43 protein-coding genes (1 of these 43 cut by a window edge) are annotated in these 49980 nt (G+C 62.8%); 27 read left to right on the forward strand and 16 right to left on the reverse strand.

Annotated elements, in window-relative coordinates; genetic code table 11:
- Positions 1-1073, reverse strand: the 5' portion of a protein-coding gene (gene pstC / locus ACFFF7_RS15915) for a phosphate ABC transporter permease subunit PstC (protein ID WP_379482315.1). The gene continues 319 nt to the left of window position 1, outside the view; 1073 of the gene's 1392 nt are visible here — the first part of the coding sequence; its start codon is at positions 1071-1073; its stop codon lies off the left edge, out of view.
- A gap of 40 nt (positions 1074-1113) precedes the next feature.
- Positions 1114-2157, reverse strand: a complete 1044-nt coding sequence (locus tag ACFFF7_RS15920; RefSeq protein WP_379482316.1) for a substrate-binding domain-containing protein — start codon at positions 2155-2157, stop codon at positions 1114-1116.
- A gap of 202 nt (positions 2158-2359) precedes the next feature.
- On the opposite strand from ACFFF7_RS15920, the gene ACFFF7_RS15925 reads away from it, so the two are divergent.
- On the forward strand, positions 2360-3031 hold the full coding sequence (locus tag ACFFF7_RS15925; protein WP_379482317.1) for a DUF2490 domain-containing protein: 672 nt from the start codon (positions 2360-2362) through the stop codon (positions 3029-3031).
- Here the strand turns inward: ACFFF7_RS15925 and ACFFF7_RS15930 are convergent.
- Positions 3028-4218, reverse strand: coding sequence for a sensor histidine kinase (locus ACFFF7_RS15930; protein WP_379482318.1), 1191 nt, complete (start codon positions 4216-4218; stop codon positions 3028-3030). The genes ACFFF7_RS15925 and ACFFF7_RS15930 overlap by 4 nt on opposite strands.
- A gap of 273 nt (positions 4219-4491) precedes the next feature.
- Here ACFFF7_RS15930 and ACFFF7_RS15935 point away from each other — a divergent pair, with 273 nt between their 5' ends.
- A complete protein-coding gene (locus tag ACFFF7_RS15935) occupies positions 4492-5850 on the forward strand; it encodes a tyrosine-type recombinase/integrase (protein WP_379482319.1) in 1359 nt (452 codons plus the stop codon).
- A 40-nt stretch (positions 5851-5890) separates the two neighbouring features.
- On the opposite strand, the gene ACFFF7_RS15940 is transcribed toward ACFFF7_RS15935, so the two are convergent.
- A complete protein-coding gene (locus ACFFF7_RS15940; RefSeq protein WP_379482320.1) occupies positions 5891-6079 on the reverse strand; it encodes a DUF5818 domain-containing protein in 189 nt (62 codons plus the stop codon).
- A gap of 38 nt (positions 6080-6117) precedes the next feature.
- A complete protein-coding gene (locus ACFFF7_RS15945) occupies positions 6118-6783 on the reverse strand; it encodes a lytic transglycosylase domain-containing protein (RefSeq protein WP_379482321.1) in 666 nt (221 codons plus the stop codon).
- A gap of 127 nt (positions 6784-6910) precedes the next feature.
- Here ACFFF7_RS15945 and ACFFF7_RS15950 point away from each other — a divergent pair, with 127 nt between their 5' ends.
- The 5 genes from ACFFF7_RS15950 (at position 6911) to ACFFF7_RS15970 (ending at position 14331) form a co-directional block, all read left to right on the forward strand.
- The gene (locus ACFFF7_RS15950) at positions 6911-7807 is read left to right on the forward strand and encodes a DUF7146 domain-containing protein (RefSeq protein ID WP_379482322.1); all 897 of its coding nucleotides are present in this window, start codon (positions 6911-6913) and stop codon (positions 7805-7807) included.
- A gap of 75 nt (positions 7808-7882) precedes the next feature.
- On the forward strand, positions 7883-12118 hold the full coding sequence (locus tag ACFFF7_RS15955) for a strawberry notch-like NTP hydrolase domain-containing protein (protein WP_379482323.1): 4236 nt from the start codon (positions 7883-7885) through the stop codon (positions 12116-12118).
- 309 nt (positions 12119-12427) lie between these two features.
- On the forward strand, positions 12428-12841 hold the full coding sequence (locus ACFFF7_RS15960; protein ID WP_379482324.1) for an MbcA/ParS/Xre antitoxin family protein: 414 nt from the start codon (positions 12428-12430) through the stop codon (positions 12839-12841).
- Positions 12838-13560, forward strand: a complete 723-nt coding sequence (locus ACFFF7_RS15965; protein WP_379482325.1) for an RES family NAD+ phosphorylase — start codon at positions 12838-12840, stop codon at positions 13558-13560. Before ACFFF7_RS15960 ends, ACFFF7_RS15965 begins: the two co-directional genes overlap by 4 nt.
- 147 nt (positions 13561-13707) lie before the next feature.
- Positions 13708-14331, forward strand: a complete 624-nt coding sequence (locus tag ACFFF7_RS15970; RefSeq protein ID WP_379482326.1) for a Fic family protein — start codon at positions 13708-13710, stop codon at positions 14329-14331.
- Between the two features lie 293 nt (positions 14332-14624).
- Here ACFFF7_RS15970 and merA read toward each other — a convergent pair whose 3' ends face one another.
- The 3 genes from merA to ACFFF7_RS15985 form a co-directional block, all read right to left on the reverse strand.
- Complete coding sequence (merA, locus tag ACFFF7_RS15975; protein WP_446686292.1) at positions 14625-16019, reverse strand: mercury(II) reductase; 1395 nt, start codon at positions 16017-16019, stop codon at positions 14625-14627.
- Between the two features lie 71 nt (positions 16020-16090).
- A complete protein-coding gene (locus tag ACFFF7_RS15980; RefSeq protein ID WP_379482328.1) occupies positions 16091-16420 on the reverse strand; it encodes a heavy-metal-associated domain-containing protein in 330 nt (109 codons plus the stop codon).
- A gap of 12 nt (positions 16421-16432) precedes the next feature.
- On the reverse strand, positions 16433-16828 hold the full coding sequence (locus tag ACFFF7_RS15985) for a mercuric transporter MerT family protein (RefSeq protein ID WP_379482329.1): 396 nt from the start codon (positions 16826-16828) through the stop codon (positions 16433-16435).
- Between the two features lie 107 nt (positions 16829-16935).
- On the opposite strand from ACFFF7_RS15985, the gene ACFFF7_RS15990 reads away from it, so the two are divergent.
- The 8 genes from ACFFF7_RS15990 to ACFFF7_RS16025 all read left to right on the forward strand — a co-directional run bounded on the left by ACFFF7_RS15990 (position 16936) and on the right by ACFFF7_RS16025 (position 24199).
- Positions 16936-17331 (forward strand): MerR family transcriptional regulator, encoded by a 396-nt coding sequence (locus ACFFF7_RS15990; RefSeq protein ID WP_446686293.1) that lies wholly within the window; start codon positions 16936-16938, stop codon positions 17329-17331.
- Positions 17332-17682: 351 nt separating this feature from the next.
- A complete protein-coding gene (locus tag ACFFF7_RS15995; protein WP_379482331.1) occupies positions 17683-19695 on the forward strand; it encodes a ParB/RepB/Spo0J family partition protein in 2013 nt (670 codons plus the stop codon).
- A 153-nt stretch (positions 19696-19848) separates the two neighbouring features.
- Complete coding sequence (locus tag ACFFF7_RS16000; protein ID WP_379482332.1) at positions 19849-20787, forward strand: ArdC family protein; 939 nt, start codon at positions 19849-19851, stop codon at positions 20785-20787.
- An 11-nt stretch (positions 20788-20798) separates the two neighbouring features.
- The gene (locus ACFFF7_RS16005; RefSeq protein ID WP_379482333.1) at positions 20799-21233 is read left to right on the forward strand and encodes a hypothetical protein; all 435 of its coding nucleotides are present in this window, start codon (positions 20799-20801) and stop codon (positions 21231-21233) included.
- A 291-nt stretch (positions 21234-21524) separates the two neighbouring features.
- The gene (locus tag ACFFF7_RS16010) at positions 21525-22478 is read left to right on the forward strand and encodes a DUF2493 domain-containing protein (protein ID WP_379482334.1); all 954 of its coding nucleotides are present in this window, start codon (positions 21525-21527) and stop codon (positions 22476-22478) included.
- Positions 22479-22609: 131 nt separating this feature from the next.
- Positions 22610-23071 (forward strand): DUF6878 family protein, encoded by a 462-nt coding sequence (locus ACFFF7_RS16015; protein WP_379482335.1) that lies wholly within the window; start codon positions 22610-22612, stop codon positions 23069-23071.
- Between the two features lie 11 nt (positions 23072-23082).
- Positions 23083-23514 (forward strand): DUF6915 family protein, encoded by a 432-nt coding sequence (locus ACFFF7_RS16020; RefSeq protein ID WP_379482336.1) that lies wholly within the window; start codon positions 23083-23085, stop codon positions 23512-23514.
- A gap of 298 nt (positions 23515-23812) precedes the next feature.
- Positions 23813-24199: a single-stranded DNA-binding protein gene (locus ACFFF7_RS16025; RefSeq protein WP_379482337.1), complete on the forward strand. Its 387-nt coding sequence runs from the start codon at positions 23813-23815 to the stop codon at positions 24197-24199.
- A 109-nt stretch (positions 24200-24308) separates the two neighbouring features.
- Here ACFFF7_RS16025 and ACFFF7_RS16030 read toward each other — a convergent pair whose 3' ends face one another.
- The gene (locus tag ACFFF7_RS16030; RefSeq protein ID WP_379482338.1) at positions 24309-24551 is read right to left on the reverse strand and encodes a DUF6437 family protein; all 243 of its coding nucleotides are present in this window, start codon (positions 24549-24551) and stop codon (positions 24309-24311) included.
- Between the two features lie 327 nt (positions 24552-24878).
- Here ACFFF7_RS16030 and ACFFF7_RS16035 point away from each other — a divergent pair, with 327 nt between their 5' ends.
- Positions 24879-25115, forward strand: a complete 237-nt coding sequence (locus tag ACFFF7_RS16035) for a hypothetical protein (protein WP_379482339.1) — start codon at positions 24879-24881, stop codon at positions 25113-25115.
- On the opposite strand, the gene ACFFF7_RS16040 is transcribed toward ACFFF7_RS16035, so the two are convergent.
- Positions 25112-25444: a hypothetical protein gene (locus tag ACFFF7_RS16040; RefSeq protein WP_379482340.1), complete on the reverse strand. Its 333-nt coding sequence runs from the start codon at positions 25442-25444 to the stop codon at positions 25112-25114. The two genes, ACFFF7_RS16035 and ACFFF7_RS16040, sit on opposite strands and share 4 nt — an antisense overlap.
- Positions 25445-25855: 411 nt before the next feature.
- On the opposite strand from ACFFF7_RS16040, the gene ACFFF7_RS16045 reads away from it, so the two are divergent.
- From ACFFF7_RS16045 to mobF, 3 genes are read left to right on the forward strand one after another with little or no spacing between them, the layout of a single operon-like run.
- Positions 25856-26182: a hypothetical protein gene (locus ACFFF7_RS16045; RefSeq protein WP_379482341.1), complete on the forward strand. Its 327-nt coding sequence runs from the start codon at positions 25856-25858 to the stop codon at positions 26180-26182.
- Entirely contained in the window at positions 26179-28590 is a 2412-nt protein-coding gene (locus ACFFF7_RS16050; protein WP_379482342.1) for a type IV secretion system DNA-binding domain-containing protein, read from the forward strand. The genes ACFFF7_RS16045 and ACFFF7_RS16050 overlap by 4 nt, the downstream gene beginning before the upstream one ends.
- 32 nt (positions 28591-28622) lie before the next feature.
- Positions 28623-31553 (forward strand): MobF family relaxase, encoded by a 2931-nt coding sequence (gene mobF, locus ACFFF7_RS16055; protein ID WP_379482343.1) that lies wholly within the window; start codon positions 28623-28625, stop codon positions 31551-31553.
- A gap of 12 nt (positions 31554-31565) precedes the next feature.
- On the opposite strand, the gene ACFFF7_RS16060 is transcribed toward mobF, so the two are convergent.
- From ACFFF7_RS16060 to ACFFF7_RS16070, 3 genes are read right to left on the reverse strand one after another with little or no spacing between them, the layout of a single operon-like run.
- Positions 31566-31769 carry a DUF6961 family protein gene (locus tag ACFFF7_RS16060; protein WP_379482344.1) on the reverse strand — a complete coding sequence of 68 codons (204 nt, stop codon included), beginning with the start codon at positions 31767-31769 and terminating at the stop codon, positions 31566-31568.
- Positions 31760-32185: a hypothetical protein gene (locus ACFFF7_RS16065; RefSeq protein WP_379482377.1), complete on the reverse strand. Its 426-nt coding sequence runs from the start codon at positions 32183-32185 to the stop codon at positions 31760-31762. The genes ACFFF7_RS16060 and ACFFF7_RS16065 overlap by 10 nt, the downstream gene beginning before the upstream one ends.
- A gap of 14 nt (positions 32186-32199) precedes the next feature.
- Positions 32200-32844: a S24 family peptidase gene (locus ACFFF7_RS16070; protein ID WP_379482378.1), complete on the reverse strand. Its 645-nt coding sequence runs from the start codon at positions 32842-32844 to the stop codon at positions 32200-32202.
- 1180 nt (positions 32845-34024) lie between these two features.
- On the opposite strand from ACFFF7_RS16070, the gene ACFFF7_RS16075 reads away from it, so the two are divergent.
- The 5 genes from ACFFF7_RS16075 (at position 34025) to ACFFF7_RS16095 (ending at position 45497) form a co-directional block, all read left to right on the forward strand.
- Positions 34025-35629, forward strand: a complete 1605-nt coding sequence (locus tag ACFFF7_RS16075) for an N-6 DNA methylase (RefSeq protein WP_379482345.1) — start codon at positions 34025-34027, stop codon at positions 35627-35629.
- Between the two features lie 197 nt (positions 35630-35826).
- Positions 35827-38379, forward strand: coding sequence for a Hint domain-containing protein (locus ACFFF7_RS16080; protein WP_379482346.1), 2553 nt, complete (start codon positions 35827-35829; stop codon positions 38377-38379).
- Entirely contained in the window at positions 38376-42722 is a 4347-nt protein-coding gene (locus ACFFF7_RS16085) for a DEAD/DEAH box helicase family protein (protein WP_379482347.1), read from the forward strand. The genes ACFFF7_RS16080 and ACFFF7_RS16085 overlap by 4 nt, the downstream gene beginning before the upstream one ends.
- Positions 42715-44937 (forward strand): DUF8724 domain-containing protein, encoded by a 2223-nt coding sequence (locus tag ACFFF7_RS16090; protein ID WP_379482348.1) that lies wholly within the window; start codon positions 42715-42717, stop codon positions 44935-44937. Before ACFFF7_RS16085 ends, ACFFF7_RS16090 begins: the two co-directional genes overlap by 8 nt.
- Positions 44934-45497: a phospholipase D-like domain-containing protein gene (locus tag ACFFF7_RS16095; protein ID WP_379482349.1), complete on the forward strand. Its 564-nt coding sequence runs from the start codon at positions 44934-44936 to the stop codon at positions 45495-45497. The genes ACFFF7_RS16090 and ACFFF7_RS16095 overlap by 4 nt, the downstream gene beginning before the upstream one ends.
- 188 nt (positions 45498-45685) lie before the next feature.
- Here the strand turns inward: ACFFF7_RS16095 and ACFFF7_RS16100 are convergent, their stop codons facing one another.
- Genes ACFFF7_RS16100 through ACFFF7_RS16110 form a run of 3 tightly spaced genes read right to left on the reverse strand, consistent with a single transcriptional unit; the run spans position 45686 to position 47709 of the window.
- Positions 45686-46099 carry a ubiquitination-like system serine protease family protein gene (locus ACFFF7_RS16100; RefSeq protein ID WP_512700621.1) on the reverse strand — a complete coding sequence of 138 codons (414 nt, stop codon included), beginning with the start codon at positions 46097-46099 and terminating at the stop codon, positions 45686-45688.
- A gap of 13 nt (positions 46100-46112) precedes the next feature.
- A complete protein-coding gene (locus tag ACFFF7_RS16105; RefSeq protein ID WP_379482351.1) occupies positions 46113-47297 on the reverse strand; it encodes a ThiF family adenylyltransferase in 1185 nt (394 codons plus the stop codon).
- Positions 47257-47709, reverse strand: a complete 453-nt coding sequence (locus ACFFF7_RS16110) for a multiubiquitin domain-containing protein (RefSeq protein WP_379482352.1) — start codon at positions 47707-47709, stop codon at positions 47257-47259. The genes ACFFF7_RS16105 and ACFFF7_RS16110 overlap by 41 nt, the downstream gene beginning before the upstream one ends.
- 176 nt (positions 47710-47885) lie before the next feature.
- On the opposite strand from ACFFF7_RS16110, the gene ACFFF7_RS16115 reads away from it, so the two are divergent.
- Genes ACFFF7_RS16115 through ACFFF7_RS16125 form a run of 3 tightly spaced genes read left to right on the forward strand, consistent with a single transcriptional unit; the run spans position 47886 to position 49610 of the window.
- Positions 47886-48260 (forward strand): helix-turn-helix domain-containing protein, encoded by a 375-nt coding sequence (locus tag ACFFF7_RS16115; protein WP_379482353.1) that lies wholly within the window; start codon positions 47886-47888, stop codon positions 48258-48260.
- A 4-nt stretch (positions 48261-48264) separates the two neighbouring features.
- Positions 48265-49128, forward strand: coding sequence for an ImmA/IrrE family metallo-endopeptidase (locus tag ACFFF7_RS16120; RefSeq protein WP_379482354.1), 864 nt, complete (start codon positions 48265-48267; stop codon positions 49126-49128).
- Between the two features lie 11 nt (positions 49129-49139).
- Positions 49140-49610, forward strand: coding sequence for a hypothetical protein (locus tag ACFFF7_RS16125; RefSeq protein ID WP_379482355.1), 471 nt, complete (start codon positions 49140-49142; stop codon positions 49608-49610).
- Positions 49611-49980: the final 370 nt, after the last annotated feature.

Below are 49980 nucleotides of genomic sequence, written 5' to 3' on the forward strand. Positions count from 1 at the left end.
TCGGACTTGGTTGCACCCATGGCTAGGCTGCCATCACGCATGGCCTGGGGCACTGCGGCAATTGAATCGTCGGCCATAGAAGAGACGAACGGGATGATCATGATGCCCATGACCAGCCCCGCGGCCAGCGCGCTTTCGCTCGACGCGCTGGAAATGCCGATCGCCTTGCCGAAATCACGGATCAGCGGGGCAACGGTCAGTGCGGCAAAATAGCCGTAAACGACTGTCGGCACACCGGCGAGGATTTCCAGCAGCGGCTTCATCCATTTGCGCACTGTTGGCGAGGCATATTGCGTCAGGAAAATCGCGCTCATCAGGCCGAGTGGAATGGCGACCGCCATGGCAATGATCGCCCCGATGTAGATCGTGCCCCAGAACAGCGGCACGGCGCCGTAGACGTTTTGGTTGGACGCACCTGGATCGGACATTGGGTCCGGGCTCCAGTGGGTGCCGAACAGGAAATCCAGCGGACTGACGATCTGGAAAAAGCGCGCCGTTTCGAACACGAGCGAGGCGACGATCCCGAAGGTGGTGAAGATCGCCACGAGCGATGCCGCCATCAGTCCCACCATCACCGCCCGTTCGACGCGGGTTCGCGCGGTGAATTGCGGGCGCAGCCGGGTAAAGGCGTAGAAACCGCCGGCCGCAGCCAGCAACAGGGTAACGACAAGGCCGATCAGCGAGAATTGGTTGAGGGCGACACGAAACGGCTCAACCAGAGGGGCGCTGCCGCTTTGGAAGCCCGCAGTGGCGCTACCGCCAGCAATCGCTTGCGCCTCGGCCAGGATCGAATCGCGCTGTATACCGAAGGCGGGAAGCGCTGCGGCCGCCGGATCGATCAGCACCTTGGCCAGGACCAGGCGTGGACTGACGGCGCTCCATATCGCGGCGAACAGCAGGGCCGGCACCGCAGCCCACAAGGCGACGTACCAGCCGTGATAATTGGGAAGCGAGTGCAGTTCGTCGCCCTGCGCGCGCGCAGACTTGCGCATGGCCCAGGCACGTGAACGTGCCGCCAGCCATCCGATTAGCCCCAGTCCCAGGGCAAGCAGTATCGGAATGGCTGGCGGCATTGGTGGTGTCAGAACTTTCTTTGGGCGATTCGGCCGGCTTTTACTTCAGGCTAGCCGGATCGAGCAGCGAGAAGTCAGCGGCTGTCTTGGCGCTCTGCGCAAGAATAGCATCAGGCGCAACCACCATGCCCTGCTTGGCGAGCAGGCCGTCCTTGCCCCAACTCTTGGCCCATTCGGCAACGAATTCCTTCAGGCCCTTGATCGCTTCAAGGTGGGCAACCTTGACATAGATATAGAGCGGGCGGGCACCGGGATAGCTGAAGTCCGAAATGGTCGCATAGGTCGGGGTCACGCCGTTCATGGTCAGGCCCATCAGCTTGTCGGCGTTTTCTTCGAGGTACGAGAAGCCGAAGATGCCGATCGCCTTGGGATTGGCTTCCAGCTTCTGCACGATCAGGTTGTCGTTTTCGCCCGAGTCGACATAGGCACCATCGCTGCGCACTTCGCCGCAGACCTTGTCATGCTTGTCCTTGTCGCTGTCCTTCAATGCTTTCATCTCGGCATTGGCGTCGCAGCCCTTGGCCAGGATCAGTTCCTTCAGCGCATCGCGCGTACCCGAGGTGCTGGGCGGACCGTAAACCAGGATCGGTTCGGCCGGAAACGCCGGGTTGACGTCCTTCCAGGTCTTGGCGATGTTGGGCTTGCCATAGGGATTGGCGGCCAGCGCCTTGTAGACGTCTTCGGGGGTCAGCTTGAGGCCGAGACCGCCCTTGGCTTCGGCAAAGGCCACACCGTCAAGTCCGACCTGGATTTCGGCAATCTTGTCGACGCCGTTCTTGGCGCAATCTTCGTATTCGGACTTCTTCATGCGGCGCGATGCGTTTTCGATATCAGGGAACGAGACGCCCACGCCGCTGCAGAACAGCTTCATGCCCGCGCCGGTGCCGGTCGATTCAATGATTGGCGACTTGATCGCAGTGTTCGACTTGGCCAGCGAATCCGCGACGGCCTTGGCGAAGGGATAGACGGTGGAGGAACCGACAGCGCGAATCTGATCGCGCGAAGAGCTTTGCGCGCCGCCGCAGGCAGCAAGCAGGGCAGTGGCCGAAACCGCGGAAACAATGGAAAGCAGCTTGGTGTTCATGACGATTCTCTCGTTGCCTGATATTGTCGCTGCTCTGGCTCTTTTTCGTGACAGATTCGTGACAAGGTGTGTCAGCATGATGGCAGTCCGATGTCACACGGCTCATGTCATAACGGTGTCGAAAATTTGGCACAATACGTCACAGAACTGTCACAGATCTGACTTAGTGGCCGCGACAGACCTTCCGATCGGGGACCAATCCATGCGTATCACCAAGCTTGCTGCCGTTGCCGCTCCTCTGGCCTGTCTTGCCACGCCAGCCATGGCCGATGAAGACACGCAGTACTGGCAAACGGCGAATGTCAGCGTGGCACTTTCACCGACCGTCCGCGTCTCCAACGAGCTGGTAGCGCGGAGCAGCGAAGCACGCGGGTTCTATGAGCTCGAGAATGTCACGATGCTCAACTACAAGGTGACCAAGCAGATCACGATAGCGGCAGGATATGTCCACAACCCGACCTATCTGCACGGCGACTTCGCCGCAATGGAGCGTCGCGCCCGCGAACAGGTGACCTATGACAACTTCGCCAAGCTGGGTCCGGTCAAGCTGACCGGCCGCATCCGGATGGAGCAGCGTTGGCGCGACAATGTCGCCGGAACCGGATGGCGGCTGCGCCCCTTTCTGAAGGTGAGCATGCCGCTGATCGGCAAGGCCAGCCTGAACTTGACCCACGAGAGCTTCATCAACCTCAACACCACGACCTTCCAGAAGGTCGATGGCTATGATCGGATGCGCAATGCGGTGTTCGTTTCGGCACCGCTCAACAAGCAAGTCAGCGTCGACTTCGGCTATCTCAATCAGCTCGGCATTGTCCGCGGCGGTGCCGACAAATCGGACCATGTCATCACGGCCGGGGTCTCGGCAAATTTCTAGGCGGCAGCGTCGGTCAGCGCGGGCAGGGTGACGCTCACCTGCGTTCCTTCGCCAACGGTGCTGTTGATGTCGAGCGCTCCACCATGCCGCTCGACGATGTGCTTGACGATCGCCAGACCCAGCCCGGTCCCGCCAGAGGCCCGGCTGCGACCGGGATCGGTGCGATAGAAGCGTCGGGTCAGTAGCGGCAGATGCTCTGGCGCGATACCCGGGCCGCGATCGGCTATGGTCAGAACGAGCTGCCCTGCGGCATTCTTGGCCAGCGCCACAGTGACTGGTTGATCGGGTGCGCCATATTTCAAGGCGTTGTCGATCAGGTTGCGCAGTACCTGCTCCAGCTGACCAGGATCACCGGCAATCGGCGCATTGGCATCAACGGATGCCAGATCGACCCGATCCTTGCCCGGGAGTGAGTTCATTTCGGAAACGACGCGACGCACCAGACTACTCAGGTCGATTGTCTCGTCCGGGCGATCATGTTTCTCCGCCTCGACGTGGCTTAGCGTCATGAGATCCTCAACGAGAGTCAGCATGCGCTTCGCTTCACGTTCGACTATCGCAAGGAAGCGGGTTGTCGCGGCAGCATCGACCGCGGGACCGCCATCGGACAGCGTCTCGACGTAGCCGATTATCGCTGCAAGGGGAGTGCGCAGCTCGTGGCTGGCGTTGGCGACGAAATCGGTATGGGCGCGGCTGACATCGGCTTCGGAGGTCCGGTCAGTCAGTTCGATCATCCAGCGGCGATTGTCGACCCGACGCCGCGTGAGTTGCCACAGGCTGCGCCCACCAGTGAAGCCGGGGATGCTGACGCTTTCGCCATCGGCCATTTCCAGCAAGCGCATCGCATCGGGATGGCGCAATGCGATACGCGCATCCTGACCAACGATATGTGCACCCAATGCCTCGCGCGCGGCTGCATTGGCCACCAGGATGCGGCCGTTCTCCATGATCAGCAACGGCTGACCCAGCGGCTCGATCGTTTCGCGGACGGCATCGCGGGTCAATTCGACGGGATCGATACGCGGCGCGGCAATCTCGGGTTCGGGCATGGCCAGCCACAGGGATCCCAGCCACAGCGACAGGATCGCCAGTGCCACCCAGACGCCGCTACCCGACAGAAGCAGTCCGATAGCGGTCACTGCGGCCAGACTGGCGCTGGGCCATGGCAAGGGTCGCGATCCGCTCATGCCGGGGGCTTCTAGAAAAGCCGCGCGCATCCCGCCAGTCGCAAATGGCAACGCGACGCAGTTTGTCAGAGGATGTCTGCGGCTGGTGACCCCTACGGGAATCGAACCCGTGTTTCAGCCGTGAGAGAGATACCGATTTTTTCGATTCGCATCCGCATGGCTCCACATAAATCATGTTAAATCAGTTATATAGAATTTTCAAGTCCACATGCATCCATCGTCGTACGCATGCTCTTATTTGACGTATATTTGACGACTTTGTATAGTGGGAGCATGTCCAGGACCATCAATGACGCCCCTCTCACGACGCGCGAGGCACGAAAGCGGCTGGCGCCGGGACTCTATTGGCGCAGTGTAGATACAGAGATCCACGTTGGATACCGAAAAGGAAAGAGGGCTGGCGTTTGGCTTGTCCGTTGGCGCAACGGAACGGGATACCGACAGGCAGCCGTAGGGCCGGCAGACGACGTAATCGGCATTGGCAATCTCGATTATCGCGCTGCGGTCAAAGATGCACTCGATCAGGTTGCGGCCGCTCGGATTGAGGCAAAGGCGCTGGCAGATGGCCCGCAGCAAACGGTGAGGCTCGCCGTTGAGGCTTACATCGAAAGTCGGAATGCCCGAGCCAGTCGGCGGGTTGGTAGGCCGGTGCGCTCCGATGCAGCACATCGCTTGGAACGATACGTGATTGGCCGGTCAAAGCACGGACAGCGGAAGGCAGTTGCCGCCGCCCCTATTTCTGAGATTGCGCTCCACAAACTGACCGAACGAAATCTGATAGACTGGCGCGAGAGTGTGTCGGTCGGCCTCAAGGCTACCGCCGTCCAGCGTTTGGTGAGTGACTTCAAGGCTGCACTGAATAGCGCTTATGAACGGAACCGGGATCGCCTGCCTCCTGCGTTGCCAAGCATCGTCAAGTCAGGACTGAAGGCCGCGCTGGTCGACGAGGATGAAATGGTTTCGCTCGCGCGCGAAAATCAGATCCTTTCGGACGCACAGATCAGCGATCTGATCAGGGCCACCCATGAGGTTGATGCCGAGCACGATTGGGACGGAGATCTTTTTCGGCTCATCGTAGTGATGGCCGCGACTGGTGCGCGGTTTTCGCAAGTCGCTAGGCTGCGAGTGCTCGATGTGCAGACTGGGGCCGGGCGCCTCATGGTCCCGGCCAGCAGGAAGGGGCGCGGTGGAAGGGGAGGCGTGACACCGGTCCCGGTAGGTCGCGATGTACTAGACGCTCTCGCTCCCATCCTGAGTGGCCGCAGCAAAAACGCTCCGCTGCTCGAGCGCTGGCGATATGCTCAAAAGCCCGGGACCATCAGATGGCATCGCGAGCGGCGCCAGGCTTGGGAGACGCCGAGCGAGATCGTTCGATTTTGGGGTGAGATCCGTGAACGAGTCGGCCTGCCGGACGTTGTCCCCTATGCATTCCGGCACTCATCGATTGTTCGCGGCATTCGCGCAAATCTGCCGCTGCGCCTCGTTGCTGCCATCCATGATACCAGCGTGATGATGATTGAACGCCACTATGCTCGCTTCATTGCCGATGGACTGGACATGCTCGCTGCTCGGGCAATTGTGCCTCTAGTGCCGGAAATGGGGAGCGGAAACGATCGGCTCGCGGTGGCCTGATTGGGGCAACCACGTTTCCGCCTGATAGTCTCGGGAATGCCTATGCGTCGGCTTCGCCTATCCATTCGACATTGAGCCGATCGAAGCCGGCCTGTGTGCCTTCGGCGGTAACGCGGCACCCGAGCAGATCAGGGTCGATGTCCACGTCGTCGCGATCAATAACCCAAAGATCGCCCGCGTCTGTCAGGATATTGAGCCCGCGGCCGCCATGGTTGAGCACACCGCTCACCCGCCTGCGTCGATTGATGCCATTCCCGAACGACGAACTCACCTGGCCCCCCAGAAAGCAAGGACGTTCCGCACGTAGGACGGTGTTTCACCATTGAGCGGAATGCCGCCAGCGCGTTCAACCGCGCCGGGTCCTGCATTGTAGGCCGCGACCGCTAGATGGACCATCCCGAACTTGTCCAGCATCTGGCGCAGGTATCGCGCCGCTGCCCACAGGTTCGCGCGCGGATCGAACCGGTTGGCGACCCCCAGTTCCCTGGCTGTCTTGGGCATCAATTGCCCGAGACCTGCCGCTCCCGCACCGCTGATGGCAAAGGGATTGTAGCGGGATTCGGTCCAGATCAGTGCATCGAGCAGCCCGGCCGGCAAGCCGTATTGCGCTTCGGCGGCTTGGACGTGCGGCAGGTAGGCCGCGCGCCGGAAGTTCGGTGCAGCGCCTTGTAGCCGTTTTGGTCCTTGCCGCACGATTCCGCTTGGATTGCCCGGGACAGTCGCAGCCGAGCCAGGTTGCAGCGGCAGCGGCTCCGGTGTGCGCCACACCCCGTGCGTGACAAGCTCGAACCCGGCATCCGAGTTATCGATGCGATAGCCCGAGGCAGGGCTGGGTGACGGTGCTGAGACGGAGCCGTCATCCTGCGCCGCCGCAGGAAAGGCGGTTGCGAGTCCCGTCACCGCGAGCAGGGTAGCGATTAGTTTTTGAGCCATTTGCGATTCCTTCTCTGGCCGAATCGGAAGGGAACATATAAAGAACATATGTTGTAGGAAATCCTATTGTCAGTGGCGCAGAGCGGAGGCTGCGCGGGTGGAGGCATGTCACCGATGGAGATGCCCCATGTCCCAATGCCGCAGGCGCTCGGCGCTTGAAGACCGCGCCCGCAAGATCGTCGAGGCGCTGGGAGGCACCTGGTCGCGCTCGCGCGGCATGTGCTGCTGTCCAGCCCATGCCGACCGCACGCCGTCGCTCAGCATCACACTCGGCAAGCGTGCGATCCTGGTTCATTGCTTTGCCGGTTGCACCAACGAGGCAGTGATGCAGGGCCTCGGCAAGGTCGGGGTGAGGATCCCGGACCTGTTCGATGGGAATGGAGAGGCGATCACACCGACGCCGCGCGAAGAGATCGCCGATCGCAACGCACTCCGGCTGTGGCGTGATGCATCGATCCTCGCCGACAGCCCAGCCGCCCGCTACCTTGCTAGCCGCGCAATTGGCACTTCATCGCCGGACCTGCGCTTTCATCCCCGCATGCCGCTGGGGCCCAAGGGCGCGGTCCGTTTTCTCCCGGCGATGGTTGCGGCGGTTCGCAACGATGCCGGCGTGCTGGCGCTGCACCGGACGTTCCTCGATCCGGAGAAGCAGGGCCTTGCGCGGTTTGACCAGCCCAAGCGTGCGCTCGGTAGCCTCGGCAGGGGGGCAGTGCGCCTGGCATTCCCGCGCGGCGGCCGCCTGGGTCTTGCCGAAGGGATTGAGACCGCGCTCTCGGCCATGCAGCTGTTCGGCATCCCCTGCTGGGCGACGCTCGGTAACGAGCGGTTCGGTCTCGTCACGATCCCGGAATCGGTGCGCGAGTTGCATCTGTTCGTCGATAACGATGCCGGCGGCCTGCTTGCCGAAGAGCGAGCCCGCGAAGCGTATCTTCGCGAGGGTCGCCGGATCGTCACCCGACGGCCCGAGCGGACCGAAGAGGACTGGAATGACGTGCTGATACACCGGGTCCGCAGGGCGGTTTGAGCATTGCAGAGAGGAAAGATGGCTTGGGGCCTTGCGAGGCCCCTGACGGACTTGGGCCTCGTCAGGAGGTTCCCCATGTCCAACACTTCTCCCGCTCTCGCTTTTCCTGTTTCCGCCGAACCGCTGGTGCTCACCGCAGCCCGCGAGCTCGCCTTTCGGCTGAGCTCCTGTCAGATCATTTCGCGTAGCCTGCTCAATGCGGTCATGGCCGAGCACTTTGGCGGCAGCGATGCCGCGGGCCGCTGGTCGGTGCGCGATGCACACGCGGCGCTCGAGCTCGCGCAGGTGCTGTTCCTGCACGAGGCGACGACGCTGACCAGCACTATGCCGCCCGATCAGGCGGATCGCGCCTTTGCTCGGCTCGAAGCGCAGGTGCCCAGCCAGATCACCCGCAGCGACGAACAGATCGAATGGCAGCAGTTCGCAACGCCGCCACGGATTGCCTGGATCGCGGCCCGCGCCTGCGCGATCGCTTCCAATGAGCTGGTGCTCGAACCCTCTGCTGGCACCGGCATGCTCGCAGTTTGGGCGGCGAAAGCTGGCGCGCGGCTTGCGCTCAACGAAGTGTCGCCGCTGCGCCGTGAGTGTCTCGCAGCCATTTTCCCGGCTGCGGCAGTGACCGGCCACGACGGCGAATTGATCGACGAACTGCTCGATCCCTTGGTCGCTCCGGGCGTGGTGCTGATGAACCCGCCGTATTCGCATGGGATCGAGCGCGGCCATGATGGGCGCACCGGTGCGCGGCATCTGCGCTCGGCCTGGAAGCGGCTGCTTCCCGGCGGTCGTCTCGTCGCCGTGATGCCGGAATGGTTCGATCTGCCGCGCTTCCTCAGTGGTATTGCCGGCCCGGTGGCGCTTCGGCTCAACGCGACGATCGAGCGCGGCTTCATCAAACAGGGGACCTCGATCACCACCCGGCTCCTCGTGCTCGACAAGGTCGATGGCGGTGACAGCCCGATCATCGCCAAGCCGACGAGCTTTTCCGAGATCTGCTTCCTGGTCGACACCCTGCCGGAGCGCGGATCGCCGGTCGCTGAGCCGGTCCTTGCTCCGAAGGCGTTCACGCCCCTCCGCCTCGTTGCGGCGGGTCGGAAGCCGGTTCCGCTGGCGCCTCGCCCGGTTGTCGCAGCCCCCGCAATCCAGCCGCTCGCCTATCAAGCGCTCGCAGCGCCCGCGCCGATCGCCGAGCAGGTTGGGCATTATCTGCCCTACCGGCCGAGCCGCATCGCGATTGAGGGTGCGGCTGACCATCCAACCCCGTTGGTCGAATCCGTCGCGATGGGCTCGATCACCGCGCCGGTGCCGGAGGCCGTGCCGCAATTGCCCGCAGACCTGATCGCCAAGGGTTTGCTTTCAGCGGCACAGGCCGAGACCTTGATCTACGCTGCGAGCGCCCATACTCGCGACCTTCCCGGGCGATATGAGCCTGAGGACAAGGGCTGCGCCTTGAAGGCGAGCGCCGAGGGTCAAGCCTACCGCATGGGCTATTTCCTGGGCGATGGCACCGGGGCCGGGAAGGGACGGCAGGTTGCCTCTGTGATCCTCGATCGCTGGGTGCGGGGAGAACGCCGCCATATCTGGATTTCGAAGAACGAGGCATTGCTCGAAGATGCGCGCCGCGATTGGTCCGCGCTTGGCGGCCTGCCGATTGATGTCCAGCCGCTCGGGCAATGGAAGCTCGGCGTGCCGGTGGGAATGCGCGAAGGCATTCTGTTCGTCACTTATCCGACGCTGCGCTCGGGCCGCAGTGATGCGACCCGGCTCGAGCAGATCCTTGAATGGGCCGGCTCCGATTTCGGCGGGGTGATCGTCTTCGATGAGGCGCACGCCATGGCCAATGCCGCTGGCGGCGAAGGCTCACGCGGCAAGGTCAAGGGCTCGGAGCAGGGGGTCGCCGGAGTGCGCCTGCAGAACCTGCTGTCGCGCGCCAGGGTGCTTTATGCCTCGGCCACCGGGGCGTCGGACGTCAACAATTTGGCTTACGCGACCCGGCTTGGCCTTTGGGGACCGGAAACCGCCTTCGCCAACCGCGAGGCCTTCGTCGCCGATATTCGCGACGGCGGGATTGCGGCGATGGAACTGGTTGCCCGCGACCTCAAGTCGCTCGGGCTCTACACCGCACGGGCGCTGTCGTTCGCCGGGGTCGAATACGAGATCCTGGAGCATTGCCTGACTGCCGACCAGATCGCGGTCTACGATGCCTATGCCGATGCCTGGGCGATCATCCACGCCAACCTGCGCGAGGCGCTCGAAGCGACCCGGATCGTCGATCAGGACAGCGGCGACACCCTGAACTCCGGCGCCAAGGCCGCGGCGCTCTCGATCTTCGAGGGCACCAAGCAACGCTTCTTTGCGCAAGTCCTGCTTTCGATGAAGTTGCCGAGCCTGCTTCCCGCGATCGAGACCGCACTCGCCGAAGGCAATGCCGTGGTGGTGCAGCTCGTCTCGACCGCCGAGGCCATGCTCAACCGCCGTCTTGCGGACATGTCGGATGCCGAACGTGAGGCGCTTGAGATCGATCTCTCCCCCCGCGAATACGTGATCGACTATCTCACCAAGAGCTTCCCGGTGCGGCTGATGGCGGTGTTTACCGACGAGAACGGCAAGGCGCGCTCCGAGCCGATGAGCGACGAGACCGGCGCTCCTGTATTGTGCCGCTCGGCGCTGGCTGCGCGCGACCGCATGATCGAGCAACTCTGCGCTCTGCCGCCGATCGCGACCGCGCTCGATGCAATCATCGAGCGATTCGGGGTCGACCAGGTTGCTGAGGTCACCGGCCGCACGCGCCGACTGATCGTCGGGCGCGACGGTTGCCAGAAACTCCAATCCCGAAGCCCGCGCGCCAATGTCGCCGAGACCCAGGCCTTCATGGATGGGACCAAACAGGTCCTGGTATTCTCCGATGCGGGCGGGACCGGGCGCAGTTATCATGCCGACCTCACCGCGAAGAACCAGGCGCGGCGCGTCCACTTCCTGCTCGAGCCGGGCTGGCGCGCCGATGCCGCGATCCAGGGGCTCGGGCGGACCAATCGCACCAACCAGGCCTCGGCACCACTGTTCCGTCCCGTGACCACCGACGTGCGCGGCGAGCGCCGGTTCATCTCGACGATCGCACGGCGGCTCGACAGCCTTGGCGCGCTGACCCGTGGCCAGCGCCAGACAGGCGGACAGAACCTGTTCGATCCCGCCGACAATCTCGAAAGCACCTATGCCAAGGAGGCGCTCCATCGCTGGTTCGGCCTGCTGTTCACCGGTAAGCTCGAAGCGGTGACGCTCGCGCGGTTCGAGAAATTGACCGGGCTTCGGATCGAAGGTGCTGACGGATCGATGGTCGACGACCTTCCTTTGATCCAACGCTGGCTCAACCGCATCCTCGCGTTGCCGATAGCCATGCAGAACGGCATTTTCGACGAATTCTTGGGGCTGGTCGAGGCACGGATCGATGCCGCCCGGCAGGCGGGCACGCTCGATCTCGGGGTCGAGACCATTGCAGTCGAGCACTTCGCGGTCCTTTCCGACACGCTGCTGCGCACCGATGTGCTTTCAGGCGCGACGACGCATCTCCTCGAAATCGAGATAGCCCGCGCACTGAGGCCGTTGTCGCTTGCTCGCCTCGAGGAACTGCATGGCCTGACGGGCGAGCGCCAGCGCATGATGCGCAACGGCCGCTCGGGCCGGATCGGCCTGCTCGTCCCGGCGCGCAGCCTGCTCGCCGACGATGGTGCCCGAATTGCCCGCTTCGAGCTCGTCCGGCCGTTGAAACACGGCTACCTCACCGCTGATCAACTCGGCGAGAGCAACTGGGAGCCAGTCGACGCGGCCGAGTTTCGCAGCCTCTGGCAAGCCGAGGTCGATGAGGCTGCTACCAGCCACAAGCGTGAACGCCTTCACCTCGCGACCGGGCTACTGCTGCCGGTCTGGGACAAGCTGCCATCCGACTACGTCCGCGTGAGCCGGATCTCGGCGCGCGACGGGCGCTCGCTGCTTGGCCGCGAAGTCCCGCTCAACTGCGTCCCCGAACTCTGCCAGGCGCTTGGTCTAGAGAGCGAAAATGCCTTCTCGGCCGAGCAGATCGTCGAGGCTGTGCTCGCCGCGGGCCGACCGATGCAGGTGAGGGGACGAGAGGCACTCACGCTCAAGCGAAGCCTGGTCAACGGTGCGCAGCGGCTCGAACTTGCCGGGTGGTCGGCCGCCCGGCTCGATTGGTACAAGGCGCAGGGCTGCTTCACCGAGATCATCCGCTACCAGACACGAATGTTCGTTCCGCTCGATGGAGCAGCCAGCGTTCTTGCACTCATCAGCGAATGCTGAACTGATTGCCAGATCTGGCCGATGCGGCCGGATTCACAAGGGGCTTCGAGGCTGGAATTCGCCGCACCAGTCGCTTCCCTCCGACATGGGCCACCCTTCGTAGGTGGGCGGGAAACGACGACAGATGCCAATGTCATGGCCGTCTTCATCTGGTGTCTGGTCCCAAAAGCGGCAAAGCCCGCAACTTTCGAGTGTTTTCTGGTTCACTGGATTCATGGTTCGAAGCCTTAGCGCGCGCCCTGAGGCAACCGCAATAGAGGTTGCCAAATGGCATTTAATCGCGTATATGGTGCCATATGGAGAATTGCCATGCTGGCTTTGCAACCCGTAGATACTGCTCCCCAAGCGTTCCGGCCCGATCCCATTACTCAGGAGGAGGCGGCCGCCATGTTTCGGGCGGCGCGGGGCCTGTTCGGCAAATGGGAACTGACCGACGAACAGGCTGCGACCCTGCTCGATATGCCTGTGCGTTCCTTTCGCCGATGGAAGGCTGAAGGGCCGGGGCGTATTTCCCGCGACGGCTCTGCCCGTCTCTCCAACTTGATGGGCATTCACAAGGCGCTGCGGATCATCTTTTCCGAAGCCCAGCGTGGGTATGCCTGGATCAAGGCAGGCAACACCGCCTTTGCCGGGTCGAGCGCACTCGATGTCATGCTCGGCGGCGAACTGACCGACATCATGCGCGTGCGCCGCTATCTCGACGCCGAGCGCGGTGCCTGGTGACGGGAGGCCAGCAGATCCCGGTCTCCCGAGTTGAGTGGAAAGGCGCCGTCAGGATCATCCGCAGCGCCTTTCCGCCGATCGACCTGTTCGAGGACATTGCGGATCCGGCGGATTGGCCGCTGCTGATTTCCGCGGAGCAGAAGACCAACCCGCGGATCATGGTGACGATTGGTAATCTCGATCTCGTGCCAGCCGGTCGCCGGGTAGGCGGTGACGGGGCGTCCTATCTGATGGCGCCGTTCACGCACGCCAGCACGGACCGCCCGAGCCGCTTCACCGATGGCAGCTACGGCGTGCTCTATGTCGGAAATGTCTTCGAGACGGCGCTGTTCGAAACGATCCACCATCATGCCCGTTTCATGATCCGAACCGCCGAAGCACCGGGCTGGTCGTCGCAATTCCGCGAGATCGTTCTATCGGTCGGTGCCGAGCTGCATGATCTGATGGGAGCCGACGCGGCCAATCATCCTGCACTTGATCCCGGCAGCTATCAGGCTTCTCAAGGCTTGGCGGTAACGCTCAAAGCTGAAGGAGCCGATGGGATTGTTTACCCGAGCATCCGGCACCAGAGCGGCGAATGCGCCGCGCTCTTCTATCCCGATTGTGCTTCGGACCCCATCCAGGGACGCCACCTCGACTATCATTGGGATGGCACGCGCGTCGATCTCGTGCGCGATGCAGGATCCGGCGAAGTCTTTCGGGTAATGGATATCCCATGACACACTGCGGCTCCGTTTCCCGGCATTTCGGATGGACGGCGCGCTCTCGAGTCCCGGGTCCGGCCGTGCGGTATGAGAAGCGATCATAGCGATATGGCTCGCTATCCAACCTGGCAGGCACATCACGCAGGTGGCTATGATCGGGCCATGCGCGAGGCATCTGCTGCATTTCTGGCGCGGATCGAAATCGATAAACCCTATCGCCTTTCCGTGCTCCAAGATTCCCGGAGCCTGCATCGCACATTCTTTCTCCCTTTCGCACCGGCCTCGCACCAGGAATATGCCGGGACCTATAGAGGAACGGTGGGAACCTCGCTTAAAGGCCGCATCATGGGCGCGCCGTCGCTGGTTGAGCCCGGCCGCGAGTTCGCATTCGAAGACCCGGCCGGCTTGCCCGGGAAAGTTGCATGCCTGCTTGGGCAGGTGATTGCTGAACTTGAGTCTGCGCGGCGCGCACAACCATACGCGCAACTGCTCCTCCTGACCCATTTGTTCTGCTGGTTTGGCAAGCTTCACCCATTTCTTGATGGCAACGGACATATCCAGCGCGCGCTTTTCGCTGCGCTGGCTTTGGAGCTAGGGATCCCGCTCTCGCCGCGGTTTTCCTTGCATCCACGCAGCTATGACCGCCTGCTTGCCTGGCCGCTGGAGATGTTCACGCGGGCTAAGGAAAGCGAGCGCCCGGCCTGCATTGCGACCGTTGCTGAATATCTGAGTACCTGGCTGGCGGGGCCGTTTGACCAGCCGGGGGCCGGGATCCCCCCGGCATGAGTGGAACCAGCCTTCCCGTAAGTGGCCGCAGCATATTGGTTTATTTTCATCAGCTGCAAGCTAATTTAAGGATTTATGTAAGAGTGCAGAGCATTGACGGGCAAAAGTGCGACGTGCCTACATCTTATCTGATGAACGTGTTCGACCGGACGTCAGGAGTGCTGCAGCGCTCCCTAAGGGCGAGCGCCTTACTTTCGACCGGTTCGTGTACCCTTCTCTTTAGTTAGTATTACAGCTGAATTAGCTGGCGGACCGCGATTGCGACAGGGCCAGAAATTGGTTGTATTGATTTGCTATCCTGCGCAGCACGACAGCTTGGCAACATCCATGTCGAACGTCTGCGCCGCCAATTTGAGTCCCTCAACAGTCGTCAGATAGGGGAAGATCGTCGCGCCAAGGTCTGCGACGGTCATGCTGTGTCTGATGGCCAGTGCCAGCGTCTGGATCGAATCCGCGCCTTCGGGAGCCATGATCTGGCCGCCGAGCAACCGGTCGGTGCCTTTGTCGGCGATCAGTTTGATAAGCCCGCGTGTATCGCGCGCCGCTAGCGCCCGCGGCACCTGATCGAGCGGGAGCAGCGATACCTTGACGTCCAGCTCTTGCGCCCGTGCCACCGTTTCGGTCAGGCCGACGCTGGCGACCTGCGGATCGGTGAACACCACCGCTGGCATGGTTGCATTGTCATATCGGTGCTCATTGCCCCCAATGGCATTGCGAGCCGCCAGCTTCGCTCCGTAGGCTGCCATATAGACGAACTGGTCGCGCCCTGTGACATCCCCCGCCGCAAAGATACCGGACACGGTCGTTTCGAGATAGTCATCGACGATAATTCCGCCATTGCGGGATAGCTTGACGCCCTGCGCCTCTAGCCCCAGCCCATCGCTGTTCGGGCGACGACCTGTAGCGACCAGCACTTGCTCTGCCACGATGGTTTGCGCGCCCTCAACGGCATTCGACAGACTCTCGCAAGTGAGTTCGAACCCGCCAGCGGTTTGCACAATCCGCTGATAGCCAACACCCGCGCAAATCCGCACGCCCTCCGCCTCAAGATACATTTGCAGGGCGACGCTGATTTCCGGGTCCATGTCTGGCAGCAAGCGGCTTCGGCAGCAGATGGTAACGGCGACGCCAAGGCGGGCGAACATCTGCCCCAGCTCAACGCCGATCACCCCGCCGCCGATCACCAGCAGCGATTGGGGCAAACTGTCGAGCGCCAGAGCCGAGGTGCTTGTAAGGTAAGGGACCGCATCCAGCCCTGGAATTGGTGGCACGGCGGCGCGTGCGCCGGTTGCCAGGATGATCTTTCCGACCGGCATCGGCTTATCGCCAACCATCAGCCTGCCATTGGCAAAGCACGCCATGTCTTCGACATAGGACACGTCGGGATATGCAGGCAGCAAGTCGATATATTTCTTCTGGCGAAGTCCCGCGACCAGTTCATCCTTCGACGCTGCGAGCGCGGACCAGTCTTCAAGATTGATGCTTCCCCCAAGGCCCGGAAATCTGCGGGCCGCAATGCCGCCATACACGGCCTCGGCAGCGCGGATCAGCGTCTTGGACGGGACACAGCCGACATTGACGCAGGTGCCGCCAATCGTGCCATGACCGACCAGCGCCACTTTCGCGCCCAGATCAGCGGCGGTGATCGCGGCGGAGAATCCGGCAGAACCAGCGCCGATAACGGCCATGTCAAATCCGCCCCGCTCAGGCAGGGGACAACAATCACTCATGGAAACTTGCTTTCTTGCGCGCGCCGGGATCAGTTTTGGACGGCGCGGGCCGGATAACCGGCATTGGCCGAAGCCGCTGCAATCTGAGCCGCCGTCGTGCGCTTCGGATCATAAGTGGCGCGCGCTGTCTTCGCGGTGAAGTCCACTTGCACCGAGCTGACCCCGGCTACGCCTTCCATCGCCTTGCGCACCGTAATCGGACAAGTGGCGCAGGTCATGTTTTCGATGGTGAATGTCGTCTGTCGCTGCGCAGTGGCACTTGCCGCAGGACGGCCCTGTGCCGTGCCAGCAAGCGCGTAGGCTACGCCCGTCCCGGCCATTGCCACAACGGCCAAGCCGATCAGAAGTGTCTTTTTCATGAGTCTTTCCTTTCAATAAAAATAGGGTGCCCACCAGTCGAGGGTGAGCGCGATCACGACGATGGTCAGGCCGAGCCACAGCACGATCTTGGTGGTGCGCGCCGATTGTGGACGGGCGCAGTAGGAACCGTCCTCGCACGGCCGCATCGGTTTGAAATAGACGTGCCAGAACCCAAAGCCGAGTAGGGCCAGCGTCACGGCAGCAACATAGGGTTTGTAAGGCTCCAGCGCCGTCAGGTTGCCGATCCACGCTCCTGAAATGCCAAGCGTGACCAGCAGCAGCGGCACGACGCAGCAGGCCGATGCCAGTCCGGCACCGATCAGCGCTCCGGTGGCAATCCAGTTCGCCCCCTTTGGCCCCTTGTCGGGAGTGAGTGTCGATGACCCCGATTCCGGTGCTGATGTCATGGTGAAAAACTCCCTTCGGATTTCTTGATGCGCAGTGTAATCCCTGTAGTAGCTACAGGCTCAAGAGGTTTTTTATGGCACATCAGACAGGTCTTCGGCGGGCACAATTGGCAAAGCTGACCGGGTGCAACCTTGAAACCATCCGCTACTATGAGAAGGTCGGGTTGCTGCCGCCGCCGCCACGCTCAGCCAATGGCTACCGGGTATATTCGCCAGATCTGGTGCAGCGGTTACAGTTCATCCTGCGCGCGCGCGATATGGGATTCGCGATGGAAGAGACACGCTCGCTCCTGTCGCTGACGGACAGCGGAACGCAAACCTGCGCGGAGGTCAAACTCAAGACTGAGGCTCATTTGGCGGATGTGCGCCAGCGGATTTCCAACTTGCGCCGCATCGAAGCGCTCCTGTCACAAACCGCCTCGCAATGCTCGGGCGACAATGTGCCGGAATGTGCGATACTTGATATTCTGCGACCAGAAGAAGGCTACGCAACGGGGCATTGAGCCAAGGACGATTGGGCAGGCATCGGCGCCGCTGAGGATGCGATGATAGACGTATCAGTCGATGAGAGCGGCAGGAGGCGATCAATTACGGCCTCAAGTTCTTACACAACGTAGGCCACGACTTTCGCGACAAGACGATGCCCTCTGGTGACGCGACACCGTGTTCGACCCTGGCACCAATATCACCGCGCTCGGGAGTCTTCGGCTCTGGTCGATCCGCGAAGCACACCATAACACGATCGCACAAGCCTGCGGTGCCGAATAAAGCTAGAGAAGAGTGGGCTGTTTCCTGATTGAGCCAATCGGGCGTCGATGGTCGACGTTTCGGGCTCGCAGTCAGGAGTATGTCCCATGATCAAGACGATCCCGCTGAACAAGCTCGTTCAGTCCCCCCGCAATGTCCGGCGCCATGCCGATCCAGCGGCGGACGCCGAGCTCAAGGCCAGCATTGCAGCACGCGGCCTGCTGCAAAATCTCATCGTTCGCCCCGGTGCCAAGGGCAAGTTCGAGGTCGAGGCCGGCGAACGCCGCCGCAAGGCGATGCTGGCGCTGGCAGACGATAAGATCCTGCCCAAGGACCACGAGGTGACCTGCCTGGTGCTCGAAGACACTGCCGAAGTTGGGCAAGAGACCAGCCTTGCCGAAAACTTCCACCGCCTCGCCATGAACCCGGCCGACGAAGCCCAGGCTTTTGCCGCGCTGATCGATGCCGGGGCTTCGGTCGAGGAGGTTGCCCGCCGTTTCGGCCTCACTGTCCGCTTCGTCGAAGGCCGTCTGCGCCTCGCCAGGCTGGCTCCTGTCGTCTTCGAGGCGCTGGCCTCGGGTGAGATCACGCTCGACTTGGCAAAGGCCTACGGCGCGACCCCGGACCAGCAGATCCAGGCTCGGGTCTTCGAGCAGGTCTCGACGGGCTATTATGCGCCCAATCCTGACTCGATCCGCCGCATGGTACTCTCGGGCACCGTGCGCGGCAGCGATCCGCGTGCCCGGCTCGTCGGCCGGGATGCCTATCTCGCCGCCGGCGGCCGGATCGAGCGCGAACTGTTCGATGACGAGGACAGCGAAGCCTGGGCCGATGTTGCACTCCTCGAAGAACTCGCCGCGGCGAAGATGGAAGAGCAAGCCAAAGCGCTTGCCACCGAGCAGGGCCTGGCCTGGGTCAAGCCGACGCTCGATTCCTACGCCAGCCACGACTTGGTCGAAGGGCTGGTCCGGCTCCCCGCCGAACCCGCGCCGCTGACCGAAGAAGAACTGGCCCGGCTCGACGTGCTCGATGCCTCCTACGACGAGCACGCCGCAATTCTCGAAGACGAGGACAGCGCCGAGGAAGCCGTCACGGCGGCTGAAGCTGCGATCGAAGCGATCGAGCGCGAATGCCAGGATATCCGTGCGCGTCCACCGGTGCTCGACCCCGAGCTCAAAGCCGAAGCCGGCATGATCCTCGTCCTGTCGCGCGACGGGACGCCGGTGCTCCAGCCGGTGTTCTATGGCGAGCGGCAGACCGAGGTCGGCGGCGAGAACGACGCGTTCGAGATCGTCACGGGTGAGGGTGAAGGAGGCAAGCGTCGTGCGGCGCTCTCGAAGCGCCTGGTCGACGAGCTCGCGATGCAGCGCCGCGATGTCCTCGCGCTTCACGTTGCCTCCGATCCCGGGCTTGCGCTCGACTTCATGGTCTTCACGCTGGCCGACGCCGATACGCTCGACTACCGCGCGCGTGTGGCAACGACGATCCGCGGCGGTGTGCCGGCCGGTCCGATCGTCGGCTTCGAGGCCAAGGATGCCCCGGCAAGCGCATCGCTCGCCGAGTTCAAGTCAGGCCTCTATGAAGGCTGGCGCGCGGGTGAGGACGCGTCGGCGCGCTTCGACCGGTTCCGGGCAATGAGCGACGAAGCACGCACGGCCTGGCTGGGTTTTGTCGTCGCACGCACGCTCGAAGCGAGCCTCAGGATGGCGGGCGAACGCGCCATCGGCATCCACGACCACCTCGGCGGCCTGATTGGGATCGATATGGCGCAATGGTGGCGTCCGACCGCAGCGAACTACTTCGACCGGGTGTCCAAGGCGGTGATCCTCGACGCACTCGCCGATGTCGGCGGCCCCGATCTCTCGAGCCGCTTTGCCTCGGTCAAGAAGGGCGATCTCGCGATGAGCGCTGAACGCGTCTTCGCCGGGACCTACATCACCGAGGTCGAGGTGCGCGAACGCGCGCTTGCCTGGGTGCCCGAGGTCATGCGCTTCGCAAGCACTGAGCCCGTTTTGGCCGAGGGTGCAGAACTGGCAGACGTACAGACCGGCGATGGCACCCTGACCGCCGCAGAAGGCGCCAACGACGATCATCAGACCCCCCGCGAGCTGGCTGCCTGACCTCCTCCTGACAGGCAGACTACTCGTCCCCTGAAGCGGTCCTCTGCCCTTGGGCAGGGGACCGCTTCCTTTTTGGAAGCAGAGCAGAGGGAGCGCGGGGGTCTTCGGACCTGTCCGGCGAACCTGCTGGCAGGCCGGATCAGGAGACCCACCATGGCCTATCGCAAGCCGGGTGGCAGCACGCTGTCGCCCGCCACCCGCATCACCCAGGAAATCATCGCCCGGCTTGAGGCCGGCACCAAGCCATGGATACAGCCTTGGCGCGGCGTCCCCATGTCGCGGCCCTTGCGGGCCTGCGGCATTCCCTATCGGGGCATGAATGTGTTCTGGTTGTGGATGGTCGCCGACATGTGCGGTTACGCCTCGCCCTACTGGATGACATACAATCAGGCGAAGAGCCTTGGAGCACAGGTCAGGAAGGGCGAGAAGTCGACCATCGCGATCTTCTACAAGAGCTACACCAAGGAGTTAGAAGCGCCTGATACCGGTGAGAAGTCAGATGAAGCCCGCCGCGTGCTCAGGGCTTATCCGGTGTTCAACGCCGACCAGGTCGAATGCCTCCCCGAGCGATATTATCCTGCCGCCTCGCTCGATCTGGTCGAGCCCGAGGGTCGCGAGGCCGAGCTCGACGCCTTTTTCGCAGCGATCCCGGTCAACCTGCGCCACCAGGGCGGTGAAGCCTACTACGAGCCGGTTGCCGACCGGATTACGATGCCGCCCGCGCACCTGTTTGCGGGCTTCGACCACTACTACGCAACGCTCGCGCACGAACTTTCGCACTGGACTGGCCATCCCAGCCGCCTTTCGCGTGATCTCAAGAACCGGTTCGGCACGGCGGCCTATGCCGCCGAGGAACTGATCGCCGAGCTCTCAAGCGCGATGCTCGGTGCCGAGCTTGGTCTTCCGGTGACGCACCTCGACAGCCATGCGAGCTACATCGAGCATTGGCTCAAGCTCCTGCGCGATGACGACCGGGCAATCCTGACCGCTGCCGCCAAGGCCGAGGAAGCCTCGAGCCTGCTGCTCGGGCTTGGAGGACGAGTGGCCGCAGATGACGCGGGCGAGCCCGACGATGTCGCACTCGCAGCGTGAGGGAGGACGTCATGGGCAGATCGGTCAGCTATCCCAGCGGCGCCTTGGTCGCGTTCACCACGGTCGAGGTCGATGACGATGACGCCAACGAGCGGGATCTTGACTTCGAATACGAGTGGCTGCGCGAGGACCTCAGGACCCGCGCAGCAGCAGCCTTTCCATCGCTTGGCGATCACGATGGCTGGCGCGGCCGCGAGGACCGGATCCTCCTGCGCAACACGTTCGCCGACTTCGGCGTCTCGGTTTATGGCGGCCTGGTTGCAGTCTGGATCGCCGAACGCGATGACGGTGCCTATTGGGATGCCGAATGGCGCACCGCGCGCAGCCCGCGGGCGCAGCACTGGCTAAGCCAGATCGCGCCGCGATTCGATGCGCTGTTTGGCGACTACGACTGCCTCGGGCACATGTCGAACGGTGAGGGCGTCTACCGCAGGCGCGCTGCCTGAAACCGCAGCCCCCGGCACGAATGTCGTGGCCGTTTCCCTGATCCCAGCCGAGCGGTGCAACTCATGGCTGTCTCCATGCGAGAGAGGCCCTGGGCCAGCCGGCGGTCCCCGCAACCCGGCTTTGGCAGGCCCGTGTTGGCTTGGCTCTGGCCAAGCCTGCCCGCGCCAGCCTGCCAAAGCGGGTTCCCCTGATCGGTGCGGGGTTCCGCCTTCGCGCTGGCCCTGACGGGCTCTCGCTGGCGCAGCCATTTGTCGCAGCGTCAGCCTCACGTCAGTCAGGAGGACACGTCCATGCATACATCTTTCACCGACCAGCTTGCCGGTCTCGATCTCGCCGGCTTTTCGATCGGTCCCGCCCCGGTATCGACAAGCGACTTTCCCGTTCGCGAAGCCGTCGTACAGACACTCGAGGCGGTCTGGTCCGATCTCTTCGCGCTTGTCTCCGGAACCGCGCTCGAAGCCGATGCCGAGGATCTGGGCTGGGCTTTCGTCAACCTCTTTCACCGCTCCGCAACACGCAAATCCACCGCGCTCGACCGCGCCACGGACGAGGTCCGGGCACTTGTCGCGACCGCCGATGGCAGCGAGATCCACACCCATGAACTCGAAACCCAGGTCGAGCGCGCGCAATGCGCCGAGAGCGCCATGCTGGCGCTCGAAGAGATGCGCGAGGTCGCAGCCAGCCTCTACCTCAACGAGTTCGGTTCGTCCTGGAAGCCGGTATCGAGTTCGCGCTTCAACCACGGTGCGATGCTCACATCCGCGCTGGTCGAGGGGCGCGATTTCCTGCGTGCCCGGACCGAGGCCAAGCGCCGCGCGGCGATGCCCGAAGGCACGCCGGTGGTGTTCGCCGGTGGACGCACCCGTCACGCCGCCGAAGCCGACGCACTGACCTTCGCCAACAACGTCTGGGCCACCCTCGACAAGGTTCGCGATCGCGTCCCCGACATGGTGCTGATCCACGGCGGCGACACCAAGGGCGTTGACCGCCTGGCCTCCAGCTGGGCCGAGCGCCGCAACATTCCGCAAGTGACGTTCTCGCTCGACATGCGGCTTGGCGCCCGCGCGGGCTTCAAGCGCAACGAGCGGATGCTGTCGCTCGATCCGCGCTACGTCGTCGCTTTCCCCGGCAATGGCGTTCTCGAACGCCTGGTCATCGAAGCCAAGACGCGCCGGATAACGGTGGTCGATCGCCGCGGTCCGCTCGGCACCAGCCCCAAGGCGCAGTCGCCGTCTACCGACTGACGGCCGATCGGCCGCCCGCGCCAGCGCCGATGTGCGGCGCTGGCATGACCGGGACAGAGGAGAGGCTCGCATCTGTGCCAATGGAGACAGGCGGAATGGCCGCCCGATCCCCAGCACAGGAGGATTTTCCGATGGTCGATATGACTCAAGTAATGGCCGATTTTCACGAGCGTCAGGCCGAACGCGCCATCAAGGCCCAGACCGAAATCGAGCATCTCAAGCAGGCCGTGCTCGGCCCGCTTGGCGAGGCCGGTATTACCCGAGTCGAAGTGCGTTTCGATGGTTGCGGCGACAGTGGCGCGGTCGAGCAATGCGAATGCTTCGATGTGGCGATGAACACCGTCCCGTGTCCCGAGGTCGCAATCGCGCAGTTCGATTTTGAGGTGGCGCGCGAACCCACTGGCGAAGGTCCGCTGATGCTGGCCGGCGCGCTCGATTCCCTCACCTATCTGGCGCTCGAACGCTTTCATCCGGGCTGGGAAATCAACGACGGATCGTGCGGGATGCTGGTGATCGAAGTGGCGCAAGCCGACTTCGTGCTCGAGTGCAGCCTTCGCTACACCGGTTACGACGAACACTTCACCGGTCTCTAGAGGAGGACGTCATGGCACATTGCTATTTTCACGCCCTGTCCTCTGTCCGCAAATGGGGCGGGGCACCGCAAGACTATCTCCCGCTGCACCAGTGGTTCGATCAGTCCAAGGCCATTCTGGCAGACCCCCGGCACCGCGCCTTGCGCCATCATGCCGAAGGCATCTTCATGCTCGAAAGTGTCTTCGGGGCGACGATCGTCAATGCCGACGGACGTATCGTTCCGGTGCGTCTGATCGGCGAGCAGCACGTGCGCGAGGACCTGGGCTCGATCCCCTCGTTCGCCGACTGGGCGCGCCTTATCACCCCGCAGACCTGGATGCTGCGCGGGCACCGCCTCGACGAGCCGTTGGACGTCAATGCCGGGTGGGCCGCGCCGGACGGAGCCGCTTCGAATGCGGATCTGCCCAATGGCGAAAACCGGCGGTTGCGCATCGCGATCTGACATCAGTCCGCCTGGGCTGGAGGGATCACAGGCAGGACGGAAAAGACGTGCGCGAGGGAGGCGGGGGTCTTCGGACCACGCTTCCAGAACAACTCGGCTTCTTCGCGAACCGTCCCTTGAATCAGCCCCCGGACGAGACGCAACCCGCACCCTGTCCGGCCGTGTTGCCACCCTTCGGGCGGCTGCCCGCACCACCCGGACCGGTTGGGGTTCCCCTTCGGTGCGTATCGCCGTTGGCCGCTTCTTCACTCGGGTTCGCAGCCGGGATGGTTCCGGATGCTCGATCAGGAGAAGACCCATGACCAATCTCGTAATGCTCGTCGGCCGCATCGCCCGCGATCCCGAAACCCGCAGCACCCAGGGCGGCACCAACATTACCTCGATCTCGGTGGTGACCGACCGGCCCGCCCGCAAGGAGGGCAAGACCTACAAGGACGAAAACGGCTACACCGTGAAGGACAGCGAGTTCCACCGCATCACCTGCTTCAACGGGCTCGGCCAGAACGTCGCCAAGTACTGCACCAAGGGCCAGCTGGTGACCGTCGAAGGGCGCATCCACTACACCCAGTGGGAAGATCAGAGCGGCACCAAGCGCTACGGCTGCGAGATCATCGCCGACAAGGTCGATTTCCTCACCAAGGGCCGCGCGACGGACAACGAAAGTGCCCCCGACATCGAGGACTGAAGCCTAAGCTCACCCGGCAAGAGGCCCCGGCGGCGCGAGCCACCGGGGCCTTTTGTTTTGCTTGGGGCCCGAGGCGGCGGTGCGGGGCATCGAACCCCGCGCCGCCGCGTCAGGAAGCCTTGGGCGTGGAGGCGAGGCGCTTGAGGCTCTCGTCGATCCCGAGCGTCATCGACTGGCGGATCAACTGCCTGAACTGCGCTGGCTCTAGCGTCTCGGCACCGCATTCGAGCAGGACCCTGCCGAGTTCGGTCGCGGCGCCTTCGCGCAGCTTCGTTTCCACGGCGGCAAGTTCCTCACGCTGGCGTTGCACTTTCAACAGCGCATCGCGTGCGCTCACTTTGGACCTGGCCATCATCATTCCTTTCGCTGGCCGTCGGTCCCCTCCTGCAGGACCGTTTCGCAGGTCGCGGGCTTGTAGGAAAATGGTTTGTCGAGAAGCCGGCCGTTTAACGAAAGGGGGGAGTGCTCTCTCGCGAGAAGGCCTATCGTGATGGCGGCTTTGGGGACGCGTCAAGGACGACGGGGCCCCACCATTTTGCTCCAGGGCCAAGGCCCTTCCACAAAATCGTTGCCCCCATCGCCGCTTCGCGGCCGCGTGTGCCACGCGGTCCCTGACCCGTCCCGTCGCCCCCATCCTCACGGTCCCTGATGCGAAGCATCGAACATCAGGAGACTTGCCATGATCGTATCTGCTGTCCTTACCGCCACGCCGCTGCACTTTGACCAGGCCGCATACCTTGCCGCGCTGGATCGGGCGCATGCCCGGTCCTACCACAGCTACTTCAACCAGTACGTGCTGACCGACGACGAAGCGGGGTTCATCACCGTCGACGAGGGCGATTACGGGGCACTGGCACCGCGCCTTTACGACCGGATCGTCGAGACTGTGCCGAGCAAGCTCTGCGACGAAATCTAGGCATTCGAATCGAGGGCAACGCAGCCGAGGGGAAGTCCGGGCATCCGGGCTTCCCCTTTCGTTTTGCTTGGATCCCGGGCCTTGGTCCGACGTGCCGATTTCGCGCGCTTGGCTCCGCCTAGGCAGACGGCATCGAAGGTTATCTGGAGCATCTCGCGCGCGACTGCAGGATCATCCATATCGACTTGAATCCGGTTCCCGACCATGACTCTTGCGGTGATCCGCGCCAGCGCTCGGGCAAATTCTTTCAACGCTTCCTGAGTTTCTGATGGCAGCCGATCCCAATGGGTATTGGCCGAGCCGGTCCCCTGCGATTCTTGTTCGGGCATTCGCAATCTCCTCATCCCAACGGGCTGCATCCTACTCGCCGAACGCGCAGGCGAAGCAACTTTCCGCTAGGGCGGAGGTCCGACCGGACCTGTGTTCAATGCCGTTCAAACCCGTTCAAACCAAAACACTGGCACCGCATTTCGAAGTGGGGGACAGGGGGCACACCGTACGCGACATGTCGCAGGCTGGAACAGGGCACAATCCGGCCATTTCCAGGCTAGAAAACACCTTATGTCACTTCTCAATTAGATTGATTTACAGCAGAAATTACAAATCACTGTGATTGCTGAGCGCGTGGAGGTGGCGGGATTGCGCGGCCTAAAGGTTCTTGACATGTTCTTTTGTTTGATGTAGCTTCACCACTGCCTTGCGAGCGCAAACCAGGTTCCGAACACGAAGGAATCTGGACAATGCCAAGACCAATATCCCTCCAAGTCTATGTCTCGCCCGAGCTTGCCGAGCGGGTTCGAACCGCCGCCGCTGCCAACGGTCTCGCCGTCAGCGAATGGCTTCGATCGCAGCTCAAGAAATCGGTCGAAAATGAGCTTCCGGCCGAGAGCGACCGGGGTCTCCTCGGCAAGCTCTACCGCCAGTCGCTGTTCGCTTTCGTGGGGCTCGATGCGCTCTTGTCGGGACACCCCGATCATACCTTGCGCGAGCGGGCTCACACCGCCTGGAAATCCCGCTGCAAGGAAGCCGGCATGGACGTCGTCCCGACCAAGGGAGGCGCAAAATGAAAAAGGGCCTCGTCAACTTCACGCGCGGCAGCCAGCTGCTCGGCCACTTCGGCTTCATGTTCGCAGCCGGTCTCAAAGGGCCGCTGATCATTGCTGCCATGGTCCTCTCATGGATGTCCTGGTGGATGCTCACCTCCGGGCTCACCGATCACGAAACTTACCTCGTCTGGATGAAGCTCTACGCCGCCGCTTATCGCTTCATGGAATTCGATCCGCACAAGCAGATCGCGCTCGAAACCGCGTTTGGCGGTACGGTCAAATTCCCGATTGCCATGCTCGAAGCGTTCCCGCCGGTGGTGCGCGCCTGGGGGCATATGGTCTCGATCATGGAGAGTGTACTGCTGCGTGTCGCGTTGCTGCTCGTGCCGGCCTTCGCGCTGTTCTACTGGTTCGCCGCGCGCTTCGGGCGCAAGTCGAAAGAGCGCAAGCACGAGCGCGGCGCGATGCTCGCCACGCTCCCTGAATTGATCGAAGAGATTCGCGTCCACAACCTTGCCGAGAGGGCCAAGGAACTCACCGCCGCGCTCGGATGGCGCTACCGGCTGTGCAGCGGCAAGGAACTCGATCGGGTGTTCCCCTATTACCCCTCGCGCCTTGCCAAGGTGACCTATCCCTGGCGGCTCGAGCAGAGCCACGCCATGCTGATCGGCACCACCGGCATGGGCAAGACAGTCGCGCTCTCGGACATGATCGAGGAGGCGAGGGCGCGCGGCCAGCGCGGCGTGATCTTCGATCTCACCGGCACCTTCATCGAGCAGTTTTACGATCCCTCGCGCGACGTGATCCTCAACCCGCTCGATGCCCGCTGTCCGCAGTGGAGTGTGTTCGACGAGTGCCACGATGAAGCCGAGTTCACCGCTGCAGCCGAGGCGCTCGTGCCTCACGATGGCGGCGGCGCCGAGCAGTTCTGGGTGCTCGCCGCGCGCCTGCTGTTCGTCGAGATGTGTCTCAAGCTGCGCGCCCGCGGCCAGGCGAGCAACGAGGCCCTGGCGGCAGAATTGATGACTGCCGATCTTGCTGCCGTACACCGCCTGATGCGCGGGACCATCGCCGATCCGCTGACCGCACCCGAGGCGGCGCGCATGGCGGAATCGATCCGCGCGGTGTTCAACGCCAATGCCAAGGCGCTGAAGCTCCTGCCCCGGCAGGGTAGGCAGTTTTCGCTTCGCGAATGGATCGAAAGCGACGCGCGCGATGGATCGATGGTGTTCATTTCGGCGCGCTATGTCGACATGAGCGTGTGCTCACAGCTCCTGACCGTCTGGCTCGATCTCGCCATGAACACGCTTATGGCAATGGAGCGGAGCCGTGAGCTCAGGATGTGGTTCTTCGTCGACGAACTCGGCGCGCTGCACCGCCTGCCCGCGCTCGAAAAGGGGTTGCAGACCGCGCGCAATTTCGGCGGCGCGATCGTCACCGGGATCCATGCCTATGCCAAGCTCAAGGAGGTCTACGGCGAGAATATGGCGATGACCCTGTCGTCGCTCGCCCGGACCAAGCTGATCCTCGGCACGGCCGACCGCGAGACCGCGACCTGGTGCTCGGACTTCATCGGCCACACCCAGGTCCGCGACATGGAGGAAGGCTATACCTACGGCTACAACAACGCCCGCGATGCGGTCAGCCTGACCTCGCGCAAGCACATCGAGCCGTTACTGCTCCCCGACCAGCTGATGAACCTGCCGCGGCTTACGGGCTTCCTCAAGTTCCCCGACGGGTTCCCCGCAGCCCCGGTCAAGCTGACCCCGGTCGATCGTCGCAAACGGGCCGAACCCTTCATCCGCCGTGCGGACGATGGCGACCGGCAAGCGCGAGGCGGTGCGCCGCAAAGTCCTCCATCGGGGCCGCCGCACGGTCCTCCTCAGGGCCCACTTCCCGCGCCTGCGCCAGCCGGCGAAAGCGGCCCGAGCGATCCGCCCTCGTCCAACGACGATGGCGCGGGTCAGCGGATCGTCCCCCGGCAAGGCGAACTGGCTCTCCGGGCCGGACAAGCCGCGCCAGTTGGCGACGGCGAAGCACGCCAGCGCGAACCGGTTGCCGAGGCTTTGCGGAATGCGCGCGCGGTCGATCTCTCCCCGCTCACTGCGGGCGCGAATTCGCCCGAGCGGGTAGGGGAAGTCGCGCCATCTGCTTCCGCCAGCGAAGGCCAGGCCGCAGCGACGCTATCGCAAGACGCGGTGCTGCGGGCCGGCAGCGGCGAAGGCCAGGAAAAGGGCAAGGACGAGGCCCAGCGCAGCGATGCACCGAAGCCCGACAAGCCCGCGAGCGAGCCCAAGCCCGATATTCGGCAAGGCGTGCCACGCGCCGCCGCCGATGCTCGCAAGCTGATGCTGGAGGATGGCCTGTCCGAGCCCGACGAACCCACCCGCGACGAGCGCGGGCTCGGTGAAGCTGACATGGAAATCTGAATCGGGCCAAGGCGCCCGCCGGAGCGTGTGACATGCTATCCGTTGCCAATGTCCGCACTGCCGGCGGCGCCGCCAAATACTTCGCGGCCGACAATTACTACACCCGCGCCGACGCCGATCGGTCGGGGGCATGGTTCGGCAAAGGTGCCGACAGACTGGGGCTCTCGGGCGAGGTTGATCCCAAAGTGTTCGAGGCGGTGCTCAAGGGATTTCTCCCCGATGGCAGCCGCCTCGGCAGTGACAAGCGTGAACACCGTGCCGGGACCGACCTGACCTTCTCGATGCCCAAAAGCTGGTCGCTGCTGGCCCTTGTTGGCGGCGACAAGCGCATCCTCGAGGCCTATGCCGAAGCGGTCAAGGAGACCCTGGCCTGGGCAGAAAAGAACCTCGCCGAAACGAGGCTGGAGGTGAAGGGTAAGGAGAAAGTGGTCCAAACCGGCAATCTCTTGGTTGCGCTGTTCAGCCATGACACCAACCGCAACCAGGAACCCAATGCCCATATCCATGCGGTCGTTGCCAATGCCACACAGGGGCCTGACGGCAAGTGGCGGGCGCTGCGCAACGACAAACTCTGGGAGCACAACACGCTCCTCAACGCGATGACAATGGCGCGCTTCCGGCTCTCGGTCGAACGGCTCGGCTATGAGGTCGGCGAGATCGGCAAGCACGGCAATTTCGAGGCGGCAGGTGTGCCCAAAGAGGTCCGCGATGCCTTCAGTTCGCGCCGCGCCGAAATCCTGCAAGAGCTCGGCGGAATGGCATCCAGTGGCCTCGCCGCGCGCAATCTCGCCAATCTCAAGACCCGCTCGGAAAAGCAGACGATCGAGGATCGCTCGGCGCTCGCAAGGCAATGGGCCGACAAGGCCGCGGCAATGAGTTTTGATCCCAGGGCAGTGATTGCCAGGGCCAATGCCAGGGCGGCAAGTGACCTCGGCCATTCTGGCGGCATTGCGACCGCTGCGCGCGATCTCGCGGTCCGCGGCAAGGAACTGGTCGCGGCGCTCGCCGAGCGTTTTGGATTGCGCGAGGGCGATGCACTGGTTCCCGCCGATCTGGCGCGCCGGCCGCAGCAAGAGGTCGCCGCGATCCATGCGGTGGCTTCGGCAATCCGACACCTCTCCGAACGCGAGGCGGCCTTTGCCCGCACCGACATCTACAGGACCGCGCTCGGCTTCGGTCTGCCCGCCAGCATGGCCGCGATCGAGCGCCGGGTTATGCAGCTGGAGCGGCAGGGACAGCTCCAGCGCGGCAAGGGCGCGGACCGAGGTCTGGTCACCACGGCAGGGGCGATTGCTTCCGAGCAGCGCATCGTCGCGGCTATCGAGGAGGGGAGGGGTAGGGCACCTTCAATAATCGCCCCGGAGCAGGTCGGCACGCGCCTCCAGGCACTTTCGCAGCTCAAATACGGCATGACCTTGAACCCGGGGCAGGAGGCTGCGGGACGCCTTCTGCTCGGCTCGCACAACCGCATCGTAGCGATCCAGGGGATCGCCGGGGCGGGCAAGAGCACCATGCTCAAGCCTGTCGCCGATATCCTGCGCGAGGAGGGCAAGCAGGTGCTGGGGCTCGCGGTCCAGAACACGCTGGTCCAGATGCTCGAACGCGATACCGGAATCCCGTCGATGACCGTGGCACGGTTTCTGAAGCGCCACGCCGCGCTGCTGGATGGCGGCGACAAGGGGGCTTTGGCCAAGGCAAAGGCCGAGCTTCGCGGTACTGTGGTTTTGCTCGACGAGGCCTCGATGGTCGGCAATGCCGACAAGGAGAAGCTGGTCCGGCTCGCCAACCTGCTCGAACTCGAACGCTTCGCCGCGATCGGGGACCGCAAGCAATTGGGCGCGGTCGATGCCGGCAAGCCGTTCGACGTCATGCAGCAGGCGGGTGCCGAAACCGCGACCATGAATGTCAACATCCGCGCCCGCGACAAGGCGCTGCGCTCAGCCCAGCACGCAGCGCAAGGCGGCCATATCGACGAAGCGCTGCGTCATCTCGGCCGCAACGTCGTCGAGGTTAGGGAGGGGGCGGCGATCGAGGCGGCTGCAGCGTGGCTCTCGTTATCGCCGGCAGACCGGGAGGGCACCGCGATGTACGCGTCAGGGCGGGATTTAAGGAACCAGGTCAACGAGGCGGTCCAGACCGGTCTCAAGGCCAATGGTGAAATCGGCGAGCCTTCGCTGCGCCTCCAGGTGCTTTCCCGGATCAATACGACCCAGGAGGAACTGCGTCATACTTCTACCTATAAGGCAGGCATGGTGGTCGAGGTCGAACGCGACAAGCGCGCGCAGGGGCTGCTCAAAAGCACTTACAGGGTAGTAGGCAGAGACAGCCGGCGCGAGCGGGTCGAACTCGAGAACGAGCGCGGCAAGCGCTTCGAATTTCGCCCGGGACGATTGCGCCCGCAAGGTGAACACGATGCCTTGCGGCTCTATGAGCCGAAGGATCTGTCGCTGCATGGCGGCGATCGCATTCGCTGGACCCACACCGACCACAAGCGCGGGCTGCTCAACGCTGATCAGGCACGGATTACAGCGATTGAGGGCGGCGGCGTGCGTCTCACCACATCGACCGGTATCGAGCACCTGCTCGGCAAGGACGATCCAATGCTGAAACGCCTCGATCTCGCCTATGCGCTCAACGCCCATATGGCCCAAGGGCTGACCTCGGATCGCGGGATCGCGGTGATGGACAGCCGAGAGCGCAATCTTTCCAACCAGCAGACCTTCCTCGTCACCATCACCCGGCTGCGCGATGGGCTGACGCTCTACGTCAACAATGCCTCGCGGCTTGAGGCGGCTGTGACGCGCAACACCGGCATGAAGCGCTCCGCCCTCGAAACCGTCGGATTGCTGCGCGATGCGGCGGCCAATGGACAGGCCAAGGGCCAGGCAGCAATCCCGGCACCCGAGAAGCAACCGCCCGAGAAGGACCGGTCGATCGTCAAGCCATTCGAGATCGGGATCTGATCGAAGCGGTGCTCAGTGGCGTGTACCCGGCGCCTCGGCACCGGCCTGCAATTGCTCGATCCGCCTGGCGATCTCCTGCCAGGTGCGAATGCCTTCCTCGTCGTCCAGAATCGCGAGCGCGCCAATTTGCTCGGCAACATGGGAAGCGGCTTTGTCGCCGTGGGTCTTGAGCACCGTGCTGGCGCAGGCCCAGAGCTCCCAGTCACTCAGCGGCATCGATGGCCCCGCCAATAGCGGTCCCACTTGAGCACGGTTGCACTTGCGACCATCGCGCAGGAGAGGTCCTGTCCTGAAGGGAAGGTGCACCAGGCTGCGGTGCGGCTTCCACCGGCCGAGCCCTCGGACCGGCAGACCATCGTCGCTCCGGACACCCGGATATGGCCAGTCGAATAGCTGCCGCGTGGGCCGCCAAACAGGTCGACCAGCGCGTCGCGGGCCTGAAGCGCGGTGGCTGCAGGGCAGGGCTGATTGTCGCGGCAACTGCCGTCCATTTCGCGCGCGGCGATCCCGGAAATGCGCACGTGCGGGCCTTCGGCGCACCAGATCGGGCCGTCGCCGTCCCAGACGGCGGTCGGTGTGCAGGTAAAGGATTCGCCTGCGGCAACCACCGCCGCGGCCAAGGTCAGGATCATCATGGGCGAGAACGCTACTGTAACTTGCGCCCGAACCAAAGCACCCGCCCGACGATGTTCACCGCCCGGCGCTCAAGATTGTTCCAGCTCGGATAGGCAGGGTTGTCGCTCACCACCGAAATCCGCCTGCCCTGAGGCTCGATCGCAACCCGCTTGACATTGAGGCTGTCGTCCATGCGCAGGACATAGATCCCGTCGCGCAGCCGCGCCTGGTTGTCGCCAAGATCAACTAGCACGTCGTCGCCATCGCTCAGCGTTGGCTCCATTGAGTCCCCGCGCACGCCAATGATCGAGAGGCTCGGGCTCTTGCTCGCGGTGAGTTTGCGCAGCCAATTGGGATCGAACCCGAACTGCGCACTCTTGGCTTCCATTTCGGCGAGGGCGCCATACCCGGCTGAAGCTTCGACATCGAGGATCGGCACCTGGACCAGATCGATCACCGGGCCCGAGCGCCGCGCCGGGCCGCCGAGCACCGCCTCGTCCACGCCGAAGAATCGCGAGAGGATTGCGCGATCCCGCTCGTCGAGATGGCGCGGGCTGCCCTTGCGCATGAACTGCTGGATATAAGAGACATTGCGGCCGAGCAGCCGCGAAATCCCTGAGTACGTGCATTTGCGCTCAAGGATCAACCGGTCCAGCGCTACCCGGGCTTCGTCCATCTCTGGGGCTTCCAAAACTGCCTGCATAGGAAAATATCCTAGACTCTAGGATTGGTGTCCTATATGGAACATACTAAGAACACAAGCCCTAAGTGAGTCGGCGTCAATGGAGCTTCTGGATCAGATCGAGACCTACCTCGTGCAGCGCCGGATGCCGCCGAGCAAGTTCGGGCGGCTTGCGGTGGGGGATCCGAGGTTTGTGGAAGACTTGCGAGGGGGGCGACTGCCGCGGGCCAAGACCTGCGACCGGGTGATACGCTACCTTGCAGGCGAGGCACGCCGCCATGGCGGTCATGCTGCGAACTCTAATCTGCCTGAAAGCTGCCTTATGTTGTCAGAGGAAATGGCGACTCAATGTCCACCTATCGGTTAAGCGACCGCATTCCTCTAATTTGCTAGCTCTGACCTTCGCGCACAGCATACCCGACGTTGTATTCGAACGCCTATAGGGACAGCTGGATCGCTCAGCCGCTGAGAAGAAAAGCCTCTATTGCTGCGCGGTGCGGTGTCGCAATCTGGGCCGGCGCGCGACGTACATACTCTTCGGCAGCCCTCCGAGCGTCAGGACCGAGCGCCTCAATGTGGCGCAGGATTTCATCCAGTGACGGCTCTTGCTTCCTCTTGCCCCTCATTCCGGGCTGAAGATCGGTCCATACGACTCCATCAAAGCCACGCTCCTCGGCCCAAGCCTGCACTGCATCCACATGTCTGTGTAATCGCGTTCCGAATGGCCACCGCCCAATCGAACCTAGCCACTCAACGCGCTCGCGGTCAAAGAGCGCCGTCACAGCGGAGTCGAGATCGGGTACGTCGAGTTCGGCCCAGAGAGTTGTCACCGGCCTACCTTGGCCGACCAAAACTAGAGTGATGCGACCGTCTCCGGACTCTCGCGCGAACTCGATCGGCAGCATTGGACCGTCATGATGCCACATGCCTCGAACGGGCAGGTTCCGTGGAGCCCACACAAGCGAACCCCACCCCAGACAAACGAATGTCAACCGTCATCTCCTAAAAGAAGTTGGTTTCGCTGCGCCGAGCATGGCCTTGATACCAGGTTCGAATCTACCGAAATGTAGATACTCTGCGAATTAATGCGGTGTGTCTACGAACTCACTTGGAGTTCAGATAATTGTCACCTTATAACGCCTTGGGATGGTGGCGGTGGTGCTGAGGGCATAGATTGAACCAGAGGGGAAAAAAGGCGGCGCTACTTTCTCGCGCACGCGCGACAGCCCGCTTGCTTGTCGAGCATGCCACGACACCGCAGGCGCGCGCCGATTTGTGCCTCGACCTCCTTGCCGACATCGGTGGCGACACTCGCTGTGACGACTTCCGCAGAATCCTCCATGCATTGCCTGCTGACGAACGGCACTATTGGATCGGCACTCTTTACACACTGATGTTGCCGACCAAGGTCCGCCGTTCGCAAGCAACGTATTTCACGCCACCAACTGTTGCAGATGCTGTAATCGACCTCGCCATTGAGGCGGGATTCAACCTAGCAACCGACGATGTGCTTGATCCCGCCGCTGGCGGAGCGGCCTTCCTCTCGACTTTAGCTGGGAGGATGGCGATCACGGGACTGGATGCCGAGGAGGTCGCATATCGGCTTAACGGTATCGAAATAGACAAGGGCCTGGCGGTGCTCTCAAGCCGTCTTATCGCCGAAAGGCTGGGTTCGGCGCTGCCGCGAGAGGTGATCCTCACCGGCGACGCTCTGCGGGTTCCGATCCCCGCTTCTTACGGCCTAGTGATCGCGAACCCTCCTTACGGCCGTATCGCGATCGACGAGGTGCGCGGCAAGGCATGGCGAAAGGTCGCGCACAGCGGTCACATCAACAAGTATGCGCTTTTTGCCGAACTGTGCTTCCGGCACGCCAAGCCCGGCGGGATCGTTGCCCTAGTCATCCCCTCTAGCTTCCGAGCCGGCCCCCTATACGACCGCATGCGCGCCTTCATCCGGTCGCAGGCCACCGTCCTTGCTGTTGGTTCGATCGCGGGGCGGGACGGCATTTTCATCGACGTGGCGCAAGACATCAGCGTGCTAATCGCTCGTAAGGGTGATGTGCACGACGCGCATTTACCGGTGCTCTTCCCCGTTGTCGGCTTGCTGCCCTCGAACGATCCGGTAGTGGAGCAGCGGCTCCCGGAAGACCCTGGCGAGGCATGGCCGCTCCCGGCGATTGACCCCAAGCTAGTTGGCGGGGCGACAATCGCCGACTACGGCGTCACCGCGCGTGCGGGCTACTTCGTCTGGAACCGCGAGACGCACCGGCTCGTGCCGAAGCTGGCACGCGGGCAACGTTGCTATCCCTTGATCTGGGCCAAAAACGTGCGTCAGGGCGAGCCCTGCCGACCAGCCGGTAAGAAGGGTGCCGGCGCAGACTTCGTCACTTTCCCCTGCGATAGTACCGCAATAGTAAGGGATCCGGCCGCTGTCATGCAGCGGACTACTAACGACAAGCAGCCGCGCCGGCTCGTCGTCGCTATGATTGATCCGTCAGTGCAGAAGAAGTGGGGCGGGTTCGTGAGCGAGAACCACACCATCGTTCTGACTGCAGATGATCCAGACAAGCTCGAACTACTCGTTCGCTTGCTCAACACGGCCGCAGTGGACCAGCGCTACCGTCGTGTTTCGGGCACTGCCGCAGTCTCCGTCACGCTGCTAAGGCAGCTCGACCTCCCGTCTCCTGCTGCATTCTCAACGGCGTTGGCCGAAGCCGACGACGCTGAGGCTGCCGCTATTCATGCTTATTGCGCGCAGCCTGAAACGGTCGACACTTAATGGCACGAGGCCGACCATTCCAGCGCCCGCCAGGCGTTGCACTTGAGGATCGCGCGGCGCAGCGTCAGGCCGCACTCGATAAAAGGCAGGCCCTACTCTCGCGCATGGCGAAGGCAAACGCCGATCGCAACGCAGCGGCAGTCGCAGTGCCAACGATTGCTCAACCTGAGGGTCGCAGGCGCAACGTCGGTAGTTATATGGCCGCACTCGCTGCACAGCCGTTTCATCCGCTTGGTGAGCCAGGGCTTGCTGAGATTACGCCGGCCTACGCCAGGCTCGTTCGATCAGCGGCCGAGGTCGCTTCCGATGGATCGACTCAGGTTGTCATGCCCTGGCCGCCCACACGTGTTTCGGCGTCTGCGATCGTCGGCCTGCTGGCGATCGCCGCCGTTGCGAGCGCGGAGACCGAGCAGATCGAAGTGCAGCGCGCGCGCGAAACAGTGCGTCGCCCGTCTGACGAAGTGCGCGCGATAGTATTCCCCTATGCGCGAAGCACGCATGCGCAGGCGAGGCAGGTCCAGGTCGACCGGCACGTCTTGGGGGCGGTCAACTTCGAACACCTCAAGCGATACATGAACGGTGACGACGATGCCGCGAAGGACTTCCACCAGGTCCTTTCACGCGTACGCAAACTGACCGGTCGGGCCACCGACGGACGCGACTATGCGGAATTCGAGCATCCAATACTCGACGAGATCGTGCCCCACGGACCGCCCAGGGGCGAGCGATCAACAAACAGCATGCTGCTCTGGCGCACTCGGACCAAGACCGACATTGCCAAGCAGCGGCGCTCGGGCGACGCCGACGATCCGGCGAAGGCTTCGTTCTTCCTCTACACCGTCCGCACCGGCGATCGGCTCGGCATCGATCTTCGCGCGATCAAGCGAACCCCAGACCTTCTGATCCTCGACTTGACCCGCACAGCCCGCAACCGTCTCGGCTGGGATTGGGCGTCGAAGGCGTCGGAAATGGTCGCGTGTCTCCGCGAGGTTCACCCGGGAACGGGCATCCTCGCCATCGCCGACGACCCATGGACCTACGCCACGGCACGCTTCGAGATCCTCGGGACACGACGACCCGGACGCAACAGCAAGCCTATACCCGCAACCGGCCACGTCGCCTATTCGGAAGTGCCCGCGATCGTGCGGGCCGTCGGCTCGGGAGACACCACCTTCGACGGCGGCAACAAGATCGACGTCGATGGATTCTTCGGGGACGTCGACCACAACATCGAGGCGTTGCGGCACCTTGCCAACAACCTCGCCGACAAGGGCGACGCAGTGGGTTCGACGACGGTGCGCAACCTGATCGCGACCGTCCGCCGGACCGCGCTGCTGCCCGGCTCTCTAAGCGAGCTGAGCAGGTTCCTTGAACGAGAGACGTCGACCGCGACCGCCGACGACTTGCTCGCGGTCTACCGGGTGACGGCAGACCTCGCGATGCTCAATGACCCGCGCAGTCTGGCCAGTCAGGTCGACGCCGAAGCCGGTTCTCTGTCTACCGCCCGCGACCTCATGCGGATGCTTGAGGGAGGGACACCGATGACCACAATGCTGGAAGCGGCGATCCAGCCGGCGCTGCGGTCCAGCTCGAAGTCGGTGTTCGTTTTCAGGTCTGATTTGGTCGCGGAGTTCGCGGCCGACCGCCTGACAGCCAGTCACCCGAAGCTCGGCGGGCGGATCGATTCAGAGATCATCCGTTTCGGCGGCGAGCGCCTGCTGAAGACGGTGGCCGATCTTCCCCCGGCGTCGCACAACCAGTTTAAGCGCGTGGTCGTCGTGGCGCCGACGCGGACCACGATCCTTACGACGCTGACCCAACCCTGGCTGCCAGAGCAGGTGACGATCCTAGCCGATGCCGACACTCTCGCGTTCGCTGCGCGCGACGCGGAGCGGCTGGCCGACGAGATCGACATCGCGCCGCTCGCGGCCCGATTGTGCGCATTCGCGGAGAAAGCGATCAAGCGTGTCGAGGAGATCGGCCGACACTTGGTCAGGTTCGAGATGCCGACGGATGACGTCGAGTTTCCCAATGGATCTGTGATCGACCTGAGCGGCGGCGGACGCGGCGAGCGAAACCTGGTCGAGATCAAGCTCAAGAACGGTCAGCGCATCATTGCCCGCCGTAGCACCGAGATCGTGTTGCGCGACGACGGCGCTGCAACCACGTCGTTTGTGGAACGACCAGCATCGCAGGTCAAGAAGGGCGACGAAGTCTGCGTGATTGGCCACGGCTTCGTGGAGCGCGCGCGCACTTTGGTGAACATCCGAGCGACAGCGGCCGAGGAGATTCGCGACTATCACCATCTCGTGGTCGAGCGCTTCGCCGCCATGCCCGAGCCCACCGTGATCGCCAAGCTGCGGTCGTTGGTGGCCACAATGGGCCAACCTGCAGTGCCCGTCGAGACTGCGCGTTACTGGATCGACCTGGACCGCGAGATCGACAAGCCACTGCACGACGTCGTGCCACATGCGCCGCATGATGAGGAAACGTTCATGCGCTTTACTGCCGCTCTGGGCATCTCCGAGCGGATGGCACGCGCCTTCTGGCGTTGGGCGGTAGTCGCGCAGCGCTCGCACCGTGTCCGTTATGGCAACGTCTTCCACGATGCGTTTCGGGGCATCCTTACCGACCCCCATGCAGCCATTGCGAGCAACCGTGACCGAACCGACGAGATTCGCACCCTGAGGGCGATGGCGGAGGAGCATGTCGCGATCGTTGACGAGGTTCGGAGTTACAGGACGGCATGAAGGGAAAGTCGAACAGCGAGCTCCCGGCGATCGACGTTGAGCTGAAAGAGGCGGTCTGCGACGCACTCGTTAACGCCTTGGTCGAGCGCGTTAGCGGGGCGGACGAGCGTGGGCGGAACCTGCTCGGCAGCTCGCCGCGCCGCGGCATATTCGCCGGCCAGTTGCTACCGCGTTTCGACATCACTGGTAACGACGACGAGACGACCGATATCCGCATCGCGGCCGTCGGTATCGACCTCGTGGTCAACGCCGGGACTTCCTCTGCGATGCGGGTGACGCCGCGCCTGTCGATCTACGTAAGGGTGCTTCCGGCTTGGGCCGATCTCGTGGCAGGCGGGGGAGAACTCGAGTTTGACTTCAGACTGCGGGCCAACATCCAGCAGCAGATCGACGACGCCATCCGCAACGAGCGCACGCCGGCACTCCAGGCTGCGGGCATCGAACGTCCCGACTGGAAGGCGATGGACGAGACGAAGCGGTCGAAGGTCAGAGCTGCGCGGGCGCAGATACTCGCCGAGGTGCGGCGAAAGGCATACGCTGCGCATGGCATCAAGCTGCTGAGCGGCGAGCCCGAACCCGACGCAGTCGCCCTGCAGGCCAGCCAAACGCCAGACGCCGACCCGACCACTCCCGACGACGGGACGTCGCCGATCCCGCCGATCCCGCCTATTGCCCGCCTCGTTCGTGAGGGGCGCGAACTGCCCCTCACCCTGGTCGATCCGGCGCCGATCCCGGGCAAGTGGAGGCGTTTGGACCTAGATTTGCCAACCCTCGAGTTCGGCTGTGACGCAAGCGACACGAACCTCCAATCGATTGTCGATGCCTACAATCGCACCCTCGGAGACGCGATCGCGTCGCACCTCGAGGCCTGGGTCGTGGGCGAAGGCGCCGGCATCGCCTGGCGAGATGTCACGGTTCAACCAAACGACACGCTGTCGGAAGGGAATTGGGCCGGCGCCGTCGCTGCACTCGCCGCACGCCCCATCGACCGAAGTCGAATAATTCCCGATCTGTCGCGTGTCGTCATAAAGGTGGAGCGCCAGGCTGACTTCCTCGACTCCTCCGCGCTTTCGATGCGGGTGATGCTAGACAACCAGTCGGCCGAGCTCTCACCGCTCGACGCGCGCGGACAATGTAACACCATCTTCAACGCCGGACTGTCTATCACTCTGCCGTCCGCTGCGCACCGGGCGCTGAGGCTGGACAGGGTGGAACCCTCGTATCGCTTCCGCGACCATCTCGACTATCCGGCGATCGGTCTCAACTGCGGAGTCGACGCGCAGTCCGGAGGGGACGATGTAATCCTGCGCACGACTTCCGCGCCTCGGTTCGCGCAGCCGCGAATCGTCGCGCGCAACCTCGACCTCCCATTCCAGTTCGCCGTGCTGAAGGACCCGGCATTCGACGCGGCACGGCTGCTCGCCCTGCCACGCGCCTACGTGGCTTGGATCGACAGCCAGGAATCGCGGCTCAAGGACAAGGTTACGGCGGGACTGGAGCCGAAGGACGCGGCGATCGAAACGGCACGATTGCGGAAGGACATTGCAGCACAGCGCGCCGAGGCCCGCTACATCGAGCTTGGTGTCGAACTGCTCGTTGCGTCGAAGAAGGCGTTTGAGACGCTGAAGAACGGCGGCGGCGGCGACATGGCCGCGCTTGAGCGGCGCGCTGCGCCGTGGCGCGCGTGGACGATGACCAACGAGGCGTTCGCGCTACGTGACGCGTTCGACGATAAGCGGGGCTGGCGCTTGTTCCAGATGGCGTTCGTACTCGCGCACGTGCCGGTGTTCGCCTCTAGGATGGACGAGTGGCGCGACCACCATGACGCGCTGCTGGACGAGGACGGCGTCAGCCTCCTCTACTTTCCAACCGGCGGCGGCAGGTCCGAGGCATTCTACGGCACGCTTCTGTTCGCGATGTTCCTCGACCGTCTGCGCGGTAAGGAACGCGGCATCACGGCGATGATCCGCTATCCGCTGCGGCTTCTTACGCTCCAGCAGGCCCAGCGGCTCCTCAAGCTGGTCGTGCGCGCCGAGTTGGTGCGCAAGCGGCACGGCGTCGGAGCGTGGCCGTTCGAGATGGGGTTCTGGGTCGGCAGCCAGAACACCCCCAACCACTACCGAGACTTCAAGGCCGACATCCCGTTGGCGGCCGATCCCAATCATCCCGACGACGACGCACTCGACGGCGAGACTGGCGACGACCAGGAACGCGATCGCGCCCGCCGCTACATCGAGGCGCGTGATGCTTATGACAAAATCCCGGATTGCCCTGTATGCGGCGAGACCACCGGCCTTAGGCGCGACGAGGGTGACGGGCAGTATGGCCGCCGCGCGGCGATCGTCTGCTTCAACGACCGCTGTGAATGGAACCGCGAGCACGGCCGACATCACCCTCTGCCGTTCCTGCTAACAGACGACGCGATCTACGCGCGCGCGCCGTCGATCGTTCTGGGCACCGTCGACAAGCTGGCGATGCTCGGACAAAACACCGGCACGATCAGCAAGGTGCTGGGCATGTTCGGCCTCGCGCGCCGCATCGACGAGAGCGGAAACCTGGACAATCCGCGCAGCGAGGCGGACCTGAAGCGAGACCCCGCAGCCGATCGATGCACCAATGTCTTCCCCGCGTATTCGGATGGAAAGCGCGTGTTCCACGATCCGTTCCCCTCGCTGATCATCCAAGACGAGGCCCATCTACTGGAGGAGAGTCTCGGCACCTTCAGCGGCTTGTTTGACACCCTGCTCGACACCACGCTCGAGGACATTGCCGACATGGCAGGTGACGAGCTGCAAATTGCGCGCCGATGGACTGGCGATGGCTGGGGCTCGCCGCGCATGCCGAAGATAATCGCGGCCACCGCCACGATCTCAGCACCGGAGCGCCAGCTCGAGACGCTATACCAGCGGATCCCGCTGCGCTTTCCCTATCCGGGTCCCGACCTTTACCATTCGTTCTTTGCCGAGCCGGCAGCGCCGCCCGAATGGAACGCCGACCGGGTGAGCCTCGCCAAGTCGCTCCCGTTCGCGCAGGCCCCCGAGGCGACCGCGCCGTGGATGCGTCTCTACGTTTCACTGATGACCAACGACGCGACACATACTGTAACCACGGTTGGCGTGCTCTCGGCGTTCCACGGCATCATCACCTCGCTCTGGGACGGCATGCTGGACGACACGCGTCGCCCAGCCGCGATCGCCACGATCCGCAACGCAATATCCGCCGGCAGATCGGGCGATTGGCACCGCGCTGCGATCGACCGTGCCGTCGCCGAGGCGCGCGAGGACGAGGTGATGGCGCTTATCGACCTGCACCGCATTGCGCTCGCCTACGTCACGAACAAGAAGGGCGGCGATCAGATCATCGACGCGTTGAGCGCAGGGGTCGAGCACGAGCACCGGCGCATCGGCCGGGCGCACGCCTCGTTCGATAGCCGCCTCATCTCCGGCGGGATCGACATGAAGGATATTCAGGCGGTGATGGAGGCCGCCGAGACATCGTTCGCTGGCAACGACTATCCCGACGTCGCCCAGACCGTGCGTAACATCGTCGCGACATCCGCAATCAGCCACGGCGTCGACGTCGACCGCTTCAACAGCATGTTTTTCGCCGGGCTGCCGTCGGACATCGCCGAATACATCCAAGCGTCGAGCCGAGTGGGCCGCACTCACGTCGGGTTCGTCATGCTGCTCCCGACGCCGCAGAACCGCCGCGACCGCTACGTCGTCGAGACCCACGACATCTTCCACCGCTTCCTCGAACGAATGATCGCGCCCCCCGCAGTCGAGCGATGGGCAGAGAACGCAGTCAAGCGGGCGATGGCATCATACGTGCAGGCTTGGGCGATGCTGCGCGAGGCGCGCGACTTCATAGCTAAGGACGACGCCCGCAAGTTCGAGGTCGCGCACATGGACCAGGTCAACCGGCTGGCGGCAATGGAGCAGCGTGACCACCTCGCCTTCACCAAGGCGCTCGTCGGATTCATGCTCCGCGCTAGTGGGTTCGCGGGCAAGGGTGCCGCGCGTTTAGGCTCTCCGCACTACGAGGAATTTTACCGCGGCCTCGTTGACAAGCAGGTCGAGAATTTCGCGCGAGACATCTCCAGCCGGGGGACGATCTCCAGCCTGCGCGATTATTGGAAGGACCTGCCCGCGTTCAAGCCGCCGATGACCTCTCTGCGGGACGTCGATGAGGCGGGCTACATCGTCGCAGCCGCGCGAGATCCGCTTGCGAAGGGCAGAACGACGGACGTCGACCGGCGCGATCTGGCAAAGGTGATGCGCGCTATCAGGACACAGCGTGGCAGCGCCTCGGAAATGGATGCGGACGGGGGCAGCAATGGCTGATACTAAGGGAAAAGACTGGCGCAACGCCCCGTCACGGCGTCCCGCGACCTTCGGCGCGGCACGGGCAGAGCCCGATCTGCTCGAGCCACCGACAATGTCGCGCTCGCGCGTACAGATCGCCGGCTCCTATGCACCTGGTGTGCTGATGACGTGGGAGGGCGGCAAAGGAATTTGCCGCTCTGTCCCGCTAGCCAACGAGGCCAAGGACCTGAAGCCGACGACGATCGCGCTGATCTTCGAGAACCTGCGCGATTCGGTCACCAACTGGCGCGACCGAGCGATCAAGGCGCTGCCCGACGCGCTACCCGAACTCGTCTTGGACACCCCGTTCCGGGATTCAAAGACCGGCGAGGCGCGGGTCGAGCGGACGGACTTCCAGATGACGAGTCCCGACAAGGTCGGCTACGTCCCGTATCCGCTTCTCTACCGGTGCGGCATCTGCGGATCGACCCGCGAGTTCGGAAGCGTCGGCGACCAGGCGCGCCAGCCGCTGCCGAGGAAGTGCAACGGGCACGAGGCGCGCTGGACCCAGGTCGACGTCGTCTACGTCCACTGGTCCGGCGACATCGAGCCGCTCAGCCCCTTCAACTACAACTTTGACCCGCAGACCGGCGGCACGCGCCAGATCCGGATGTGCACCTGTGGCTCCGCTCGCTTCAGGCTCCGCAACGACGCGCCCGTGTTCTCGGAATGGCGATATGTCTGCGAGGGCTGTGGCGAGACCCGGCCCCTCAAGAAAGCCAACCCAGAGGTGCTTGCGCGCCTCCAGATCCAGCAGAACGACGGCGGCCGCACGTTCCAGTGGATCGAGGTCAATATGTTACCGGTATCCTACCGGGCCAACTCTACATTCTACGTCCAGCGGACCAGCTTCATCGTATTCGAGGACAGCGCGGTCGTCGAACTGATGACGCCGACGCGACGTGACGGGCTGGTAACGCGGTTGGCGAAGATTCACGATATCCCGTTCTCCGAACCGTCCGAGGACGAGATCCGCGAGAAGGTGGAGGCGGATGCTTCGCGCGCCGGCGAGTGGAGCGAGTATGAGACATACTTAGACATGGCCCGAAAGGCCGATGAAGGCGGCCGAGGGGTGGCCGCGCGCCGCCATCGCGACAATGCGCGCGAGCAACGAGAGGCATGGTTCGCGGACGGCGTCGTCGAACGCGGTAGGTTGGGAAGTCCGGCCGTTCTTCAGGCGATTGCGCTTCGAGAGGACTGGACGCGCCGTTACGACCCGATCCGGTTGACCATCCAGCATGACGCGTTCGTGCACGAGCACATCGAACAGGCGATAGCGGTCCACGCTGCGGTCGATGTGATGGACCCCGACGTCGCTCTGACCGATGTGGTTAACGATCCGGACCGCAAGGCCAAGTATCGGGAGTCCGTCGGCTCGCTGCTCGGGCACATAGGCGTCGAGCGTCTCGTCTTGATCCGCGGGCTACCAATCTGCGAGTTCAGCTTCGGCTACACTCGTGTATCGGCGACACCGGTCTACAAGCGGGAGCACAACGGTAACAGTGTCGACATGCCGGTCCGGCTCAAGGCGTTTGATCCCCTACCGATCTCGGAGAACAAGCGGCCGATTTACGTTACGCAGCAACTCAACGAGGCTCTGTACTTCAAGCTGGACGAAGGCCGGGTACTCCGCTGGCTGGCCGCGAATAAGATCGTCGACGTGCCGGACGACCACGTCGGCCGGGCGTTCCTCGAGCGATACGACGACTTCGGCCCGTTCCTCGAGGTGTTCAAGGACAGGGAAGGAATGGGAGGCTACCCTAGGACGTTGCCCGCATACGTCTACCTGCTACTCCACACGCTATCGCACCAGATGATGCACTCGCTAGCGGACACATCGGGCGTCGACCGCGACGGGATCGGCGAACATATCTTCCCCGCCGACCTGTCATTCGTCATCTACCGCAAGGGCATGACGCCCGACCTCGGCAACATCTCAGCGATGTGGCGCAACTATGCGGAGGCGTTCCTCAAGCGCGCGCTAGACCCGCGCACGCTGCGGTGCGGATCGGGCAGCCTGTGCGACGCCCGCGGCGGCGCCTGCCCGGCGTGCGTGATGGTGTCCGAGGTCAGCTGCATCGCGTCGAACCTGCTCCTATCCCGAGCGGTGCTGAAGGGTGGAAAAGGACCCGAATGGGAGCCGAAATCCGCCCCGAATTTGGTCGGCTACTTCGACCCGTCGCTCGCAGAATGAGCGGCAAGGTACTCGTCTCGTCTAAGGCTACCGCCAGGCTCGTTGTCACGATGCCGCCAGAACCCAGCCGCCTCGGCAGCGCTCTCGCTGCCGACATCGCCAGCGAATACGTGGCTCTGACACGCACGACAGATGCGTTCACGCACCTAGCCAGACTCGCGCGCGAGCGCTTCACTATTATGATACCCTACATCGACAAAGTGGGTGCCGACTGGGCGAGCGAGCTCTTCGAGGCAACGGAGGCCACTGAACGTATACTCGTGTTACGGGACGCTTCCCAGCTCCTGAGCTGCGGTGCCGCGGGCAGGCGCGTCGAGGCGAGCACGACGCAGATCATCGACTATGGTGGCGCCGACTTGGCAGACGAGACGTTCCACGCGAAGATCGTGCTCGCCGACGGTATCGCCGCCTACGTTGGTTCGGCAAACCTTTTGAAGCGGTCTAAGTCCACGAACCTCGAGTGCGGGATGCTCGTCGAGGGCCCAGCGGTCGGCGCAGTGAAGGTCTTGTTAGACGCGGTAACCTCAATTGCCGTGCGCTCAGAGTGGCAATCTTGGTGACTGCTCGAAGCCCGAGGCAGCAGCACGGTTCAAGACAATTGTGTTCAAACCGCATGCGACTTTTGCACTTGGCATTAAGTCGACAAACTAGGACGGTTCGTAAGTCACCACTGATGGACAATAGGGACTGTCCGGACCTGGGTTGAAAACCTGCGAAGCGGACCTTCGTCGGGCATCTTGGCGTGGCGTCAAAGGCGCAAGATAGTCTTGAGCTTGTCGAAGGCCCAAGCAACCGCAGAGGCAAGACGGCTTCTCCACGAGACAGGCTGTGGTTTTCTCTCACGCTCAGAGTGTCTCTCAATCTGACGACGCATCACCGATTTGGCGACGTCGTCAGAAAATGCCGGCAGCCATTCGACGCGGCCGGCGCGAATGACATAGTGTGATTTGCAGGTCGCATCGCACACTGAAATAGATGGATATATCGTGGCGAAGCCACCTTCCGAGGTAACCCGGTGACTGTCTGGCACTAAGAGGCTCACTCGGTGCCCACAGCCACAGGCGCACAGCAGCGCGCCGATTTCATACTCCTCGCTGTGATAGACGACGCCAGCGTCGAGGAGCATCGGAATGCGGTCAACAGGCCGATAGGCAAATCTCATCTGGTCACCATTCTCAGTCGATATCGAAGGTCACAGAGTCAAAGATGTGCGAAGTTGCGTCGCTTTCTCGGTCAAGCAACCCGAAATGTTGCTTGAAGCACATGACGGCCATCGCGGCGTTCAGTGCATTCAGCTCCGTGATCTGAGCGTTTTTGCGATATTCGTCGTCCTTGGCGTTTTCGGTCGGGAGCCGAACCGTGCCAGCATTTTCATCGAATGCTTTTCGGTCGGTCCCGGTGATACGAACAAATCCACTCAGACCGATCGCTGACCGGTTCAATCCCATGCCGCAATCGACGAACGGTATCTCGTTCGCGCTGAGCCAGTCGGTTATCAGAAGCCTGGAAGGGCCATCATCGACTGAAACGAAAACGAAGTCAAAATCCTTCAAGCGCGGGAGGTTCTCCGTAGTTACCCTCTCCAATACCGGCTCGATCGCCGCATGCCATTGCCCGTAATGGTTCGCCAGAACGTGGACTTTGCGTTTGCCGATTGCGCCAGGAATAAAGCCGGGCAGGCGAAAGATGGTGTGCACATGCACCTTGTCGTCGTCGAAAAGCACGATCAACTCCAGATGGGTGCGCGCGACGAAGTCGAGAATGTAGGAGCCCGTGCCTCCCAAGCCGATGATGGCGACCTTCTTGCCGCGCAGAAGCGCCGACAGATCGTTGATATGGTAGCGCGCCGACATCGTATCCGGGAATTTGAGTGGTGACCCTTGCTCGGCGGCTCGAACGGCAATAGCGGCCAGCGGCGTCGCATCCGGATAGGCGGCGAGCGCAGGAGCTGTGATCGCCTCTAGGTAGGTCTCGACTTTCTCGTCGAACGACTTGTAGCCTCGCTTCTCGCCGAGCTCGTCGAGCAACTTAAACGAGAATGACTGGTCGGTGACAAAATCGCCCGCCACTGTCGTTTGACTCGGTCCGCCGCCAAGGCGCAATTCGCGACGCTGTTGATCGCACGGCCGCGTGCCGCGCCACCACGCCTGATGGTCTTTCGGCGGATCGATCACACCGTCGGCGAGATCGACCGGGCTTGCCCAATCTCCATGCTGAAGCTGTCCGCTCGCATCGAGATAGGGCAAGCCGTAGACGATGAGGTATCCGCCGACAAAGTCGATAAGGTAACCAGTTTCATCGAGATCCTTCAAAAAAGGATTACGACTCACCAGTTCCGGCAACTCGGAATCGCATGCCATCTTTCACCTTCACTTTCTGTCCGGGGGGCAGCGTGCCGGTCGGATTTTCCTTCGGCCCGTGCGAGTACTTGACGAGGTATTCGTTCGACGCCTTGCCACCACTGCCAAGGTAGAGTTCAACCACGCGCTCGTAGGTGATCTCCTTGGTGTCGATTTCGTGGTCGTCGCCGTTGACCAGGATATCGATTGCCTCCTGGCTGTAGAAATGCGCGTCCGCGGTCAGGCGAACTTCGGACTCGTCGCGAAAAATGCGCTCGTCTTCCTTATCTCCTTCGACTTCCCGGTAGAGCTTTTCGTCCTTGGGGACGCTGCCGAGAGCGTAAAGCGCCTCTCCAGTGGTCGGGTCAGGCGAGTTGAAAACCTCGCGGTTAATGTGGATGCGGACCAGGTGGGCCGCGACATCGCTGTTCATTTTTCAACCTTTCTCCGCTTGCGCGGTGCTTGCGTTTTGCCTCACCGGATGACAGTATGGTGTCCGGTCAGACAACAGAGATGGCCAAAAAATTGCCCTGCGCCGCGAGATGCTCAGGGCTGTTGTCTGTCTGGACAACATATGCTCGCACGGACGAAGTTTGTCAAGGAGGTCGGATGCCGGAGTCGGCGCTTGGGAATTGGCTGAAGGGATTGCGCGAAGATCGCGACTGGAGCTTGCGAGAAACTGCTCAGCGAGCCGACGTCGATCACGCCTACGTCTACCGGCTCGAGACGGGCGCTAAGGAGTCGCCTTCCGGCGAGGTGATCGACAAGCTGATCAAAGCTCTCACCCCATCAGCCAGAGACGCTGAGATTCTTCGGCTGTTGGCCGGCCAGCCAAACATCGACCCGGCTCTAGCGGGATTCGCGCGAATCAATCCGACCGTTTCGTTCCAAGAATTCCATATGCTCACCACCGTGGTGAATCGCGGCGCCCGCCCCGACTACGCCACTTCGCTCGCCCGCATTCGCAAGTTCATGCTGGAGTAAAACCGTGAACGACCAGGATGCCGCCATGAAGGCCCGCAAGTTCATCGCGGAAGTCGGCACGCCTGCGTTGCCGGTCCTTGTCGACACGTATGCCAGTCACATTGGCGGCTCGGTGAGTCGCGAAACTCTTGGCGAGCAGGAAGATGCCTGGTCGGTCCGGTTGCCCAACGGCAAGTACCGGATTTGCGTCAACTGCGCCCACAGTTCTCGACGCCAGAGGTTCAGCGTGTGCCACGAGGTGGCCCATGTCGTACTGGACATTCCGGCGGACCATAGTACGCCTAGCTGGAGTTACGCGCGTCGCTCTCCCGGCGAAATCGCCTGCGACGTTTTCGCTGCTGAATTGCTTCTCCCATACAAGCTTTTCAAACCGAGGGTGGATTCAGCCGACATCGGGTTAGCGGCAATTAGCGAGTTGGCCGATGAATTTGAGGCGTCGCTCATCTCGACGGGATCGCGCTTTGCCACGTTCTCACGAGAGCTTTGCGCTTTCGTTCTCTCAGAGGAAGGCAAGGTTCGATATTGCGCACGGTCAACCTCGCTGCGCTCGGCCGGCGCCTGGGTGAAACCGGGAAGTCTGATACCCTCCGATACGCTAAGCGATCGCGCACGGCGCGGAGACGTTACGAAAGGCACCGAGGAGGTAGAACCTGATCAATGGTTTGAAGACTGGGAACGGGATGGTTCGCTCTATGAAGACGTGCGCCATCTCCACCAGTGGGACCAAACCTTGACCCTTCTATGGTTTGATGACGCGGATCTACCGCCGGCACCTGCCCAACGACAGCGATGGGGGGAAGAGAGCCAAGGTCTGCGAGAACTCGATGGGATCTTACCCTGGCCGGGGAAAAGCAAGCGAAAGCGATAGGCAGGCGGAAGATGGATGGTCACAATTTCGAGCGCCTTAAGGCTCACATCCTGCCGCTATCGGTATCGCAGGTCTTTGATGTCGCCCGCACCGAGTGGGCTCTTGAAGCGATCGAGATCAGCGATGAATTCGACAACTGTCCGTGTGGTCAAGACATCAAAGAGCACTGTTACATCCGTAACAGATTGAACGGCAATGCGACTTATGTCGGCAATGTTTGCATCAACCGCTTTATCCAGATCGACACGGGCAACCTATTCGATGGCCTGAAGCGGATCGCGGCGGACATAACGGCCAACGCGAACCATGATTTGATCGAACACGCATGGCGCAGCGGCTACCTCTTCGGCGAAAACGAATATGCCTTCCTCAAACAGACCGCATTGAAGCGAAAACTTTCGGAGGCCCAGATCGCTTGGAAGACCAAGATAAACCGGCGCATACTGGCGCAGACCAAGGTTCGGAATCGGACACAGCGGTGATGTTGGCTACTGCTTGGGCGACAAAACGCGGCAATCTCTCACCTTGCTATAAGACGCGGACTGCGGCCTCCCCAGAGATTATCCGATGGTCGCCGTAAAACCACAACAAAGTGGCCATTCGCACGTCCATGATTGGCCGGGCGCTTTTAGGGTGCGTCACACTCGGAGCTGAAGACCGCTTTGTCGGCGACTTAAGCCTCGCAAATGCGGTGCGGGAATTTCCAGCGGTCGCACACTGGCCTCGCAGGCTCGGACCAGGGTGCGGCGTAACCGTGGGCTGTAGGCCGCCTTGCACTGTGCGGGATTGATGGGCTGATAGCCGCTCCTTTTTTGGGGCGCCGACGATGGATGATTTCGAAGACGAACGAGC

The sequence above is a fragment of the Novosphingobium aquiterrae genome (genome assembly GCF_042434435.1).
Taxonomy (GTDB): domain Bacteria; phylum Pseudomonadota; class Alphaproteobacteria; order Sphingomonadales; family Sphingomonadaceae; genus Novosphingobium; species Novosphingobium aquiterrae.

What these genes read in the sequence shown, in the direction of transcription:
- ACFFF7_RS15920 (WP_379482316.1), bottom strand. Translation starts at nt 2,157, where the DNA reads ATGAACACCAAGCTGCTTTCCATTGTTTCCGCGGTTTCGGCCACTGCC.
- ACFFF7_RS15925 (WP_379482317.1), top strand. Translation starts at nt 2,360, where the DNA reads ATGCGTATCACCAAGCTTGCTGCCGTTGCCGCTCCTCTGGCCTGTCTT.
- ACFFF7_RS15930 (WP_379482318.1), bottom strand. Translation starts at nt 4,218, where the DNA reads ATGAGCGGATCGCGACCCTTGCCATGGCCCAGCGCCAGTCTGGCCGCA.
- ACFFF7_RS15935 (WP_379482319.1), top strand. Translation starts at nt 4,492, where the DNA reads ATGTCCAGGACCATCAATGACGCCCCTCTCACGACGCGCGAGGCACGA.
- ACFFF7_RS15945 (WP_379482321.1), bottom strand. Translation starts at nt 6,783, where the DNA reads ATGGCTCAAAAACTAATCGCTACCCTGCTCGCGGTGACGGGACTCGCA.
- ACFFF7_RS15950 (WP_379482322.1), top strand. Translation starts at nt 6,911, where the DNA reads ATGTCCCAATGCCGCAGGCGCTCGGCGCTTGAAGACCGCGCCCGCAAG.
- ACFFF7_RS15955 (WP_379482323.1), top strand. Translation starts at nt 7,883, where the DNA reads ATGTCCAACACTTCTCCCGCTCTCGCTTTTCCTGTTTCCGCCGAACCG.
- ACFFF7_RS15960 (WP_379482324.1), top strand. Translation starts at nt 12,428, where the DNA reads ATGCTGGCTTTGCAACCCGTAGATACTGCTCCCCAAGCGTTCCGGCCC.
- ACFFF7_RS15970 (WP_379482326.1), top strand. Translation starts at nt 13,708, where the DNA reads ATGCGCGAGGCATCTGCTGCATTTCTGGCGCGGATCGAAATCGATAAA.
- merA (WP_446686292.1), bottom strand. Translation starts at nt 16,019, where the DNA reads ATGGCCGTTATCGGCGCTGGTTCTGCCGGATTCTCCGCCGCGATCACC.
- ACFFF7_RS15980 (WP_379482328.1), bottom strand. Translation starts at nt 16,420, where the DNA reads ATGAAAAAGACACTTCTGATCGGCTTGGCCGTTGTGGCAATGGCCGGG.
- ACFFF7_RS15985 (WP_379482329.1), bottom strand. Translation starts at nt 16,828, where the DNA reads ATGACATCAGCACCGGAATCGGGGTCATCGACACTCACTCCCGACAAG.
- ACFFF7_RS15995 (WP_379482331.1), top strand. Translation starts at nt 17,683, where the DNA reads ATGATCAAGACGATCCCGCTGAACAAGCTCGTTCAGTCCCCCCGCAAT.
- ACFFF7_RS16000 (WP_379482332.1), top strand. Translation starts at nt 19,849, where the DNA reads ATGGCCTATCGCAAGCCGGGTGGCAGCACGCTGTCGCCCGCCACCCGC.
- ACFFF7_RS16005 (WP_379482333.1), top strand. Translation starts at nt 20,799, where the DNA reads ATGGGCAGATCGGTCAGCTATCCCAGCGGCGCCTTGGTCGCGTTCACC.
- ACFFF7_RS16010 (WP_379482334.1), top strand. Translation starts at nt 21,525, where the DNA reads ATGCATACATCTTTCACCGACCAGCTTGCCGGTCTCGATCTCGCCGGC.
- ACFFF7_RS16015 (WP_379482335.1), top strand. Translation starts at nt 22,610, where the DNA reads ATGGTCGATATGACTCAAGTAATGGCCGATTTTCACGAGCGTCAGGCC.
- ACFFF7_RS16020 (WP_379482336.1), top strand. Translation starts at nt 23,083, where the DNA reads ATGGCACATTGCTATTTTCACGCCCTGTCCTCTGTCCGCAAATGGGGC.
- ACFFF7_RS16025 (WP_379482337.1), top strand. Translation starts at nt 23,813, where the DNA reads ATGACCAATCTCGTAATGCTCGTCGGCCGCATCGCCCGCGATCCCGAA.
- ACFFF7_RS16030 (WP_379482338.1), bottom strand. Translation starts at nt 24,551, where the DNA reads ATGGCCAGGTCCAAAGTGAGCGCACGCGATGCGCTGTTGAAAGTGCAA.
- ACFFF7_RS16035 (WP_379482339.1), top strand. Translation starts at nt 24,879, where the DNA reads ATGATCGTATCTGCTGTCCTTACCGCCACGCCGCTGCACTTTGACCAG.
- ACFFF7_RS16040 (WP_379482340.1), bottom strand. Translation starts at nt 25,444, where the DNA reads ATGCCCGAACAAGAATCGCAGGGGACCGGCTCGGCCAATACCCATTGG.
- ACFFF7_RS16045 (WP_379482341.1), top strand. Translation starts at nt 25,856, where the DNA reads ATGCCAAGACCAATATCCCTCCAAGTCTATGTCTCGCCCGAGCTTGCC.
- ACFFF7_RS16050 (WP_379482342.1), top strand. Translation starts at nt 26,179, where the DNA reads ATGAAAAAGGGCCTCGTCAACTTCACGCGCGGCAGCCAGCTGCTCGGC.
- mobF (WP_379482343.1), top strand. Translation starts at nt 28,623, where the DNA reads ATGCTATCCGTTGCCAATGTCCGCACTGCCGGCGGCGCCGCCAAATAC.
- ACFFF7_RS16060 (WP_379482344.1), bottom strand. Translation starts at nt 31,769, where the DNA reads ATGCCGCTGAGTGACTGGGAGCTCTGGGCCTGCGCCAGCACGGTGCTC.
- ACFFF7_RS16065 (WP_379482377.1), bottom strand. Translation starts at nt 32,185, where the DNA reads ATGATCCTGACCTTGGCCGCGGCGGTGGTTGCCGCAGGCGAATCCTTT.
- ACFFF7_RS16070 (WP_379482378.1), bottom strand. Translation starts at nt 32,844, where the DNA reads ATGGACGAAGCCCGGGTAGCGCTGGACCGGTTGATCCTTGAGCGCAAA.
- ACFFF7_RS16080 (WP_379482346.1), top strand. Translation starts at nt 35,827, where the DNA reads ATGGCCGCACTCGCTGCACAGCCGTTTCATCCGCTTGGTGAGCCAGGG.
- ACFFF7_RS16085 (WP_379482347.1), top strand. Translation starts at nt 38,376, where the DNA reads ATGAAGGGAAAGTCGAACAGCGAGCTCCCGGCGATCGACGTTGAGCTG.
- ACFFF7_RS16090 (WP_379482348.1), top strand. Translation starts at nt 42,715, where the DNA reads ATGGCTGATACTAAGGGAAAAGACTGGCGCAACGCCCCGTCACGGCGT.
- ACFFF7_RS16095 (WP_379482349.1), top strand. Translation starts at nt 44,934, where the DNA reads ATGAGCGGCAAGGTACTCGTCTCGTCTAAGGCTACCGCCAGGCTCGTT.
- ACFFF7_RS16100 (WP_512700621.1), bottom strand. Translation starts at nt 46,099, where the DNA reads ATGAGATTTGCCTATCGGCCTGTTGACCGCATTCCGATGCTCCTCGAC.
- ACFFF7_RS16105 (WP_379482351.1), bottom strand. Translation starts at nt 47,297, where the DNA reads ATGGCATGCGATTCCGAGTTGCCGGAACTGGTGAGTCGTAATCCTTTT.
- ACFFF7_RS16110 (WP_379482352.1), bottom strand. Translation starts at nt 47,709, where the DNA reads ATGAACAGCGATGTCGCGGCCCACCTGGTCCGCATCCACATTAACCGC.
- ACFFF7_RS16115 (WP_379482353.1), top strand. Translation starts at nt 47,886, where the DNA reads ATGCCGGAGTCGGCGCTTGGGAATTGGCTGAAGGGATTGCGCGAAGAT.
- ACFFF7_RS16125 (WP_379482355.1), top strand. Translation starts at nt 49,140, where the DNA reads ATGGATGGTCACAATTTCGAGCGCCTTAAGGCTCACATCCTGCCGCTA.